Origin of the sequence: Pseudoalteromonas sp. Ps84H-4, assembly GCF_024124645.1 — a bacterium.
Classification (GTDB): domain Bacteria; phylum Pseudomonadota; class Gammaproteobacteria; order Enterobacterales; family Alteromonadaceae; genus Pseudoalteromonas; species Pseudoalteromonas lipolytica_C.
In genome coordinates, this window is sequence record NZ_JAMXSK010000006.1 from 57,672 (window position 1) to 115,342 (window position 57,671).

General features: G+C 40.0%; 57 protein-coding genes (2 of these 57 cut by a window edge). 37 read left to right on the forward strand and 20 right to left on the reverse strand.

Annotated features, from left to right (window positions below):
- On the reverse strand, positions 1 to 2,045 hold the 5' portion of the coding sequence (locus tag NH454_RS07665) for a multidrug efflux RND transporter permease subunit (protein WP_235382361.1). The gene continues 1,129 nt to the left of window position 1, outside the view; the window shows 2,045 of its 3,174 coding nt (coding positions 1-2,045); its start codon is at positions 2,043 to 2,045; the stop codon falls past the left edge of the window.
- 14 nt (positions 2,046 to 2,059) lie between these two features.
- Positions 2,060 to 3,262, reverse strand: coding sequence for an efflux RND transporter periplasmic adaptor subunit (locus tag NH454_RS07670; RefSeq protein ID WP_235382362.1), 1,203 nt, complete (start codon positions 3,260 to 3,262; stop codon positions 2,060 to 2,062).
- A gap of 447 nt (positions 3,263 to 3,709) precedes the next feature.
- Between NH454_RS07670 and NH454_RS07675 the strand changes: the two genes are divergently transcribed.
- The 3 genes from NH454_RS07675 to NH454_RS07685 all read left to right on the forward strand — a co-directional run bounded on the left by NH454_RS07675 (position 3,710) and on the right by NH454_RS07685 (position 8,369).
- The gene (locus tag NH454_RS07675) at positions 3,710 to 4,270 is read left to right on the forward strand and encodes an RNA polymerase sigma factor (RefSeq protein WP_253038670.1); all 561 of its coding nucleotides are present in this window, start codon (positions 3,710 to 3,712) and stop codon (positions 4,268 to 4,270) included.
- Positions 4,267 to 5,337, forward strand: a complete 1,071-nt coding sequence (locus NH454_RS07680) for a FecR domain-containing protein (RefSeq protein WP_235382364.1) — start codon at positions 4,267 to 4,269, stop codon at positions 5,335 to 5,337. The genes NH454_RS07675 and NH454_RS07680 overlap by 4 nt, the downstream gene beginning before the upstream one ends.
- Positions 5,338 to 5,552: 215 nt before the next feature.
- On the forward strand, positions 5,553 to 8,369 hold the full coding sequence (locus NH454_RS07685) for a TonB-dependent receptor (RefSeq protein WP_235382402.1): 2,817 nt from the start codon (positions 5,553 to 5,555) through the stop codon (positions 8,367 to 8,369).
- 59 nt (positions 8,370 to 8,428) lie between these two features.
- On the opposite strand, the gene NH454_RS07690 is transcribed toward NH454_RS07685, so the two are convergent.
- Positions 8,429 to 8,827 carry a biopolymer transporter ExbD gene (locus NH454_RS07690; protein ID WP_055021032.1) on the reverse strand — a complete coding sequence of 133 codons (399 nt, stop codon included), beginning with the start codon at positions 8,825 to 8,827 and terminating at the stop codon, positions 8,429 to 8,431.
- A gap of 290 nt (positions 8,828 to 9,117) precedes the next feature.
- Between NH454_RS07690 and NH454_RS07695 the strand changes: the two genes are divergently transcribed.
- Positions 9,118 to 10,095 carry a catalase family peroxidase gene (locus NH454_RS07695; RefSeq protein WP_235382365.1) on the forward strand — a complete coding sequence of 326 codons (978 nt, stop codon included), beginning with the start codon at positions 9,118 to 9,120 and terminating at the stop codon, positions 10,093 to 10,095.
- A 204-nt stretch (positions 10,096 to 10,299) separates the two neighbouring features.
- Here the strand turns inward: NH454_RS07695 and NH454_RS07700 are convergent, their stop codons facing one another.
- The gene (locus tag NH454_RS07700; RefSeq protein ID WP_235382366.1) at positions 10,300 to 11,295 is read right to left on the reverse strand and encodes a hypothetical protein; all 996 of its coding nucleotides are present in this window, start codon (positions 11,293 to 11,295) and stop codon (positions 10,300 to 10,302) included.
- Positions 11,296 to 11,915: 620 nt separating this feature from the next.
- On the opposite strand from NH454_RS07700, the gene NH454_RS07705 reads away from it, so the two are divergent.
- The 5 genes from NH454_RS07705 to NH454_RS07725 all read left to right on the forward strand — a co-directional run bounded on the left by NH454_RS07705 (position 11,916) and on the right by NH454_RS07725 (position 14,062).
- Complete coding sequence (locus NH454_RS07705) at positions 11,916 to 12,071, forward strand: hypothetical protein (protein ID WP_235382367.1); 156 nt, start codon at positions 11,916 to 11,918, stop codon at positions 12,069 to 12,071.
- Positions 12,072 to 12,162: 91 nt separating this feature from the next.
- Positions 12,163 to 12,378, forward strand: a complete 216-nt coding sequence (locus NH454_RS07710) for a hypothetical protein (RefSeq protein WP_235382368.1) — start codon at positions 12,163 to 12,165, stop codon at positions 12,376 to 12,378.
- A 238-nt stretch (positions 12,379 to 12,616) separates the two neighbouring features.
- A complete protein-coding gene (locus NH454_RS07715; RefSeq protein WP_235382369.1) occupies positions 12,617 to 13,003 on the forward strand; it encodes a hypothetical protein in 387 nt (128 codons plus the stop codon).
- Positions 13,004 to 13,129: 126 nt separating this feature from the next.
- Positions 13,130 to 13,507, forward strand: a complete 378-nt coding sequence (locus NH454_RS07720) for a hypothetical protein (protein ID WP_235382370.1) — start codon at positions 13,130 to 13,132, stop codon at positions 13,505 to 13,507.
- 135 nt (positions 13,508 to 13,642) lie between these two features.
- Positions 13,643 to 14,062, forward strand: coding sequence for a hypothetical protein (locus tag NH454_RS07725; protein WP_235382371.1), 420 nt, complete (start codon positions 13,643 to 13,645; stop codon positions 14,060 to 14,062).
- A 215-nt stretch (positions 14,063 to 14,277) separates the two neighbouring features.
- Here the strand turns inward: NH454_RS07725 and NH454_RS07730 are convergent, their stop codons facing one another.
- From NH454_RS07730 to NH454_RS07755, 6 genes are all read right to left on the reverse strand, one after another.
- The gene (locus NH454_RS07730; RefSeq protein WP_054554697.1) at positions 14,278 to 14,721 is read right to left on the reverse strand and encodes a PA2169 family four-helix-bundle protein; all 444 of its coding nucleotides are present in this window, start codon (positions 14,719 to 14,721) and stop codon (positions 14,278 to 14,280) included.
- A 186-nt stretch (positions 14,722 to 14,907) separates the two neighbouring features.
- Positions 14,908 to 15,846, reverse strand: coding sequence for a LysR family transcriptional regulator (locus NH454_RS07735; RefSeq protein WP_054554698.1), 939 nt, complete (start codon positions 15,844 to 15,846; stop codon positions 14,908 to 14,910).
- Positions 15,847 to 15,862: 16 nt separating this feature from the next.
- Positions 15,863 to 17,587, reverse strand: coding sequence for a bifunctional isocitrate dehydrogenase kinase/phosphatase (gene aceK / locus NH454_RS07740; RefSeq protein WP_138558333.1), 1,725 nt, complete (start codon positions 17,585 to 17,587; stop codon positions 15,863 to 15,865).
- A gap of 91 nt (positions 17,588 to 17,678) precedes the next feature.
- Positions 17,679 to 18,158 carry a DUF4124 domain-containing protein gene (locus tag NH454_RS07745; RefSeq protein WP_235382372.1) on the reverse strand — a complete coding sequence of 160 codons (480 nt, stop codon included), beginning with the start codon at positions 18,156 to 18,158 and terminating at the stop codon, positions 17,679 to 17,681.
- An 84-nt stretch (positions 18,159 to 18,242) separates the two neighbouring features.
- On the reverse strand, positions 18,243 to 19,736 hold the full coding sequence (locus NH454_RS07750) for a DUF3413 domain-containing protein (RefSeq protein ID WP_235382373.1): 1,494 nt from the start codon (positions 19,734 to 19,736) through the stop codon (positions 18,243 to 18,245).
- Between the two features lie 5 nt (positions 19,737 to 19,741).
- Positions 19,742 to 19,954 carry a DUF1414 domain-containing protein gene (locus NH454_RS07755; RefSeq protein WP_036967930.1) on the reverse strand — a complete coding sequence of 71 codons (213 nt, stop codon included), beginning with the start codon at positions 19,952 to 19,954 and terminating at the stop codon, positions 19,742 to 19,744.
- A 63-nt stretch (positions 19,955 to 20,017) separates the two neighbouring features.
- On the opposite strand from NH454_RS07755, the gene yejK reads away from it, so the two are divergent.
- The 6 genes from yejK to NH454_RS07785 all read left to right on the forward strand — a co-directional run bounded on the left by yejK (position 20,018) and on the right by NH454_RS07785 (position 24,512).
- Positions 20,018 to 21,034 (forward strand): nucleoid-associated protein YejK, encoded by a 1,017-nt coding sequence (gene yejK, locus NH454_RS07760; RefSeq protein ID WP_135924328.1) that lies wholly within the window; start codon positions 20,018 to 20,020, stop codon positions 21,032 to 21,034.
- Positions 21,035 to 21,325: 291 nt separating this feature from the next.
- On the forward strand, positions 21,326 to 21,637 hold the full coding sequence (locus NH454_RS07765) for an antibiotic biosynthesis monooxygenase family protein (RefSeq protein WP_135924329.1): 312 nt from the start codon (positions 21,326 to 21,328) through the stop codon (positions 21,635 to 21,637).
- A 98-nt stretch (positions 21,638 to 21,735) separates the two neighbouring features.
- The gene (locus tag NH454_RS07770) at positions 21,736 to 22,224 is read left to right on the forward strand and encodes a hypothetical protein (RefSeq protein ID WP_253038672.1); all 489 of its coding nucleotides are present in this window, start codon (positions 21,736 to 21,738) and stop codon (positions 22,222 to 22,224) included.
- A gap of 303 nt (positions 22,225 to 22,527) precedes the next feature.
- Complete coding sequence (locus NH454_RS07775) at positions 22,528 to 23,049, forward strand: GNAT family N-acetyltransferase (protein WP_235382374.1); 522 nt, start codon at positions 22,528 to 22,530, stop codon at positions 23,047 to 23,049.
- A 2-nt stretch (positions 23,050 to 23,051) separates the two neighbouring features.
- Positions 23,052 to 23,417, forward strand: a complete 366-nt coding sequence (locus NH454_RS07780) for a cupin domain-containing protein (RefSeq protein ID WP_235382375.1) — start codon at positions 23,052 to 23,054, stop codon at positions 23,415 to 23,417.
- A 228-nt stretch (positions 23,418 to 23,645) separates the two neighbouring features.
- Positions 23,646 to 24,512: a PhzF family phenazine biosynthesis protein gene (locus NH454_RS07785; protein WP_138558327.1), complete on the forward strand. Its 867-nt coding sequence runs from the start codon at positions 23,646 to 23,648 to the stop codon at positions 24,510 to 24,512.
- 59 nt (positions 24,513 to 24,571) lie between these two features.
- On the opposite strand, the gene rne is transcribed toward NH454_RS07785, so the two are convergent.
- A complete protein-coding gene (gene rne, locus NH454_RS07790) occupies positions 24,572 to 27,775 on the reverse strand; it encodes a ribonuclease E (protein ID WP_253038674.1) in 3,204 nt (1,067 codons plus the stop codon).
- Positions 27,776 to 28,394: 619 nt separating this feature from the next.
- Between rne and rluC the strand changes: the two genes are divergently transcribed.
- Complete coding sequence (gene rluC, locus NH454_RS07795; RefSeq protein WP_138558443.1) at positions 28,395 to 29,363, forward strand: 23S rRNA pseudouridine(955/2504/2580) synthase RluC; 969 nt, start codon at positions 28,395 to 28,397, stop codon at positions 29,361 to 29,363.
- Positions 29,350 to 29,994, forward strand: coding sequence for an HAD-IA family hydrolase (locus NH454_RS07800; RefSeq protein ID WP_253038675.1), 645 nt, complete (start codon positions 29,350 to 29,352; stop codon positions 29,992 to 29,994). Before rluC ends, NH454_RS07800 begins: the two co-directional genes overlap by 14 nt.
- A gap of 20 nt (positions 29,995 to 30,014) precedes the next feature.
- Here NH454_RS07800 and NH454_RS07805 read toward each other — a convergent pair whose 3' ends face one another.
- Entirely contained in the window at positions 30,015 to 31,097 is a 1,083-nt protein-coding gene (locus NH454_RS07805) for a hypothetical protein (RefSeq protein WP_235382378.1), read from the reverse strand.
- A 53-nt stretch (positions 31,098 to 31,150) separates the two neighbouring features.
- Entirely contained in the window at positions 31,151 to 31,747 is a 597-nt protein-coding gene (locus NH454_RS07810; RefSeq protein WP_253038676.1) for a nucleoside triphosphate pyrophosphatase, read from the reverse strand.
- Between the two features lie 141 nt (positions 31,748 to 31,888).
- On the opposite strand from NH454_RS07810, the gene yceD reads away from it, so the two are divergent.
- The 14 genes from yceD (at position 31,889) to NH454_RS07880 (ending at position 43,741) form a co-directional block, all read left to right on the forward strand.
- Complete coding sequence (yceD, locus tag NH454_RS07815) at positions 31,889 to 32,413, forward strand: 23S rRNA accumulation protein YceD (RefSeq protein WP_135924338.1); 525 nt, start codon at positions 31,889 to 31,891, stop codon at positions 32,411 to 32,413.
- A 10-nt stretch (positions 32,414 to 32,423) separates the two neighbouring features.
- Complete coding sequence (gene rpmF, locus NH454_RS07820) at positions 32,424 to 32,594, forward strand: 50S ribosomal protein L32 (protein WP_036967969.1); 171 nt, start codon at positions 32,424 to 32,426, stop codon at positions 32,592 to 32,594.
- Between the two features lie 11 nt (positions 32,595 to 32,605).
- Positions 32,606 to 33,634: a phosphate acyltransferase PlsX gene (plsX, locus tag NH454_RS07825; protein WP_135924339.1), complete on the forward strand. Its 1,029-nt coding sequence runs from the start codon at positions 32,606 to 32,608 to the stop codon at positions 33,632 to 33,634.
- 70 nt (positions 33,635 to 33,704) lie between these two features.
- Positions 33,705 to 34,631, forward strand: coding sequence for an ACP S-malonyltransferase (fabD, locus tag NH454_RS07830; protein ID WP_253038677.1), 927 nt, complete (start codon positions 33,705 to 33,707; stop codon positions 34,629 to 34,631).
- Between the two features lie 11 nt (positions 34,632 to 34,642).
- Positions 34,643 to 35,389 carry a 3-oxoacyl-ACP reductase FabG gene (fabG, locus tag NH454_RS07835; RefSeq protein ID WP_063704919.1) on the forward strand — a complete coding sequence of 249 codons (747 nt, stop codon included), beginning with the start codon at positions 34,643 to 34,645 and terminating at the stop codon, positions 35,387 to 35,389.
- 238 nt (positions 35,390 to 35,627) lie between these two features.
- Complete coding sequence (gene acpP, locus NH454_RS07840) at positions 35,628 to 35,864, forward strand: acyl carrier protein (protein WP_016707440.1); 237 nt, start codon at positions 35,628 to 35,630, stop codon at positions 35,862 to 35,864.
- A 271-nt stretch (positions 35,865 to 36,135) separates the two neighbouring features.
- Positions 36,136 to 37,374 carry a beta-ketoacyl-ACP synthase II gene (fabF, locus tag NH454_RS07845; RefSeq protein ID WP_135924341.1) on the forward strand — a complete coding sequence of 413 codons (1,239 nt, stop codon included), beginning with the start codon at positions 36,136 to 36,138 and terminating at the stop codon, positions 37,372 to 37,374.
- 56 nt (positions 37,375 to 37,430) lie between these two features.
- Positions 37,431 to 38,243, forward strand: a complete 813-nt coding sequence (gene pabC, locus NH454_RS07850; protein ID WP_253038678.1) for an aminodeoxychorismate lyase — start codon at positions 37,431 to 37,433, stop codon at positions 38,241 to 38,243.
- Positions 38,240 to 39,217, forward strand: a complete 978-nt coding sequence (mltG, locus tag NH454_RS07855; RefSeq protein ID WP_253038679.1) for an endolytic transglycosylase MltG — start codon at positions 38,240 to 38,242, stop codon at positions 39,215 to 39,217. Before pabC ends, mltG begins: the two co-directional genes overlap by 4 nt.
- An 18-nt stretch (positions 39,218 to 39,235) precedes the next feature.
- Positions 39,236 to 39,862 carry a dTMP kinase gene (gene tmk / locus NH454_RS07860; RefSeq protein WP_135924344.1) on the forward strand — a complete coding sequence of 209 codons (627 nt, stop codon included), beginning with the start codon at positions 39,236 to 39,238 and terminating at the stop codon, positions 39,860 to 39,862.
- Position 39,863: 1 nt separating this feature from the next.
- Entirely contained in the window at positions 39,864 to 40,757 is an 894-nt protein-coding gene (locus tag NH454_RS07865) for a DNA polymerase III subunit delta' (RefSeq protein ID WP_135924345.1), read from the forward strand.
- An 8-nt stretch (positions 40,758 to 40,765) separates the two neighbouring features.
- Positions 40,766 to 41,092, forward strand: a complete 327-nt coding sequence (locus tag NH454_RS07870) for a PilZ domain-containing protein (protein ID WP_054554720.1) — start codon at positions 40,766 to 40,768, stop codon at positions 41,090 to 41,092.
- A 13-nt stretch (positions 41,093 to 41,105) separates the two neighbouring features.
- The gene (locus tag NH454_RS07875; RefSeq protein ID WP_135924346.1) at positions 41,106 to 41,885 is read left to right on the forward strand and encodes a YchF/TatD family DNA exonuclease; all 780 of its coding nucleotides are present in this window, start codon (positions 41,106 to 41,108) and stop codon (positions 41,883 to 41,885) included.
- A gap of 35 nt (positions 41,886 to 41,920) precedes the next feature.
- On the forward strand, positions 41,921 to 43,741 hold the full coding sequence (locus NH454_RS07880; protein WP_235382403.1) for an alkaline phosphatase D family protein: 1,821 nt from the start codon (positions 41,921 to 41,923) through the stop codon (positions 43,739 to 43,741).
- A 255-nt stretch (positions 43,742 to 43,996) separates the two neighbouring features.
- Here the strand turns inward: NH454_RS07880 and rsmF are convergent, their stop codons facing one another.
- Positions 43,997 to 45,436 carry a 16S rRNA (cytosine(1407)-C(5))-methyltransferase RsmF gene (gene rsmF / locus NH454_RS07885; protein ID WP_235382386.1) on the reverse strand — a complete coding sequence of 480 codons (1,440 nt, stop codon included), beginning with the start codon at positions 45,434 to 45,436 and terminating at the stop codon, positions 43,997 to 43,999.
- A gap of 281 nt (positions 45,437 to 45,717) precedes the next feature.
- Between rsmF and NH454_RS07890 the strand changes: the two genes are divergently transcribed.
- The 5 genes from NH454_RS07890 (at position 45,718) to prpF (ending at position 52,412) form a co-directional block, all read left to right on the forward strand.
- Complete coding sequence (locus NH454_RS07890; protein WP_054554723.1) at positions 45,718 to 46,422, forward strand: GntR family transcriptional regulator; 705 nt, start codon at positions 45,718 to 45,720, stop codon at positions 46,420 to 46,422.
- Positions 46,423 to 46,505: 83 nt separating this feature from the next.
- Entirely contained in the window at positions 46,506 to 47,381 is an 876-nt protein-coding gene (prpB, locus tag NH454_RS07895) for a methylisocitrate lyase (RefSeq protein ID WP_135924348.1), read from the forward strand.
- A gap of 24 nt (positions 47,382 to 47,405) precedes the next feature.
- Positions 47,406 to 48,530, forward strand: coding sequence for a 2-methylcitrate synthase (prpC, locus tag NH454_RS07900; RefSeq protein WP_135924349.1), 1,125 nt, complete (start codon positions 47,406 to 47,408; stop codon positions 48,528 to 48,530).
- Positions 48,531 to 48,647: 117 nt separating this feature from the next.
- Positions 48,648 to 51,239, forward strand: coding sequence for a Fe/S-dependent 2-methylisocitrate dehydratase AcnD (acnD, locus tag NH454_RS07905; protein ID WP_235382387.1), 2,592 nt, complete (start codon positions 48,648 to 48,650; stop codon positions 51,237 to 51,239).
- A 3-nt stretch (positions 51,240 to 51,242) separates the two neighbouring features.
- A complete protein-coding gene (prpF, locus tag NH454_RS07910) occupies positions 51,243 to 52,412 on the forward strand; it encodes a 2-methylaconitate cis-trans isomerase PrpF (RefSeq protein ID WP_135924351.1) in 1,170 nt (389 codons plus the stop codon).
- A 40-nt stretch (positions 52,413 to 52,452) separates the two neighbouring features.
- On the opposite strand, the gene NH454_RS07915 is transcribed toward prpF, so the two are convergent.
- Positions 52,453 to 53,361: a transporter substrate-binding domain-containing protein gene (locus NH454_RS07915; RefSeq protein WP_253038680.1), complete on the reverse strand. Its 909-nt coding sequence runs from the start codon at positions 53,359 to 53,361 to the stop codon at positions 52,453 to 52,455.
- 231 nt (positions 53,362 to 53,592) lie between these two features.
- On the opposite strand from NH454_RS07915, the gene NH454_RS07920 reads away from it, so the two are divergent.
- Positions 53,593 to 53,907, forward strand: a complete 315-nt coding sequence (locus tag NH454_RS07920; protein ID WP_199526572.1) for a multidrug efflux SMR transporter — start codon at positions 53,593 to 53,595, stop codon at positions 53,905 to 53,907.
- 117 nt (positions 53,908 to 54,024) lie between these two features.
- On the opposite strand, the gene NH454_RS07925 is transcribed toward NH454_RS07920, so the two are convergent.
- The 5 genes in view from NH454_RS07925 to NH454_RS07945 are tightly spaced (at most 23 nt apart) and all read right to left on the reverse strand, a layout consistent with a single transcriptional unit that may run on beyond the window.
- Positions 54,025 to 54,879, reverse strand: coding sequence for a fumarylacetoacetate hydrolase family protein (locus NH454_RS07925; RefSeq protein ID WP_135924354.1), 855 nt, complete (start codon positions 54,877 to 54,879; stop codon positions 54,025 to 54,027).
- 20 nt (positions 54,880 to 54,899) lie between these two features.
- Positions 54,900 to 55,676 carry an SDR family oxidoreductase gene (locus tag NH454_RS07930; protein ID WP_135924355.1) on the reverse strand — a complete coding sequence of 259 codons (777 nt, stop codon included), beginning with the start codon at positions 55,674 to 55,676 and terminating at the stop codon, positions 54,900 to 54,902.
- Positions 55,677 to 55,698: 22 nt separating this feature from the next.
- On the reverse strand, positions 55,699 to 56,556 hold the full coding sequence (locus tag NH454_RS07935; RefSeq protein ID WP_253038681.1) for an amidohydrolase family protein: 858 nt from the start codon (positions 56,554 to 56,556) through the stop codon (positions 55,699 to 55,701).
- 11 nt (positions 56,557 to 56,567) lie between these two features.
- Positions 56,568 to 57,599, reverse strand: a complete 1,032-nt coding sequence (locus tag NH454_RS07940; RefSeq protein WP_235382393.1) for an aldo/keto reductase — start codon at positions 57,597 to 57,599, stop codon at positions 56,568 to 56,570.
- 23 nt (positions 57,600 to 57,622) lie between these two features.
- Positions 57,623 to 57,671 carry the 3' portion of an alpha-hydroxy acid oxidase gene (locus NH454_RS07945; RefSeq protein WP_235382394.1) on the reverse strand. It continues 1,100 nt past the right edge of the window, so 49 of the gene's 1,149 nt are visible here — the last part of the coding sequence; the start codon falls outside the window, past its right edge; it ends in the stop codon at positions 57,623 to 57,625.

The window sequence follows — 57,671 nt, forward strand, 5'->3', positions numbered from 1 at the left end:
TTGTTTTGAATGTAGAATTCAAAACCACCAGTGTTACCTAAACCAAAAATAGCAGGAGGGTTAAAGGCAAGTACAAGCGCCTCTTTAATACCCGCTGTTTTCATGAAGAGCTCTTGCACTAGCGCTTTGGTATCAACTTCACGCTCATCCCAGTGCTTTTGAGTCACGAATAAGGTTGCAGCACTGTTTTTGTAACCACCGCCAATAAAGTCAAAACCTGTAAACGCCACTACGTTTTCGTTAGCTGGGTTTGATTGTACGGCTTTGACAACTTGCTGTGTTACTTGCTCTGTGCGTTCAAGTGATGACCCATCTGGTAAGAAGATGGCAGAGATGTAATAACCTTGGTCTTCATCTGGTACAAGTGAACCAGGCGTATTTTGCCAAAGGCCAATTGTAGCAGCAACCATACCCGTCATTAAGATCACACCTAACAGACCACGGCGCACCATAAAACCAACAGCACCTACATAACGGCCAGTGATCTTGGTAAACATGTCGTTAAACCATAAGAAAAAACGGGCGGTTTGTTTGTGTTCTTGTTTTAAAATAAGCACACAAAGAGCTGGCGTCATCGTTAAGGCAACCACACCCGATAAACTTACAGCAATCGAAATAGTAATTGCGAACTGGCGGAATAACTCACCGGTTAAGCCACCTAAAAATGCAATTGGCACAAACACAGAGCAAAGTACTAAAACAATTGCCACAACTGGGCCACTTACTTCGCCCATGGCTTTAACGGCAGCTTCTCGAGCACCTAGGCCTTCTTCGTGCATAATACGTTCAACGTTTTCAAGTACCACGATGGCATCATCAACAACAATACCAATAGAGAGCACCATACCGAATAAGGTGAGTGAGTTAATTGAGTAACCCAGCATATACATGCCAGCAAATGTGCCTAGTAGTGAAACCGGTACTGCAAGAGTCGGAATAAGCGTTGCGCGCCAGTTTTGTAAGAATAAATACACCACTAAGAATACCAGTACCATGGCTTCAAGCAATGTTTTTACTACTTCACGAATTGATACCTCAACAAAGCGGGTTGTGTCGTAAGAGGTTAAATGAGCAAGACCGGTAGGGAACTGGCTTTTCATTTCTTCAATAACACTGTTTACTTCTTCAGCCACATCAAGAGCATTAGCACCCGGCTGTAAGAAGATACCTAGCAGTACCGCTTCTTTACCGTTAATCGTCCCTTTGAAGTTATAATCTTTCGAACCGAGCTCAACGCGGGCAACGTCTTTTAAGCGTAAGCTACTGCCGTCAGTATTTGAACGAATAATGATGTTTTCAAACTGCTCAGGCTCAGATAAACGGCCTTGTGCTGTAACACTATAAACCAGTTCTTGAGGAGATTGAGTTGTTGGCGTAGCACCAATTTTACCTGCGGCATATTGCGAGTTTTGTACGCGGATTGCGCCGGCAATTTCTTCAACCGTAACCCCTAATTGGCTCATAACATCAGGGCGTAGCCAAATACGCATAGCGTAATCTTTAGCACCAAAAATTTGTACACTCGTTGTACCAGGAATTCGTTTAATACGGTCAAGCACGTTCATAGTGACATAGTTAGATGTCCATAAACTCGAGCGTGTACCATCTGGTGAGTAAAAGGCATGCACTTGTAAAAAGCTAGAAGAGCCTTTTTGAACAACGACACCTTGGCGGCGTGTTTCTTCAGGTAAACGTGCTTCAACCTGTTTTACACGGTTATTTACGTTTACAGCGGCTTGGTCAACATCAGTACCAATTTCAAAAGTAACTTCGATTGTGGTTGAACCAGCACTGGTTGACGTTGATGACATATACATCATGCCTTCAACACCGGTAATGGCATTTTCTATCGGTGTAGCAACGGTTTGTTCGAGTACTCCTGCAGATGCGCCAGGGTAGGCCGCGGTGACTTGTACAACCGGTGGTGCTATTTCAGGGTATTGCGCAACTGGTAAGCTACGCATCGCAGCAAGGCCCGCAAGCACAATAACAATAGATATAACAAACGCAAAAATGGGTCTGTCTATAAAGTAACGAGAAAACATAAGACTCCCTGTGCTTATTCTGCGTGGCTTGAGTTAGTGGTTGGTTTGCCAACATTGACTGGCATACCCGGGAAGAAAATACGTGCCATGCCATCAACAATAACTTGGTCGCCTTCTTTTAACCCACTGCGAATCAACCAAAAATTTTGGTATTGCTCGTTTTCTGGTTTTTTGATCCATTCACCTACAGTGACAGGGGCAGGTAACGCAACATCCATACCTTGCTCGTTTTTGCTTACTACATAAACAAACTTACCGGTGCCGTTATCAAGCACGGCTCGTTGTGGCACGATGAAAGCGTTTTTGCGAACTGCACCACTTAACTCAACGCGAACGAATTGCCCCGGGCGAAGTTGGAAATCAGGGTTAGGGATAATTGCCTGAAACTCACTGGTACCTGTGTTCGGGTTAATACGGACATCAGAGAAATTAACTTCACCGGTTTTGCTGTATAAAGAACCGTCTTGTAATTTGATTTGTGTTTGCCAGTGGCCTTGCTCAGGTAAAGTGAGTGAGCCATTTTTAACATCTTGACGCATTTGTAATTGTTCACGCTCAGATAAGCCAAAACGAATGCGAATCGGGTCAAACTGAGTCATTTGCGTTAATAATAAATCTGGGCCAGAAACATAAGTGCCTTCAGAAACAAACTCACGACCCATTACACCTGCGACAGGGGCTTTAACTTGCGCATATTCAAGATTAAGTTGTGCTTCTTTCAGAGCTACTTTAGCGGCAGCTAAATCTGTTTTTGCAATATCATTGGCTGAACTTGCGTTATCGTAGTCACGCTGCGAAACGGATTTCTCGGCACGTAGCTTTGCTAAACGTTTTACATCACGCTCTGCTTGAATTAAAGCTGCTTTTGCGCCATCAAGTGCTGCTTGAGCGCGGTCAACCGCAAGTTGATAAGGTTCAAGATCAATAGTGAATAATGACTGGCCTTGCTCTACACGTTGGCCCTCTTCAAAGTTACGTGATTCAAGAATACCGGTAACGCGAGCACGAACTTCGATTTCTTTTGAACCAGATAACGTTGCAGGCAGCTCGATAGTAAAAGGCACATCTTCAGTTTTCATGGTCATTGTGGCAACCGCAGCTGGGTGCATTTGACCTTGCTGCTCCGGTGCTTTAGAGCAAGCAGATAAAAGTATAGGTGCAGTAACCAATAATAAAGCAGATAAAGATAATTTGGCAGGTGCGAAAGGCAGACGCATGTTTACTCCACAGTCCAATTGTTAAGCAAGTAAGCAAAGAAATGCCATCCAAAACTCAAAGGCAGTCCTATGCAATTTTAAAGTCCGATTAGTTTATACCCAAAATAGCAAAAGGTACACCCTTTAGTTTACTTTTGCTCGGATTATATCGATACAAAAAACTACTTTAATGAGGATTATTAAAACGAGTTAGCAAAGTAAACCAGTAGAAATCATATTTATCTACTTTTGAGGCTTGGTTAGTTATTGTTTATTAGATTTGCTGTGATGGTAAGTTGGTTATACAAATGTACTAAAATCAGCAGCTTTCCTTAAATAAATGTAAGGTATAAATATGATTTTATTTGGGTGTATTAACGTGAGGCACAAAATTTTAACAAATGGCTTGTAATTAAACTGAAATCTCGTACCCTAAAGCAATAAAAATATAATAAATGTGAGTTAAGGATGACAGATAGAACAGGTGTGATCACTGCTTTTACTGAGATATCGAGCAAGCTTAGGCGCTTTGTATCACGTATCGTCAGCCCTGATGATGTAGAAGATATTGTGCAAGAGACGTTTATCAAAAGTTATGAGGCCGATCTTAGACAAAATATCGAGTACACTCATAGTTATATGCTGAAAACGGCAAAACATTTAGCACTAAACCATATTGCTAAATGGGATAATAAATATAAAGAGTCGTTAGATGAGCAACAACAAGTTGAGTATCAAATGCGCTCAATGGCCTTAGAAGATGAAGTGACCTCAAAAGAACGCTTTTTGTTTTTTTGCCGAGTAACTAACGAACTAAGTCCACAAGTAAAAAAATGCTTTATTTTAAAGAAAGTCTACGGCCTAAGCCAAAAGGAAATTGCTGCTAAAATGGAACTCAGCGAAAGCACTGTTGAAAAACACATAGCCAAAGGCTTATTACATGTTCACCGAGCAATGAAATCTCACGACGTTCAAACCCACAGTCACCCTACAACCACAGAGTTCGCTGCTAAAGAGGTGAACAAATGAGTAATGTTCACCCGTTTTCATCAAAAGAAATGATTCAAGAGCAGGCGAGTCAGTGGATAAGCGCCATTGACCGTGGTTTATCAAAAGATGAAGTAAGCCAATTACATATGTGGGCCCATCAAAGTGCTGCACACCAAGAAGCACTTTTTGAGCTTGCAACCTTGTGGGATGAAATGAGTGTACTTAACGAGCTAAGTAGCCTGTTTCCTTACAAAGCACCACAAAAACAGCCCGCAGTATTTGGCATGGCAACAGCCGCCAGCTTTTTAATTGTGATGCTGTTTGGTTGCATTATGTTGATTTATTCTAGTTATTGGCAAAGTGAAGAGAACGATTACGCGAAATTTAATAAGATTTACCGGACAAAAGTGGGTGAGCAAGCTACATTCGTCTTGCCAGATAGCACGATTGTACAACTTAATACCAATACAAAACTTGAAGTGGCTTATACGGGAACTCGTCGCCAGTTAATTTTAAACCGTGGCGAAGGGCGTTTTAACGTTGCTAAAGATGCAAGCCGTCCATTTACAGTGATCGCGGGTGATAAATCTTTTACTGCACTTGGTACAGTGTTTAATGTTCAGCGAAATACTGCATCAGACTTAGAATTAGTGGTCACTGAAGGCAAAGTAATGATTGCCGATCCAAATACTCATGTAGATGCAAGTGACTTTGACAGATTAAAAAGTGCTTCAGATAACAGCTCTGACATAAAAAAACTAAAAGCGAATGTTGTTATATCTGGTGAAAAAGCGCTGATTAAACACAGTAAAACTGAGCCAATTAAGCAGCTTTCAGCAGATGATGTGCAACGCGATCTTGCATGGCAACATGGAATGCTGATCTTTAGTGGTGAACCATTAAGCGAGGCACTTCAAGAAGTTAGTCGTTATACAGCAACGAGATTTGAGCTTAGCGATCCTGAACTTGCATCTTTAAAGGTAGCTGGTGTGTTTAAAGCTGGCGATATTAAAGGCCTACTTGATTCACTACAGGCAAATTTGTCAGTTAATCATCAACGTTTGGGTGAGCATCGTGTTAGCTTAACGTTCGCTTCAAAAGGTTAGTTCTGCCTATGAGAATACGCCAATATTATGATGTTAATTGTGCGCCACTTTCTCGTCACAAAAAATTAATTAAAAAAAAATTAAATTTACATAGTGGATTTTTTTCCCTCACCTGTTTGTTTAAGTTGCACAGTAAGCAATTGCAGTTGTTACCAGCCTCATTTGTTGTTTATGGCCTTACCGTCGGCCAAACAGCAATTGCAGCTGAAAAACAAATGCTGCAATTTGACATCAAAGCGCAACGAGCTGATTTGGCTTTAATCGAATTTGCAAAGCAAACCGAACAAACAGTCATATTTTCTTTCGAATTAGCGAAGCAATATCAGGCACAATCGTTATTTGGTTTTTACACTAAACTCGATGCACTGAATGCGATGCTAGAAGGTACTGAGCTTGATGCGGTTGTTGATCAACAAGGCTTGCTGAGGATAAAACTCAAACAAGTAGATAGGAAAGATAACAACATGATCAAAGTATCAGGGGTCAGCGCTGCAGTCGTGCCATTACTGCTAGCCGCCAATACGCAAGCATTAGCAGAAGATCAAGCAGCAGAACAAAACATCGAAAAAATTGCCGTTGTCGGTAGCCGTGTAGCAGGACGCTCGGTTGAAGATTTACCGGTTCCGGTTGACATTTTAAGTGCCGAAGCACTTGAGAATACAGGCCAAACAGAAGTAGGCCGTATGCTTCAAGCAATCGCTCCATCGTTTAACTTTTCAAGCTCGTCTATCAGTGATGGTACAGATGCACTTCGCCCAGCAACATTGCGTGGCTTAGGGCCAGATCAAACCTTAGTGCTTATCAACGGTAAACGCCGCCATCAAGCGAGCCTTATCCACATTAATACGTCAGTAGGTCGTGGTACGGCTGGTACTGACATGAACGCTATCCCTGCTGCTGCAATCAAACGTATCGAAGTATTACGTGATGGTGCTGCTGCACAATATGGTTCAGATGCCATTGCAGGTGTTATCAATATCGTATTAAAAGACGCCGAAGAAGGCGGTAAAGCTGCTATCAACTACGGTGAGTATTCAGAAGGCGATGGTGAAACGGTTACTGTTGATTTCAACAAAGGTTTTGCTTTAGGTGATGAAGGTTATCTTAACACCACAATTAATTACCGTGACCGTGCGCCAACTAACCGTGCAGGCCTTCATGGTTCTTGTCAATTTTACGGCTGTACAGAACTTGATGACGGTACACTATTAGCTGGCGACCCTCGTGAGTTAACAGCACCTCGTGATACGTTTAGGATTGGTGATGCAGATTCACAGCAATTTGCTCTAACTGTTAATACTGGCTATGAGCTTGCTGGTGGTGAGATATATGGCTTTATCACTTATTCAAATCGTGAAAACGAATCAGCAGCGTTTTTCCGTCATAACGCAAATACAAATGGTAACCCAGTATTACAAGATGGTGATGCAACCATTCCTATGGGTTTCTTACCTAAGATTAATACCATCATTGATGACGTGTCTTACAACGTGGGCTTTAAAAAGTCGTTTGATAATGATTCAAGCATTGATTTATCGTACACCTATGGTGAAAACAGCATTGATTACACAACAAGCGACACAATCAATGGCTCATACGCAAACTACCTTCGTTATAACCAAGGTTTAAGCGCTGATGAAATTCGTGCCACTATCCCGCGTTCAGCGTATGCATATGGCCTTGAATTATCGCTTCAAACACTCAACCTTGATTACACTAAAGACTACGACAATTTTTCATTAGCACTGGGTGCTGAGCTACGTACTGATGAGTTCCGCATTCTTGAAGGTAGTGAATACGCATACCGTGATTACGACACAGTTGATGGCGTTAGCATTTACTCTGGCTTAAATGGCGGTGTTGGTAGTGTTGATGCAGCAAGTGGTACGCAAGGTTTTGGTGGCTCAGATCCGGCATCATCAGTTGATGAGTCGCGCGATGTGATCTCATTCTACATGGATGCAGAAACCTATGTAATCGATGATGTCATCATCTCAGGTGCGGTACGTTACGATAACTACAAAGGCTTTGGCGATACAGTTAACTTTAAGCTAGCGGGTAACTGGTCAATTACTGAAGATGTGTCTTTACGTGGTGCACTAAGCACAGGTTTTAGAGCACCTTCTATGCAACAACTTTACTTTAATAACGTAAGTACACAGTTTGTTGTGGGTGATGATGGCAGCTTAGTCGCTGAGCAAGTAGGTACGTTCAGAAACGACAGTACCTTAGCGCAATCAATTGGTATTCCTAAGCTAAAAGAAGAGAAATCACAAAACCGCAGTTTAGGTATTGTGTATAACGTTACCGACAATATCAATTTAACCATTGACTACTACTCGATTGATATCGACGACCGTATCGTTATTTCTAACCGTTTAGGTAAAGGTTTATCAGATACGCTAGATGCTGCACTTGAAAGTTCAGGCGCAGGTGCGGGGCAGTTCTTCTTAAATGGTGCAGACACCGAAACCGAAGGTGTTGATTTAGTTGCAACATGGAACACAGAAGGCCTTGGCGGTACGCTTGATTTCACCTTTGCTGCTAACTTCACTAAAACAGATGTGGTTGATTTATTTACGCCATCAGGCAGTGGCCTTGAGACTATTCCGGTAGAAGATGTGTTTTCTGCGCAAGAAACCTCAATTATTGAAGAATGGCAACCAGAAGACCGCATTAACTTAAGTGCGCTTTACCGTTTAGAAGATTGGACTGTAAACCTATCACTAAACCGTTACGGCGAATACACAGTTGAAGACGGTGGTCGTCAAACATACGGTGCTGAAATCTTAACTGATGTAAAAGTTAACTACTTCTTTAACGAAAATCTGTCATTTAACATTGGTGCAAATAACTTATTTGATGTTTACCCAGATAAGAACACCATTGGTAATTCACGCTCGGGTACGATTGTTGATGCAAGCGGCAACACAATTGTTTCAAGCCCAGGTGTATTCACTTACTCACGTCGTTCAGCACCATTTGGTTTTAACGGTGCGTACTATTACGTAGGTGCAGAGTACAAGTTCTAAACTCCCTTTAGATTCTTTTATTATTTAACTTTGCAAAGGGCCATTTGGCCCTTTTTTAGTTATAAAGACGTACTTATAGAAATTGGCACATCTTGATATTGTTTTATTTTATCAAGCAAGGTGACCAAGGTTTTGTGGCTGCTTTGCTCACTTGCTGTTACTTGCACGTTGGTCATTTCAAACTGTGCGGCAAATAACGCAAGGTTAGCGATTATTTGCTCTGGTGTGATAAGCCGGTTTGCAAAATAAATACTGTCGTTTTCAGTAATAGTAAATTGCGCTTGTTTTTTAGGGTTTTCAAGACTTGGTTTTGCTAAAGGGCGATTCACTTCAATAGCGCGCTCTTTAACAAATGAGGTTGTGACGATAAAAAATATCAGCAAGATAAACACAATATCGAGCATAGGAGTCATATCTACATCAGCGTTTGCAGTGGTTTTTTTATGTTGTTTCACCATAATTAGGTCCTTGTTGTTTTTGACCAAGCCACAAAAGTCACGATTAAGTGGACTAGTCATAGTCGTGATTAATACCACGGATTATTTTTAAAATGCTGGGCGCCACAGCAGTTTTTAGGATCCTAAATTTAAAGTTAGCAGCTTTTAAAAATACTGTAGTTAAATAAATATTCTAAGTTTATTAAATGTTTGTAGCGTTTTTGTTGGTAAAAATATTTATTAGCTTTGATGAAATGATTTTGAGGTTAGTCTGGTCATTTTTGTTGGAACTAAGTTTAAAGGATGGATAAATGCTAAAAATTAAGTCTTTAGTTTGTGCTATGTGCCTTGTTTTACCAACAGCAAGTTTTGCTGAGCAACCAGTAAACGGGCAAGATTTTATTAATTTATTTGAAAAGCTGTCAGGAAAGCAGCCCGGAATCAGAAAAGGTCACGCCAAAGGGGTGTGCGCTGTTGGCACATTTACACCTAATCAAGCAGCAAAACAGTATTCAATCAGCCCTTTATTTAACGCACCGTCAAAAGCAAATATTCGTTTTTCTATGGGCGGTGGTAACCCTCATGCTGATGAAACATCACGCTCGCCGCGTGGAATGGGGGTGCAGTTTGTGCTAGAAAATGGTGATGTACATAATATTGCAGGGCTTACTACGCCAGTATTTGCAGGCAACAGCCCAGAAGCATTTTTTGGTTTGCTAAGTACCTTAGTACCTGACGAAAAAACAGGTCAAATCGATTTTGCGAAAGTAAAAGCATACAGAGAACAAAACCCGAGTATCTTAGGGCAATTTAATTGGCTACAAAGCCATAACCCGCCAGCATCGTATGTGTCTTCGCGTTATTTTGGTGTGCATACCTTTTACATGGTTGATGAAAAGGGCGCTAAGCATGCCTTTAGGTGGACCATGGTGCCAGAAGAGCCAGAGCAGGTGCTAACTGAAGAGCAAATGAAAACCTTCCCTAAGTCATTTCTGGCTAAGCGACTTGAAGAGGATTTAGAGAAAGGGAAGGTTCATTATCTTTTTCAAGCTGAATTCGCCGAGCCCGGTGATGCATTAACTGACCCTTCAGTACAATGGCCTGCTGATCGCAAAACAATTGAATTAGGGAAGCTCACCATAGAATCGACAAGTGAGTCAGGTTGCGATCTCACTAATTATGACCCAAACCTACTATCTAAAGGCTTTATGCCAAGCGATGACAAAGTACTCAAATTACGCTCAACAGCTTATGCAATTTCATTTGCTAAGCGTTTAACGGGTCAATAAATCTTAAGTGTATCCGTCAGGTTTGATTAAAAGTAATTAATAAACCTGACAGGTGTGTATGTGTTAGAAGAGACAGTAGGGGGAATTTAGTTTGTCGGCAGTATTAGATGAGTTTCTGGTAATAATTTTTATGGGCTTAGGTCCTAATATACGACTAAAATTTATTTGCAAAAAAGTGTAGATAAGCGAAACTAAGTAAACTTTTTAGTCCTGTTTGATTGGTTTGTTAGCCATTTCGTGCGGAAGAGATACAAGTATTGAAAGACCTGTACCCTCGTTTATCCATTCATTACAAGAAGTAATCATTTCTGTATCAGATGGCTTGTCAGTATAAAATTGAGCGCCATGAATGAAAGTATGAAAACTATTTACTTTTAAGCCATCATCACAACGTAAACTATGTTTGAAACCATCCGTTGGCATCATTGCTCCAAAAGATAACATAATCCAATGGTCCGATCCTGATTCAGTCATATCAAGAGAAATGTCTAAATGGGAACATTTTTTAGCGTGTTTTGATAAATCTATAGTGGCAATTCTAGCTTTACCAACATCAATTTCAACTTCTTTAAATTCGAGCGTTTCAAATACCTCTCTATCACCATGTGGCGTATTTACTACAATTTGATTACATGTGGAAAGTATTTCCGAAGCTAAAAAACCAACTTTAATATCACTATAGCCATCTTTAGTCGGGTACAAACGATAGCTAATATTTGAGTCTACACAAATAGTATTGTGTTCTTTATTTAAATAAGCTCTTGCGTGAACATTGTAATTACTTCTTACACATTTATTTGTTACATCCATAGTTTGAATGATATATGTATTTAAGTAATCTTCGATATTTGAATAAATTCTTTTTTCTTCTATCGATGGTTTTATTAACGCGCTTAATGCGTCCCGTTTACTTTCAGAATCAATATTCCCTAAAAAATTCCTGCTTACTACAATATCTTGCAATAGTGACTTGATTTTATTAACAAATTCAGAGGTTCCTGATGCATAAGTAAAGATTGAGGCGACTAAAATGGCTATACCTACAGACTCTAGAAGTCCTGTACATGCTAATGCCCAAAAAGGCATATTAGGAAACTTTAAATCCAAAATAACAGAAAATAAAACCAAAACCAAACCTAGCCAAAAATAACTAGAGAAAAGCTTGGTAAATCCATAGTTATTATTAGTTTTGTATTCCATATTATATAAATCCATGAAAATATAATGATAATATTGCGTTTTAATTTTGATTTAAAGCTTTTTTATGATGGGTTTATTTTTAACAAAATTTTGTTTTTTGTAAATGATGAGTTTTCATTGGTGCTTAATAAGTTAATTGTAAAAAATTATCGAAGCAAGTTTTATTTATTATATTAGCTAACCAAACTGATTTTAGTAAATATCGATGACTGGTTATCGCTCGAAACAGATCTTAAAATATTTGAAATAAACCTTTGCGTGGCAGTTACGAATCATACTTGATTGCCTATAATTGGCAGTTAGACGAACTTCGGTAGAGAACGAACAGTGACTAAATAAATGCGAATTACTAAGCGGCTAATGCAACTGTATAAAGTCTATTAGTTAACTTCCTTCACTGTTCAGGCTAAAGGTCTTTTAAGCGTGAAAATATAATTATTAATGTAGCCAAATTTATGTGTATGGATACATTACAAGCGCTGAGCATTACAGGGAGCTGTAGCATAAACAACACCCACTTAACCAACTGAGCATGTAGCAACTCAGCTCAACAAACTATTATGCAACGCAAACAACGTGTCGTATAAATACCATAATGTTAGGTATACAAGGAGAGTTTCGTGAAAAAATCTATTTTAGTGTTCATTTGTTTTCTTTTTTCATTTACCAGTAATGCAAATGACCAATTCACTTCAGAGCAATTAATTGAGAAAGCTAAAGCATTTGTAGCGGCAAAAATGCGCGTCAGCAGCCCGACACAACAATTAAAGAAGTAGACTACTTTATCTCGTTACTAGCTGATGATTTCATTGATGAACACGTCAAATATAAATTTGTTTATTCAGATAAATAAAACTTCGCGAGGATATGATAAGTAAGCTAAATGATGAAGTTATTTATAGTTCAATAGAAATAAATGAGATTATGGTTGGTGCTAACGTAGTTTTGGTAAAAATGACTGAATCAGGTAAAGTTAAACCAGCTCATTTAGACAAAACTATCAAGTACAATAAAACCAATATTGTTTCACTTGAGTTTAATCAATTAGGCTTAATCAAACACATTCGTCGACATCATGGGTAATTGAGACATAATAAGATAAAAAATGATAAATCTGTCTTAAAGGTGATTAGATTTTTGTCCCTCAGTGATTTTAGCTAACATTATTACATTTTCTATGATGTCGTTATGTCTTAAGTGATTAATATAGAAATCTCAAAAATTAGTTTCTTACATAGCTTTCAATGAGTATTACAGCAGTGTATAGGCTAATGGAGCAAGGTTTAGTAATAGTAATAATAAATTACTTAAAGGAAGCAAAGTGAGCACTAAGCATATTTTATTGATTATCATTATTTTCTTTAGCTCAGGCTGTACTACATCGGGTCAGCTTTATTATGTTGATACTGAAGGTCATAAAAAGCTTGCTTACGACGTAGAATTTATTGGTATGCCTAGTGTCGATAAATTTGCTGTTGAATATGCTTTAAGCCTTTGTGCCAAAAATATTGTTAAAAAAGGCGGTGTAATAAAGGAAGAGCATCATTTATCGATTGATACAGCTATTCCCTTAGCTCCGTGTGAAAAGGCTTGGACACACGAACTAGCTAAGCGACAATATCAGACTAAAAATTTAAATAAAAAAGAATATGGATATATTGTTGCGAATATAGATTTAGGTTTGGCTACAGTAAATAAGTGCACATAAATTTTTTAAAAGAAATATAATGCGTGATGTTTTATCTTTTTTTAGTTGAGTTATTTAGAGTGTGCTTAAATATTGTAATGTATTGCTCACGATTTAATGTGGGATTATTTTTACAAGGAGTGTACGATGAATACTTGGGTATTTGCAGCAGGAATCGTATGTATATTTACTTCGATTGTGCATATCTTCGCAGGTCAAGTTGATCCAGTTAAACCTTTTCTAAAGTCTAATCTTCCTGACATTCCTAAAGCAACTCTATTAGGGTGTTGGCACATTGTATCAACTATCCTCGTTATCTCAGGTTTTGTTTTATCATATATTGGTTGGTTCAATTTAGGGTTATATCAAAACATTGTCATTGGAATATCGATAAGCTTTGTTATTTTTTCTTGTGTCTTTATAACTGTGGGTTGGTATTTTTTTAAGTATCATACATTCGTAAAGTTGCCGCAATGGACTTTATTGTTACCCATTGGGCTTTTAGGTCTGGTTGGAGTATTGTAAGCATCATAAATGCTTTAGCTGCAAAGGATATAAAACAGCGGGCTTGCCCTCCTACGTATTTAATTTTTTAGCCTGCTATTCTTTCTGTCGGTTATGGCATTGGTAAAAGAGGTTTAAATGGAGGTTCCATAAGGTATGAATATTTATCTAATTATTGCGGGTGCATTAAATGCTTTAGCTGCCATTCTTCATTTAGGTTGTATTTATTTTGGTGCACCATGGTATCGCTTTTTTGGTGCGGGTGAGAGAATGGCGTTACTTTCTGAGCAGGGGAGCTTAGAACCAACTTTGATTACTACTGGAATTTTCTTTGTACTCTCCATCTGGTCAATGTATGCGTTTTCAGCTGCTGGAGTAATATTTAAACTCCCTTTAATTCGGACTGTTCTTATATTAATAACGTTAATTTATTTTGTTCGTGGGATAGCAGGCTTTTTCTTTATAAACTCACCTATGGGACGCTCACCTGAGTTTTGGGTTTGGAGTTCGATAATTTGCCTATCTTTAGGCATAGTTCATTTAATAGGGTTAAATAAGCAATGGTCTTCTATGTGAACGACGTTAACCTAAAAAACTATTCGCAATTCGTGACATTTTTACCATGCGCTGATTTTAATAACTAATTTGGTGTTCGGCAAACCGGTATTGCTATTCCAACACTTTAATAGGGCGTTACTTGTTATTGGAGGCTTGAGCGCCAAAAGTTTGAAGTAACATCTATATCTAAACAGATAAAAGCCCAGCTTAACTGGGCTTTGCACTCTCACAATTTAATGCTTTTTCATTTTACTCATTTCAGCATGACAACTTTGAATTGTCAGCAGGGTTTTTGATAACGCGGCTTCACAATCATGTGGTTGTGGTTTTTTAAGCGCATGTTTGATTTCAGCTAGTGTTTTATCTTCAACTTCTTCAAGTTCGCTAACATAGGTGGCGTTTTTGTCGGCACCTAGTTTAGTAATTAGTGATGTATAGGCTTTACGTGCTTCTACAGCAAAATCAGAGCCATTTTCGCGCTCGCCATTTTCGTTAATAGCATAAGGTTGTAAGCGCTCGACACTTACTTTACGCGCATCTATCATGCGTTGAAATAAGGCAATTATGCTTGGGTCGGTTACTTTTTCCTGTGCTTTTTCATAAAAATCGATACCGCTATTCATAACTTGGATGATATCTGCAATATGATGAACGTCTTGTCCTTGATGAGTATTCATAATGACCTCTTTTTGAATATTAAAAACAATGCAATTAGATACTTGCAAAGCATATTCCAGTTCATTACTTAAATATAAAGTTATTGTATTTCAGGTGGTTGTTGTTTTTTAATAGGAGGGGTACTGCTGATAAGCTAAGCTAATACTTGGCTTATCAGCAATAATTACAATTTGGTGGGTAAAATCTTACTTAAGCTCGTCGGCCACTTCTGCAACCTTTTGGCGTAACCAAATATGGCTTGCATCACGGTGTAATAACGGGCTCCAAATCATATCGAGCTCAAATGGCGGAATAGGGAATGGTGGCTCAAGAATTTTAAGGCCCGGATCGTCTAAATAAATATTTGCGGCTTTTGAAGGCAACGTTGCAACCAAGTTTTGTTCTTTCGCTAAGTGAATAGCAACGTGGTAATTACGGGTAAAGGTGGCAATATTACGGTGTTTACCAAAGTGAGCGAGCGCTTCATCGACCCAACCTAGCTTTTGCACATCTTTAGGGTCCATACCAACACCTACACCAAAGCCTGTTTTACTTACCCAGATATGACGCGCTTTTAAATAGCTGTCGAGGCTGAAGTCTTTAATAATCGGGTTATCTGCTTTTACTAGGCAACAAAAGCTGTCTTTCCAAATTTGTTTATAGTGAAACGATTGCGGTAAGTTTTCAAAACGGTTGATAGCCATATCTACCTTACCGTTTTCAACATCGTGGAAGGTTACATCACTTGGGGTCAAAATATCGAGCGTGGTATCAGGGGCTTCTTCGTGTAATTTACTTAATAAGCGTGGGGCAAGGGTACTTGCTGCATAGTCACTGGCCATGATGCGAAAAACACGTTTACTTTGCGATGCTTCAAACTCGCGGTTTGGTGCAAGTGTTTCCTCAAGGGTCATTAATATGCCGCGGATCACTGGCTGTAACTCTTTTGCACGCTCTGTCGGTACCATACCCTCACTGGTACGCACCAAAATTGGGTCGTTAAATAAATTACGTAAGCGTTTTAAGCCATTACTCATTGCTGGCTGGGTAATGCTAAGCTGGTTAGCTGCTTTGGTTACATTACATTCCCTGAGAAGAGTATCTAGGTAAACAAGTAAGTTTAAATCTATTTTACTAATATTCATTCTGTGTCCTTGGTGTTTACCAATAATGGATAAATCGTTGTGCAGCAGGGTATGGGTAAATATGGCTTACTACACCTTGCTTAAAGTTGTATTGTGCTTGTCGCCAATAGGCTGGATCTTCAAGCTCTGGGTGTGTACTCAATAAGTATTGCTTATACACCGGGTTTGCTGTCACAAAGGTACATAATTGCTCTGGAAACACATCTTGTGGTGCTACAGAGTAGCTTTGCTCATTAGTTAGGTAATCATCGTACGTTTTGGCTTTAGGCAAAGCACGAAAATTCATATCGGTTAGATACTGAACTTCATCGTAGTCATAAAAAATAACGCGATTATGTTTACTCACCCCAAAGTTTTTCAACAGCATGTCGCCTGGGAAAATATTAACGGCGATCATTTCTTTTAAGGCTTGGCCATATTCTTCTATTGCCTCAAAAGCTTGTTGCTCACTGGCATTTTCAAGATAAAGATTTAACGGTGTCATCCGTCTTTCAATATATAAATGCTTGATGATTAGCCATTCGCCTTCAATAATCATCGAAGAACCAATGGTTTTATGTAACTCTTCAAGTAATTTACTATCAAATCGGGCTAGTGGAAATACGACGTTCGAATACTCTATGGTATCGGCCATGCGACCGACACGATCATGACTTTTTACTAATTGGTAGCGTTTTAATACGGTATCGCGGCCAAAGGGTTTGCTTTCACCAAAGGTGTCTTTAATGACTTTAAATACATAGCCAAACGAGGGTAGGGTAAATACCATCATTACCATACCTGGTGTACCGGGGGCTATAACGAGCTGGTCATTTGAATGATCTAAATGACTTAAAAACTCACGATAAAATTCGGTCTTACCTTGTTTATGAAAACCTATGGCGTTGTAAAGCTCTGCCAGTGTTTTATTAGGCATAAGCTGATTTAAAAAGCGCACTAACGCAGATGGTGCATGGGTTTCAACCATAAAATAAGCACGGGCAAAACCAAAGATAACCCGCATTTGCGATGATTTGGTAAGTAGGGCGTCGAGGTATAGGCCTTTGTCTTCGTGGTGCAATACCGCAATAATAAATGGCTGTACGCCACTTTCTGAAACGACCCGGCCAACAATATAAGCGGCTTTGTTACGGTAAAAAGGGGCTTGCAGTATATCAAAGCGCATTTGCCATGCTTGATGATGTGTATCGGGCGCTTGTTTATAAAAGGCTTTTACCAGCAAGCGAATATCGCGTTCTAAATCAACAAAGGGGGCTTTAAAATCAAACTGGTTAATAATTTTGCGAATAGTAGGTCTTAAACCATCAACAACCGGGTGGTAACTACGGTATTCGGCTTCCATTGGCAAAGCTGGGGCATCTGCTAGAGTTGCTTTTACAAATATAAAGTCATTATTAAAATAACGGCGATGGAATAAACGACAAAAAACTGAGTTGTAAAAGGTTTCGGCGAGTTCTGCTTGAGGATGAAAGCGCAAAAATTGCTGATAAAGTTGTTTGGTTTCAAGCCAGCAGGTTTGGTCTAAGGTAATAATTTGCTGTTCATTAAGCGATTTGAGCTTAGCAATGGTTTCGTTAACCCGATCATCGTAATGGCTAATTCTGAGTTTGCTTATTTCATTTATTTTTTGCCAATCACGCTGTGCAAACGCGAGTGGCGCTTTAGCAGTAATTGCTTGAAAGAGTTTATAGTGATTGCGAAACCCAGATAAAATTAACTCTGCAATGTGTTGTGGCTGCATATAAACTCCTTACTTATACCAATATAGAGCAATAACTCTATAGGTGTTAAGAATATGTTATTTATTCTTTAAACCCAATAGTAAAGTGTATTTAATTATATCGAGCGAGTTTTTTCTCTAAGTTTGCGATTTTTTTGTTAATGTTTTTCACGTCTCGCACGTATTGCTTATTAATTGCTTTAAGCTGTTTATTTATGTCTTTGTTAATTTCTTTCGCTTTTTTATCTGACAACCTTTTATTTAAGCGTTGTTCTTGTTGATATTGCGCTCTATCTCGATCGCGGCTCAAAATATCTAAACGATACTTATAACTACGGATCTCTGCTTCGAGATCTCTAATAATTTGCTGGCGCTCTAATTCATTCAGCTCTTTAACATAATTATTAGGTGCTTTAATGTCGGGATCGGTAACGTGGATTTTGTGCTTGGTTGCACGGTTACCGCAGGGGTATTCACTAAAAACGGTGCCTCTGTCTGTGACGCACTTATAGTATTCAGTTGTTGCAGCAAGTGATGAAAGGGAGCAGGTCAACAAACAAACTATTATTGAAAAAGTGATTATAGTTTTCATGACATCCATGTCTCCTAAATCAGTAATAGGGCTCTGTGTGGGTATATTTAAAACTAGCTCGTAATAATGATTTATCAATAATCACTAAGGCGTATAACGTTTTAGTTTTTTAATACTTTGCACCAAAAACGGAACATCAAGTCTTTGCTCAATCGCAAAACCTTGTGCAGCAGAAATATTTTTAAAATTACCATCAGAGTCAATCAGAGTAATTCGGTCTTTCTTAAAGGCAATGAAAACATCTTGAGAATAGTTAACACCGGTATCATCATGGCGTTTATATAAATTGCTTCCCAGCATAGTTTGCTTTGCGAGCGTATTACAGCTGAAATAATGGCCAACACTTGTGGCAATGATATCGCTTGGTTGGATAAGACCATCAGTTTGCACCACTTTTTTGTCTGAGCTGTATAAGCGTGAGGCAGTGACAATACCATTGCTGTTATTAGCTAAACTAAAGGCAAAAACGGCATTTGCTGCTTCACGTGGGCGTGTAGATTCGTCCGCGCGAATAAGACGAATAGCCGGATTTATATCTTCGTTGTTAATAAATTCGAATTGTTCAAAACCATTAATTTGTATTGAGCGATTATCTGCAAGCCAAACAGGGAGTTGCTGTTTGTCTAGAATCGGGGCTTTGTAAAATGCTGGTAGGCCGTACACTAAACTAAATAACGTGTCTTCAGCTTCGATAGGTTGTAAGAATAAGTCTGTCTTACGCAGTGCAGGTTCAGTGCTAACAAATTGCTCAAGAGCGTTATTGTTTTCAAATACCAAAATATCAATTGTGGCACTTGAGTCAGCCTTACATTCAGCAAGTGGAGTAGGTGCTAAGTAATCTATGTTGTGTGGGTCTAATCTAACATCATGCGCTTCTTTATAGCTTTCGATATCTAGTAAATCATTTTTAGCTAATAAGCTTTTTGCCGTTGTTGGATAAGACAATGGCAATACATTATCTTGTTTAGTGATGTCGAACTTTAAGTTGGCATCAGCCCAAATATGAATGCTATGGCTCAGTGCAAAACACACTAGAATCGTGCTTGTCGCATAACGCGGAAATTTATATTGCTTTAAGCGTGCTAAGTGGTGCCATGTATAGTTACTTACTAATAACTGAAACGCTAAAATTAAAAGTACAATACCACCCGCTAGAATCGTGGTAAGAGCAGGTGAGCTTGTTAAGCGGTGCCAAAGCAAAGACACAATTTCGGGTAGTGCAGATGTATTTAAGTGATAACCCAAGTTGAAATACACATAGGCATCAAGTGTCAATAATGAAGCACCAAGCGTTGCGATAATAGCCGCCATCCCTCGGATATGCCGAGGGTATGGAAACACTAAGCTTAATGGAAATATCGTCAAAACAAAGGCAATAAAAGTAATAAAGCTGGTGTGGCTTAACCAAGTTACGAGCATGTATAAATAGCCCATAAAGGTGGTTGGTGCACTGTCTGCAACTAAGTAGCTTACGCTAATAAATAGTACTAAGCCTATGTTTGCAAAGGTGAACCAATGTCCCCAACTTAGAAGCTGACTTACTTTTGATGAGAATTGACTTTGTTGCGATAAATTCATAAATCTTATTTAACCGACTGCGCTAATGCTTTGGCGAAATTGTCGGCAACCGCTTGTCTTTTCTCTGATGGTACATGCTCTTTTAAAATATGCGTGATAGAATTTCCTAAACACATAAGGCTTAAATCAACAGGCGCTTTGTGCTCTGTTAGTACATCGATCAGCTGATCAACGATTTGTTCTACTTGCTCATTAGAATATTTTGATATGATAGGCATCAGTTGGTTCGGTAAAAAGAGTTATATTCCCGTATTTTAACACCAGAGGCGTGAAAAACAAAGATGACAATAGATGTTAAAAAATTAGTCGTTCATTATGTAGACAAAAAAGATGACGACACAGATATTCATTTACGCAATGATGAGATGGTTGTTAACGATAAAGTAGCCGTTTTTATTGAACAGCTACACCATGCATACAATGGTAAGCCGGGTAAAGGTTATTGCGCATTCAGTGGCGAGAAAAACAGTATTGTTGCTTCAGCTATGCAAAGCTACCGTAATAACGAGCTTGGTTTTTGGCACATGACAGAGCAAGCGACAAATGTGCTAAAAGAAGAGCTAAATAAGTATGCCTTCAACGAAACGGGTTATTTAGTTTTTTGCCATTATCAGTATGTTGCGAGTGACTTTTTGTTAATTGCCATGATTAATATTAAAGAGCACTACTCAATTACTTCTGAGCTTGATCTAGCGTCATCACGTCATTTAGATATTTCGCGTATGCAATTAGCTGCACGTGTAGATTTAACAGCGTGGGATGCGCAACCAGAAGATAATCGCTATGTGTCGTTTATTAAAGGTCGTGCCGGTCGTAAAGTAGCAGACTTCTTCTTAGACTTTTTAGGTTGTGAAGAGGGCATTGATCCGAAACAGCAAAGCCAAGTTATGCTTAATGCCGTAGAAGATTACTTATCTGAGCAACAATACGATAAGTCAGAAAAAGACGAGCTACGCAAACAAGTTTTTGATTACTGTAATGATTGTGTGACTACAGGTGAAGATGCCAATGTTAAAGAACTTTCGGCGACATTATCAAAAAGTGACGACAGCCCATTTGAAAGCTTTTGCCAAGAACAAAATTATGACTTAGAAGAGTCGTTCCCTGTTGATAAGAAAACAGTTACCAGCATGGTTAAGTTTTCAGGTATGGGCGGTGGTGTTAGTGTGAGCTTCGAACGCAAACATTTAGGTGAGCGAGTTACCTACAACGAAGCAACAGACACACTTGTTATTAAAGGTATTCCACCTAATCTTAAAGACCAGTTACAGCGCTTTATGGAGCAAGAAGAAAGTTAACTTTCTTAGCTACCGCAACCTTTCTTATTTAGCCCAGCTTTAGCTGGGCTTTTTTTACTATTTGGACTCACGTTGAAAATTTTTGCAATTATCTCAAATAAGAAGAGTGTGAGCTGGTCCTTTATGGTTGGTTTTAAATTGAGATACGTTGTTTTTTAGTATTCTAAAGCCGTAAATAAAGTGATAACAATAGAAATGGATATTCAAGAATAAGTCGTATTTTTGAGTATGAGCTCACAATAGCTGCTTAGTATCTAATTGAGTTGCATTTTAAATATCGAGGGTAAAGGAATGTCATCAAGTATTGTACTAATCAATCCATTTATTGTTCCTGAAGGCAAGTTAGAAGAATCAATCAAATATTGGGAATCCCATCGAGATTTTTTAAAAACGCAACCGGGGTATATATCAACTAAGTTACACCGTTCATTAGAAACACAATCATTTTTGGGTGAAGCCAAATATAAACTAATCAATGTAGCTGAGTGGGAAAGCCAAGACGCCTTTAATTCTGCAGTGCAAAAGATGCAATTAGCACTTAACAGCGAAAGAGTAGAAGGTTTAGTCGGGCAGCCTGCTTTATACGAGGTTGTTAGAGAATAAATAAAGGAAAAGCTGGAGAGATTATAAGTTAAAACTGTAAATTTGGTTTAACAGTGCCTTGGCTAGGTCTCTTAACTTTAGCGCTATTTGGGGGATATATGGATAGAATCCTTAGATTATTAAAACCTGAAAATATTCGAGTCTTGTTATTTTTGCTAGGTATTGTGCTGTTAGGGAGAAGCTTGGCTACAACACGCCCAGAATATGGTGTGACAATTCTTACTGCACAAGAGCAACCACAAGATATTTTAATGTATTTTCATGTTGAAGTTCAGCGTTATATTATGACGATGCTTTGGCCTGTTGTTTTCGCGTTATTAAACTCGCTCTATCCAAAAGTAAAAGTATCTAAGCCATTTTTTTATACAATTATAGGCCTACATATCATAAGCTTATTTATTAGTTTGATTTGGTATTTCAACTATGTTCCGAACAATCAAGAGGGAGCATCACATTTAGAACAAGGGTTAGCGCATATGCAATTTAGCGCAACAATAGTGTTTATTGTTAGCCTGATTAGTGCTGTGTTTTCTTTAATATGGTTTAGTAAAGGGTGGGTCATTTTTAAATCAGATGAGTCGCTTTAAACTTGGCAGCTAATTAACTAAATTTAATTTTTTATATCGATAATATGTTTATCAATATCAGTATGTGCCAGCTCTTATGTATTTCTAATGTATGTTTCACAGTGGCTTTTGGTCATGGTGCCCCCTAAAAAAGCAAATACACAGGCTTTAATTCTTACGAAAATCAATTCTTGCTTTGACATTTATAAGCTTCTTAAACATGTGCTATTTAGTCGAAATTTTTATCTAACTATGATTTATCTGGCTCAATGCTGGTAAATCCATTAGGGTATTCTTTTAAGCTAAAATTTAAAAAGAGGGTAAATGACACTTTCATTTAACACTGCAAGATTAAATGTCATTGAAGTAAATTCTAATGCAGCTAAATCAGAGCGTACTGCTCTAGTTAAAGCTTTACCTTCGATATTAACCCCCGCTGTAGTTGCAAATTTACCGAGTTATTTTCAAGGCATAGAATCTAAATTAGCGGCTGAGGAGTGGCTTAATAAAATGCTTAAAGAATGCCATTTATTAATGCTGCAGTCTTCAGAAAGTGAAATTATAGGGTTCTTGTTCATATATAGCGATAACCCAAATGCCCACATTGGTTACTTATTAGCTGAGCAATATTGGGGGAAGGGCCTTGCATTTGAATTACTGCATGGCTTTATCGACTTGGCTTATACCCACCCACAATGGCATAAGCTTATCGCTGGTGTTGATAAATCAAATACCGCGTCAGTTAAGCTTTTAAATAAACTTTCATTTATTCAGCAAGATGAAGTGATAAATGATATGTTGTTTTATGAATTTGACTTACGCAAAGAGCCTTTTGGAGAAGAGTAACGATGACTTACCAAGCAGTTAACTTTAAAGATAAGTTTTCTAAATTCACTGAACATTGGTCGCCACGGGTCATTGCCGAAATGAATGACTATCAATTCAAACTCGCTAAAGTTGAAGGAGAGTTTGTTTGGCATGATCATCCTGATACTGATGAAGTATTCATAGTTATTGAAGGGATGCTTGAAATTGAGTTTAGGGATGGCGCTGTGACTTTGGAAGCTGGTGAGTTATTTGTAATTCCTAAGGGCGTTGAGCATAAACCAAAAGCAAACAGCGAATGCAAAATAATGCTTGTTGAACCCAAAGGGGTGGTAAATACAGGTAATGCGGGTGGGCAATTGACTGCAACAAATGATGTATGGGTGTAGCGATAATGTCGATGTCAGATTCAGAACAGTAAGAATTAAACCTTAAATAACCAACACATCTTAGTGTTTTTGTGCTTTTACTATTTGGCTTATACTCGTGTTTTTAATTCAGCTAATATATAAAAAATCAGCCAATTTGGATCTCAACTAACAAGGCACTAGTGACATAACGATATATCTTAAGCTTGTGCGGTGATCCTAGTTTTTAACTTAAGTATGGAAAAAGTAATGACAATAACTGCATTTTTAGTTAATTCATTTACCGCAGAGGGAACAGGTGGCAACCCTGCAGGTGTGGTATTAAATGCTGACAATCTTTCAGATACAGAAAAATTGAAGATTGCAAAAGAAGTTGGCTTTTCAGAAACGGCATTTGTAGCCCAAGATCATGAAGTTGACTTTGCAGTATCATTTTTCACGACAACAGAAGAAGTTGATTTTTGCGGCCATGCAACACTTGCGGTGTTCGCTACGTTTTATGAAAAGGGTTTATTAAAACCAGGTTATTATACTCAGCGAACAAAAGCGGGTTTGTTAGGCGTCACAATTGCCGAAGACGGCAAAATTACTATGGAGCAAGCTTTACCAAAATATCTTGGTGGCTTTTCTTATAGTGACCTTGCAGGCTTATTAGGGCTTGATGAAACTATACTTGCAGCAACAGGTTTACCAATTGACATAATAACCACAGGCTTGCCTGATATTATCGTTGCTGTGCCTAATGGCTACTTAGATAAAATGACTATTGATGAAGCAGCGCTGAGCGAATTTTGTCAACAACATAAAGTGATCGGTGTTCACGCATTTGAGCTTTTAGAGAGCGAAAGTGGGCTAACAGCAAGTTGTCGTAATTTTGCTCCTTTGGTTGGTATACCTGAAGAATCAGCAACGGGGAGTGCCAATGGTGCGCTTGCTTGCTATTTAACTAAACATGTATTTGTTCAGCAAGAAAACCATTTTCAGTTTGAACAAGGTCGAGCAATGGGCTGTCGCTCACATATTTCTACAAGTGTTTACTCGGATGAGCAGGGCGTGAGAAAAGTGTTAGTGGGCGGATACGCCAGTGCCATCGGCACACAAAAAATCGAGATTTAGTGAACATCTAAAACAAAAAAGCCGCGTTTCATAACGCGGCTTTTTTATATAGCTATCAACTAGTCGGCAGATAATGTTTTCGTCATTTCTGCTCGCGCTCTACCTGCAGGTTTTACTGAACCTGGGCGTAGACCACTATCAGGAATAGCGTCACGTTTATCATGTGCCATAGCCGCCGGAGTAGGTTGTGGCTCGCTGTCTGCAACTGGCGCTGGTTTTGCCATTGCTGCGCTTGCTGAACCTTTAACTAACATTGTTTTTTCATTGTTAGGTGTTGGTTTAGCTTCTTCAGCTTGTACTGGCTCTTCAGCTTTAACTGGCTCTTCAGCTTGTACTGGTTCGTCAGCTTGTACTGGCTCTTCAGCCTGTACTGGTTCGTCAGCTTTAACTGGCTCTTCAGCCTGTACTGGCTCTTCAGCTTGTGCTGGTTCGTCAGATTGTGCTGGCTCTTCAGCTTGTACTGGTTCGTCAGCTTGTACTGGCTCATCAGCTTGTACTGGTTCGTCAGCTATAACTGGCTCTTCAGCTTTTACTAGTTCTTCAGCTTTAACTGGCTCTTCAGCTTGTGCTGGTTCGTCAGCTTTTACTGGTTCGTCAGCTTTTACTGGTTCGTCAGCTTTTACTGGCTCTTCAGCTTTTACTGGCTCTTCAGCTTTAACTGGTTCTTCAGCTTTAACTGGTTCTTCAGCTTTTACTGGTTCTTCAGCTTTTACTGGTTCTTCAGCTTTAACTGATTCTTCAGCTTGTACTGGCTGTTCAGTTTGTGACTGCTTTGCTTTTAACTCAGCTTCATACTCTGCAGCGGCTTGATCAGCGACTGGAATAAACGCAGGAGCGTCACTTTTCGCATCACTTGATTTTTCGTCTTGCTCTGGGCGACGACGACGTTGACCAGCGGCACGTAAATGACGCGGTGAACGACGAGAGCGAGTACGAGGTTGAGCTTGTTCTTCATCAGTTGATGCTTCAACTACAGATTCAACTTGCTCTGTTTGTTTTGGCTCAGCGTCAGCTTTCACTGGTTCAGCTTTTACTTGTGATTCAGCAACTGGTTGCTCTGCTTGTTCAGTCTCAACTGCAACCGATTCTTTTGCAGGCTTAGCTGGTTTTTCAGCTTTTGGTGCTTGCTCTACCGGTTCATTAGTTTGTACTGAATTCGCATCATCTGCATTTTCGTCTTTAACGCGAACTTTCTTGCGCAAGTTACGGCGTTGACGACGAACCTTAGGTTTAGTTTCCTTTGGTTGCTCAGACTGTGTTTCTTGTGCCGTTTCTTTTGTCGTTTGCTCTACATCATCAGTGCGTTTTTCATTACGCTTTCTGTTGTTAGAATTACGACGACGCTTGTTACGATTTTCGTTACCTTCTTTTTGCTCAGGTGTTGAAGTATTTGTATTTTCTTCTTTAGCCTGTGCGTCTTCAGGGCGTTTGTTACGAGAGTTACGACGGCGCTGATTGTTGCTACGACGACGGTTATCGTTGTTGCGACGATTATTGCTTCGTCTTTGTGCTGCCTTTTTCTCTTCTTGCTCTTTCTCTGTTTCGTCTTCAGTAGTACTAAATAACGATTTGAAGAACTTACCAATTGCAGCAAATAAACCACCTTCAGACTTTTTAGCTGCAGGAGTTGCTTGCTCAGCTTTAGGTGCTGCTTGAGGAGCCGGTGTAGTCGGCATAACGACACCTTTTAAAACTGGCTCTTCACGAACTGGTGCTGTAGGCGCTTTAGCCATTTCAAATGCTTCTGGCTCAGGCGCAACAACTTGCTCGTAGCTCACTGTTTCGATTGTTTCGTCTTTACGTAAGCGAATTACTTCGTAATGTGGCGTTTCCATGTGTTGATTAGGAATGATCACTACATCAACGTTGTGGCGCTTTTCGATGCGCTGAACACTACGACGCTTTTCGTTTAACAAGTAAGCGGCAACAGCAACAGGCACTTGTGCATTAACTTGTGATGTGTTGTCTTTAATTGCTTCTTCTTCGATTAAGCGAAGGATAGACAGAGCAATTGATTCGTTTGAGCGAATAGTACCTTGACCATTACAACGAGGGCATGGGCCTTGGCTCGCTTCGCCTAATGAAGGGCGTAAGCGTTGACGCGACATTTCAAGTAGACCAAAGCGTGAGATCTTACCGATTTGAACACGTGCTCTATCAGGGCGAGCGGCATCTTTTAAACGGTTCTCAACTTCACGTTGGTGACGTGGTGGGGTCATATCGATGAAATCGATAACAATAAGACCACCTAAATCACGTAAACGTAATTGACGCGCAATTTCGTCTGCTGCTTCTAAGTTTGTATTAAGCGCAGTTTCTTCGATATCACCGCCTTTAGTGGCTTTTGACGAGTTAATATCGATAGATGTTAACGCTTCAGTTGGATCAATTACAATTGAGCCACCTGATGGTAAGCGAACTTCACGTTGGAAAGCTGATTCGATTTGGCTTTCTATCTGGTAATGAGTAAATAGCGGCACATCACCTTGATAAAGCTTAACGCGGCTCATGAAGTCTGGGCGGAAACGCTCAATGTGCGCTTTCGCTTCTTCGAATACACGTGCTTTATCAATTAATATTTCGCCAATATCACGACGTAAATAGTCACGAATCGCGCGGAATATTACGTTGCTTTCTTGGTGAATTAAGAACGGAGCAGGGCCACTGTCAGCTGCTTGCTGAATAGCTTGCCAATGCACCAATAATGCTTTTAAGTCGTACTCTAGTTCTTCAAAAGACTTACCAACACCTGCAGTACGAACAATTAAGCCCATACCTTTAGGAAGTTCTAAACGGCTTAGTGCTTCTTTAAGTTCAGTACGCTCATCACCTTCGATACGGCGAGAAATACCACCTGCACGTGGGTTGTTCGGCATAAGTACTAAATAGCTACCAGCAACACTGATAAAGGTTGTTAACGCAGCACCTTTTTGGCCACGCTCTTCTTTATCAACTTGCACGATAACTTCCTGGCCTTCTTTGATCACGTCACGAATGTTCGGACGGCCTTGGAACGTATAGCCTTGTGGGAAGTAGGTGCGAGCTATTTCTTTAAGTGGAAGGAAACCATGTCTTTCAGCGCCATAATCTACAAAGGCAGCTTCTAGTGATGGTTCGATACGGGTAATTTTACCCTTGTAAATATTTGCTTTTTTTTGTTCGTGACCCGGGCTCTCTATGTCTAAATCATACAGGCGCTGGCCATCAACCAGTGCAACGCGCATTTCTTCTTGCTGCGTCGCATTGATTAGCATACGTTTCATATTGTTACTCTACTAATTTTGTCGCTGACATGACGAAGTAAAATCGTCTGTTCAGTGGTATTTGACGGTTATTCTTGTGCAGTCTCACGACTGGGTAAAGTCAAAACCCTAGGTTGTTTGCTTACATTGAGCATCAGTATAGTGTGGCAGACAATAACATGCTGTCATGTTATTAGATTCTATTTGGTGCCAAAACTGCCGCATTTTTTGCGGTTTTAATTTACGAGTTTTGTCCTGAAGTCGACCAGATTTCAATTTTTATTCAATGTCTTGCTACAACAGCTGCTTCTGAATGACGATGTTACGTTGTCACTATCAGTCAATTTATCTTGTTCAATTGCTTTTTATGTTCATTAATCAACATTCGTGCTCAAATTATTCAGGCGATATATTACGCGCACCGCCGATAATTGAACGCTCGTGTTGGCTGGGTAATTATAAAAGCTTTGGAAAACTTAGCGCGGATCTGTATGATCGGCAACCCAGAATATGCATCACGAATGTATTAATGTGATAAAAGCACCGTTGTTACTTGCAAACTTATGTTCGCAGCGGTGATTATCCCACTAATACAACCGGGTTAGCAACTAAATTATTTACTTAAATCAGTGATTAGGCAATGTCAGAAAAAACCGGCTTACAAGTTTCGTTTGTTACCATCAGTGAAGACCATCTAGGTCAACGTATTGATAACTTTCTTATTACCCACCTAAAAGGTGTGCCTAAAAGTGCAGTTTACAAAATCCTTCGTAAAGGCGAAGTGCGAGTAAATAAAAAACGCATTAAACCTGTTTACAAATTACAACTTAACGATGTTGTTCGCATTCCACCTATTAAAGTCGCTGAAAAGGAAGAGTTCGTTCCGAAGAAACTTGATAAAGTTAAACAACTTGAAGATGCGATTTTGTTTGAAGACAAGTATTTAATGGTTATCAACAAACCTTCAGGAATGGCTGTTCACGGTGGCAGTGGCTTAAGCTATGGCTTAATCGAAGCACTACGTGTGCTTCGTCCTGAAGAGCGCAGCTTAGAGCTTGTCCATCGATTAGACCGCGACACATCAGGCTGTTTACTTATCTCAAAACGTCGTTCAGTGCTTACTGATTTACATAAGCAGTTGCGCGAAAAAACCATGGAAAAAAACTATTGGGCACTTGTTGATGGTCAATGGGATGCGAAAACTAAAAACGTTACTGAAGGGCTTCGTAAAAACACCTTAAAATCAGGTGAGCGAGTAGTGCGTGTAGATAATACCGAGGGTAAACCATCGCATACACGTTTTCGTGTCCTTGAGCGTTATGCTGAATGCTCATTAGTACAAGCATCGCCAGTTACTGGCCGTACACACCAAATTCGTGTGCATACACAATGCAAAGGCCACCCAATTGCGTGTGATGATAAATACGGTGTGGCAGAGTTTGATCAGTACGTGAATAAGTTAACTGGGTTGAATCGTTTATTCTTACATGCCCATGATTTGCGTTTTATGCACCCTAAAAATGAAACGACTATGCATGTTGAAGCGCCATTAGATAATGCACTTCAAAACTGTATCAAAAAGCTACGTGCAGATAATGAACAAGTTTAAGTTAGTTATTTTTGATTGGGATGGCACTGTAATGGACTCAGTGCCAAAAATCGTCAACTGTTTGCGTAATACGGCTCGTGAATTAGGAATTGATATTCCATCTGAACAGCAAGCCAAGGATGTTATCGGTTTGTCGCTGACAAAAGCCGCTGAAGTGCTTTTTCCTGCCCATGCACATTTAAACGATGAGCTAGTGGCAGGTTATAAAGCGCAGTATCGTGAGTTGGATGTAACACCTACGCCGCTATTTGCAGATGTAGAAACTGTGCTAAAGCAGCTAAGCGAGGCTGGCATGCAACTCGCTGTGGCTACCGGTAAAGGGCGTGAAGGCATCGACAGATTACTTAATGAGTCAGGTCTTGGTCAGTACTTTGTAAATGTAAAATGCTCAGATGATGCTAAGTCGAAGCCATCACCGGATATGCTTGAGCAAATTTTGCACGAGCAGGGCATAGCTAAACGTGATGCCGTAATGATTGGCGATAGCCAACTCGATATGGCAATGGCTAACGCTGCAGGTATTGCCTGTATTGGTGTTAGTTTTGGCGCTCATAGCCCGGCGCAGTTACAAAAACATACGCCGATATGTGTTGTTGATTCATACCAGCAGTTAAAGCAATATTTGCTTTAACTGCTTAGCCAATTTAAACACTAACAACGCAAGCTAATAATCGAGTTTGTACATTTTTGGCCATTGTGTTCAGTAGAGCACAATTCCTTTTTAATTTTTCGGCTACAACTTCTTGCTAAATGCTTATTACTACGTGTGTGGCTATCAATCGTTTCAATTACTTTACTATTTTCCTCAATAAAATCACTTAAACAATTTGAAATAGCAACATCGGTTAAATCTACTACAGGACTGAATAATAAGTTCATTCTAATACCATCTATAGTCGATGCGCCACGGTTTAACTTGTAAGTTAAGTTTAATTTACGAGTACCACCAATATTAAATTCACCATTATATTTCACTTCAAAGTTTAAAAGGTTATCCGAACTTCCATAAACCTTACTAATATAAGAGCCTATTTCATTGTGTTGAAGACTTATTTGAAATCCAAAGTCGCCTTTACTGAGTTTTAGCACACTTTCAGTCACATCAGAGACTTTAAAGTTATCAAACCAATTTGCATCAAAAAGTTCTTTTTCTATGAGTTTTGTTAAATCTTCATGGAGGTTAGCTTGATATTGTTGATTGCCAAAATAACTAATTGGGTGTGAGGCACAACTATCTTCGTTATTTGAACTCGTTGATTTAAGCTCAAGCGGACTTTGTATTTTAGAGGATATTATGTAAGAACTTTTCGATACTGCGGTTCTGAAACCTCTGTCTATATTGTAAAAAGCTTTTAATAAATCTTTTTCTGAGGTGGTTAATGACAAGCTTTCGATCGTTGAGATAATCTCCTTTTCTTGAGGAGTTGATGAGTTGTTTGTCGCTTTAACATTAAATTTAAAAGCTCTTTTATCTAATGGATTTGCTATTATCAAGTTTTTCGATGAAGTATCGCATTTTAAAATAGGCTGACTAAGGTTTAACCTTTCATTAGATGAAGGTTCCCATTGGCAGTCAGGCTGGGCGAGGTGTTCTTTAGCAATTGTTTTGGCTTTTTCATAATTACACGTATTGCATGAGTAAACTTCTATTAATTCTTGTGAGGCATGTATTTTGCCCGTAAACAAACTTAACCCTGATAGAAAAAAAGTTTTTAACAATCCTTGTCGAGTCATAAAGCCTTTCCTTTTTAGCTTGAATTTTAATCTATGTTATTTAATAGATTTTACTAAGTATTGCGGCATGTCAATACGTCAACACCAAACTCAGCCAGTAGTTTAGTTAATGTGATCAGTGGCAGGCCTATAAGTGTATTTGGGTCATCGCCACTGAGTTTTTCAAATAGGCAAATACCTAACCCTTCACTTTTGAAGCTTCCAGCACAATTGTATGGTTGTTCAGCATCACAATAGGCATTAATTTGCTCAAATGTGAGTGTTTTAAATGTCACATCAAAAGGCACTACGGTGGTAATTGCTTTACCACTTTTTATATCAAATACACTCAAACCCGTTAAAAATGTCACTGTATGGCCACTAAATGCCGATAGTTGCTTAATAGCATTCTCTTTAGTATGCGGCTTACCTAAAATTGTATTGCTGAATAGCGCAACCTGATCAGAGCCTATGACTAAACCTTCATCAAAATGCTTTATTGCTTCACGGGCTTTTTGTTCACTTAAACGCGCTACCAATTGCTCGGGTGTTTCAGTTGTAAAAGGGGTTTCGTCAATATCTGGAGAGAAACTTTCAAAAGGTAGATTGAATTTAGTTAATAATTGCTGTCTAAATGGTGAGCTTGACGCTAATATAAGTGTTGGTTTCATAATAAATTCTGGATGAAAATTGTATTTTGCCAAGGATAAGCCACATTGAATCCGAAAACAAAGCAGAAGATCGTTAAAAACCGGCTAAAAATGGTTTTTTACTTTGACTAACTTACTAACTATCTATATGATGCAGCCCCTATGCAAAAGGTGAAAATTCCCATCACTCTTCATCCCAGCAAAGCAGCACAACATCGTTTAACGTATGACGGTATTGTACCGCTTGAAAAACTTTCTCGTTTAGAGCAAGTTGTGCAGGAAGAAGCAGGTGAAATAGCGGTAAAGATTCATTGCAAAATTGATGAGCAAGGTTTAGTGGTAATAAGTGGAAACTTATCAACACATGTAACTGTAACTTGTCAACGCTGCAATGGTGAATTAGGGTTGGATTTGGAACAAGACTTTGTGTATTCGCCAGTTGGTTTGGATGCAGAGTCAGATCATCTACCTGCAGGTTACGATGAAGTAGAACTGGACGAAAACGGTGAAATCAACGTATTTGAGTTAATCGAAGACGAATTGATTTTGGCTATTCCAATAGTGCCTACACACAACGAAACCTCGTGCAGTTATTCATCAGAGCCTGCCAGCTTTGGTAAATTAGCAGCAAAAGATGACAAACCAAATCCATTTGATATTTTGAAACAACTTAAGAAAGATTCTTAGGAGAAGACTAATGGCTGTACAAAAAAGCAAAAAGTCTCGTGCAAGACGCGGCATGCGCCGTTCACACGATGCGATCAGTGGTCCAACTTTAACTGTAGATCAAGTTTCTGGTGAGACTCACCGTCGTCACCACGTAACTGCTGACGGTTACTATAAAGGCGTTAAAGTAATTTCTAACTAAGAGATTGCTATATGCTGACCAATCTAACCATAGCGTTAGATATGATGGGGGGCGATTACGGCCCCCGTTCATCTATCCCCGCTGCAGTAAACGCAGTTAATGCGAATACCAACTTAAGACTCATCTTATGTGGTAATCAGCAGGTTATTCTAAAAGAACTCGAAGCACTCGATTCTGTTTCACACCCTCGTTTAATTATTCGTCATTGTAGCGAAGTCGTTACTAATGCGTGTGAACCCGCTTTAGCAGTTCGTTCTAAAAAAGACTCTTCAATGCGAGTTGCCCTTGATTTAGTTAAATCGGGTGAAGCGCAAGCATGTGTAAGCTCTGGTAATACGGGCGCATTATTTTTTATGGCGCATTATGTATTAAAGATGCTTCCAGGCGTAAAACGCCCTGCATTAATTTCTGCTGTTCCAACTGAACGTAAAAACCCTGTCTATTTGTTAGATTTAGGTGCCAATGTGCATTGTGATGCACAAACACTTTATCAATTTGGCATTATGGGGTCTGTGGTAGCAGGGCAAGCTCTAGGTTGTGAAAATCCTAGAGTTAGTTTATTGAATATTGGCTCTGAAGACATAAAAGGGCACGAAGGAATAAAACAGGCTGCACAGTTAATGCAGCAGTGTAAATATCTTAATTACACAGGTTATAGTGAAGGTAGTGATATTTTCAGTGGCAAAGCCGATGTTATAGTTTGCGAAGGATTTGTAGGTAATGTGGCATTAAAAACCTGTGAGGGTATTGCCAAACTCATCATGCATAAACTCACCAAAGCCTTACACAAACATTTCTTATACAAGTGTTTAGCATTTTTATTACGTCCAGTGATAAAAAAACTCTACAAGCGGGTGAACCCCGACCAGTATAACGGCGCAAGTCTGGTAGGATTGCGCGGTATTGTTGTTAAAAGCCATGGTAATGCCTCTGCGAAGGCGTTTCATGCTGCTATTGATGAAGCCGCGCGGGAAGTCGAACGCCAACTCCCTGAAAAAATCGCTGCGATTTTTGAGCAAACACATCCAACAACAAAGTAGTGCAGCATAGTTAAAACTTGTTATGCTGCCTACTGATGAATATTTTTTTGTTTAATTATAAGAGCAAAGTATGGCACATAAAATTGCACTCGTATTTCCAGGTCAAGGCTCACAAGCTGTGGGCATGTTATCTGAACTATTAGCTGATTCACAAATTGCTAAAGCAACATTCGCTGAAGCATCTGAAGCACTTGGCTATGATCTCGCTGCACTTGTACTTAATGGTCCAGAAGAAGAATTAAATCAAACCCATCGTACACAACCAGCACTTCTTACTGCCAGTGTTGCTATTTACCGTCAATGGTTAGACGCAAACCCTGAAGCTGATGTTGTTATGGCCGGTCACAGTTTAGGCGAATATTCAGCGCTTGTTTGTGCTGGCGTTGTAAGCTTAAGCGAAGCCGTTAAACTTGTTGAGAACCGTGGTTTATACATGCAAGAAGCAGTACCTGCGGGTGTTGGTTCTATGGCTGCAATCATCGGTTTAGGTGATGATGAAATTAAAGCTGCCTGTGAAGCGTCAGCAAATGGTGACGTTGTTTCACCAGTAAACTACAACTCTCCAGGTCAAGTTGTAATTGCAGGTCACAAAGCGGCGGTTGAGCGTGCATCAGAAGCATGTAAAGAAGCCGGCGCTAAACGTGCTTTGCCACTTGCAGTTAGCGTACCTTCTCACTGTGAACTAATGAAACCAGCCGCTGAAAAATTAGCTGCTGATTTAGCTGCTTTAACATTTAATATACCTAAGTGTGATGTAATCAACAATGTTGATGTAAAAGCTGAGCAATCAAGCGAAGCAATTAAAGATGCATTAGTACGTCAACTATACAGCCCAGTACGCTGGACTGAAACAGTACAAGTATTGGTTGCACAAGGTATTACACAAAGCTATGAGTTTGGCCCTGGTAAAGTTTTAACGGGTCTTGCGAAACGAATTGATAAAGCAATGGTATGCGCTGCGGTTAATACGCAAGCTACGATTGATGAAGCGAAATAAGTAGGAATAGAATGACAAATTTATTTTCTCTTGAGGGCAAGGTTGTCCTAATCACTGGTGCAAGCCGTGGTATTGGTAAAGCAATTGCAAACACGTTAGTTGCACAAGGTGCAAAAGTAGCGGGTACTGCAACAAGCGAATCAGGTGCTGCTAAAATCAGTGAATACTTAGGTGACAACGGTAAAGGTTATGCTCTTAACGTAACCGATCCTGAGTCGATTGAGGCAACACTTGCTGCAATTAAGGCTGATTTAGGTGATATTGACGTATTAGTTAACAATGCGGGTATCACCCGTGATAACTTATTAATGCGTATGAAAGACGGTGAGTGGGATGACATCATCGACACTAACTTAAGCTCAATTTTCCGTTTATCAAAGGCTGTATTACGCCCTATGATGAAAAAGAAAAATGGCCGTATCATTAATATTGGTTCTGTAGTGGGCACTATGGGTAACGCGGGTCAGGCAAACTACGCCGCGGCGAAAGCGGGTGTTATTGGTTTTACTAAGTCATTAGCACGCGAAGTTGCCTCACGTGGTATTACAGTTAATGTAGTAGCGCCTGGTTTTATCCAAACAGACATGACAGATGAGCTGACTGATGAGCAAAAAGCAGCTACGCTTGCAAATGTACCTGCTGGTCGTTTAGGTCAACCTGAAGAAATTGCTGCTGCAGTGTGTTATTTAGCATCTGACGCTGCTGCGTATGTATCAGGCGAAACATTGCACGTAAATGGCGCGATGTACATGGTTTAATGAAAGTTGGCAAAAACTTGCTAACGAAAGATTATCGAAAATTGTTGAATTTTTTGTGATCTTGCTTTAAACATACTTGAATTCGCTATGAAAATAAGCGATAAATGAACAAATACCAATCAAGAGGTTTGACCAGATAAGTAATTATCAGCAAATCCTTGAATCACAGAATTATGCGGCGTAAACTACGCCGCAATCTGAAAATAACGCATTGGCGTTTTTAATAAAGGAAAGAAGAATGAGCGACATCCAAGAACGCGTAAAGAAAATTATCATTGAGCAACTAGGTGTTAAAGAAGAAGAAGTAAAACATGAAGCTTCTTTCGTTGACGACTTAGGTGCTGACTCACTTGATACTGTAGAACTAGTAATGGCTCTTGAAGAAGAGTTCGACACTGAGATCCCAGACGAAGAAGCTGAAAAGATCACTACAGTTCAAGCTGCAATCGATTACGTTACAGCTCACGCTGAGTAATTTTACGCATTTTGATTTTTAAGGGCAGCGTTTAGCTGCCCTTAGTCTATCTATAGAATGATACTAATTATTACCAATTAGCAGTAAAAATTGCTAATTATGAAGGTGAAGCCTAGCAACAATGTAGTGGAAGTTTCTGATTCAAAATCACTAACAATGAAGCTTTTGCCATATTACTAATTTAGCTTTTTCTTCAAATGACGCGATATAACGTTATTGGTATAATTTGGTTTACACCTACCTAAAATAATTTCCTTATTGGAGGCAACCCGTGGCTAAACGTCGAGTCGTCGTAACTGGCTTAGGAATGTTGACACCGCTAGGTAATGATGTTGAATCTACTTGGCAAGGTTTGTTAAACGGTAAAAGTGGTATTCAAACTATCACACATTTCGATACCTCAAGTTTCGGCACCAAATTCGCAGGTTTGCTGAATGACTTTGATGCATCAGCTTACATGTCACCGAAAGATGCAAAGAAAATGGATTTGTTTATCCAATATGGCATTGCAGCGGGTGTACAAGCACTACAAGATTCTGGTCTAGAGATCACTGAACAAAACGCCACGCGCGTTGGTGTTGCAGTGGGTTCTGGCATTGGTGGTTTGACGTTAATCGAAGAAAACCACATTAAACTACTAAATAGTGGTCCGCGTAAGCTTTCACCATTTTATGTGCCTTCGACTATTATCAATATGATCTCGGGCCATTTATCGATTATGCATGGTTTACGTGGCCCAAACATTTCAATTGTTACGGCATGTACAACAGGCTTACATAACATTGGTCATGCTGCGCGTATGATTGCATACGGTGATGCAGACGCAATGGTAGCCGGTGGTGCAGAAAAAGCCTCTACACCAATTGGTATGGGTGGTTTTAATGCGGCACGTGCACTATCAACACGTAACGACGATCCACAAGCAGCATCACGCCCTTGGGATAAAGACCGTGACGGTTTTGTTCTTGCTGATGGTGCCGGTGTTATCGTACTTGAAGAATATGAGCATGCAAAAGCACGTGGTGCGAAAATCTACGCTGAACTGGTAGGTTTTGGTATGAGTGGTGATGCATATCACATGACTTCTCCACCTGAAGACGGTGCAGGCGCAGCACTGGCAATGGAAAATGCATTAAACGATGCACAAGTTAATGCAGACCAAGTTGGTTACATTAATGCTCACGGTACATCGACTAATGCAGGCGATAAAGCCGAAACATCAGCCGTTAAAACTATTTTTGGTGATGCAGCGAAAGATGTGATGGTAAGTTCATCTAAATCAATGATGGGCCACTTGTTAGGTGCAGCAGGCTCAGTAGAGTCAATTATTACTATCTTGTCACTTGTTGACCAGAAAGTAAGCCCTACAATTAACCTTGATAACCCTGATGAAGGTTGTGATTTAGACTATGTACCGCACACTGCACGTGACGCTAAATTGGATTACGCACTATGTAATTCATTTGGTTTTGGTGGTACTAATGGCTCGTTGCTGTTTAAAAAGGTATAATTCTTTTTAACAACGGACTAAAAGAAGAGCCCAGTTGTTTAACTGGGCTTTTTTGTATGAGTAAATTAAAACAAACAATAAAAATAATCACACCAGACACCACAATAAGCACACAAGATCGTGGCTTAAATTACGGTGATGGCTTTTTCACGACTGCCTCAGTGGTGGACTCAGAGGTTGAGCACTGGGATTTACATAAAGCGCGTTTAGAAGAATGCGCGCAAAGGCTATTTTTCCCAGAGTTAGATTTAACCGCAATTGAGTGTGAAGTTAACCAAGCAATTAGTGATACACAAACGGGTATTTTAAAAATAGTCGTCACTCGTGGCGCAGGTGGTCGTGGTTATGGTTTACCAGATACGCCCAATATCCAAGTACTTATCACTGTATTACCTGCGGTTTCACACTATCAATCCTGGCAACAGCAGGGTGTTAAATTAGCAATAAGTGACGTGAGACTTGCATACCAACCGTTACTTGCTGGACTAAAAACCCTAAATCGTTTAGAGCAAGTACTTATAAAAAAGCACATGCATACTGTTGAATGTGATGACGTTGTGGTGCTTGACTATAAAAATAATGTGATTGAGTGCTCAGCTGCAAATATATTCGCCATTAAAAACGGTAAAATCGTTTCACCCAAGTTAGATGGCTGCGGTATTACAGGGGTTTATCTAAACGCTTTATGTGGTAAGTTAGCCATTGAGTTTAAAGCAATCCAACTGGATGAGTTGCTAGCTATGGATGCCGTATTTATGTGCAACAGTTTAATGGGTGTGGTTCCGGTTACAAGTATTGCTGATACACAGTTTGATATTGTACGCAGTAACGCGCTATTAGCGGCGCAGTTTGCCAAGGAGAATACGTGATAAAAGTCATTGTTAGCGTGCTGTTATTAGCATTGCTATGTTGTGGTATTGGCTATCAACAGCTTCAATCAGCACTAAAAATGCCGTTAAAAGTTGAAAACAGTACTTTATTCAAAGTAGAGCGCGGCACTGGCTTTAATCAACTCTGCCAAGCATGGCAAGCAAAACAATGGGTTGATAGCTGCTTTAAATTTCAGGTACTCGCTAAATTAGATCCGACTCTTACTGATTTAAAAGCGGGTCTGTATAAACTTGATACAAGCGCTGTGATTGATAATATTCGCCGTATCAATGAAGGTGCACAAGTAAGCTTTAGTTTCACTATTATTGAAGGGCAACCTCTTCGTGAAGTAGTGGCAAACATAGCAAAACAACCTCATTTAACACAAGATTTAGATCCAGAAAATTTAGCGACTCAGATTAGTAACACGCAAGAAAATTTAGAAGGCTGGTTGTTCCCAGACACCTATCATTACCATAGTGAAGATAGTGCCAGTGGCTTATTAAAACGCGCATACAGCAAAATGCAGCAAGAATTAGAGGCTGCATGGCAAAAAAGAGCGCCAGATTTAGTTTTAAACTCACCCTATGAAGCTTTAATTCTCGCGTCGATTATTGAAAAAGAAACCGGCCTTGCTTCTGAGCGACCATTAATTTCGGCGGTATTTACTAATCGTTTAAAAACCAATATGCGTTTGCAAACCGATCCGACAGTTATCTATGGTATAGGTGCGGATTTTGATGGTGATATTAAGCGCAAAGATTTAACAACGTATACACCGTATAATACATATAAAATAAAAGGCTTACCGCCAACACCAATAGCCATGCCATCGAAAGCAGCGCTACTTGCGGCAGTTAATCCGCCTGAGTCTGAGTACGTGTATTTTGTCTCGAAGGGAGATGGCAGCCATCAATTTTCGAAAACGTTACAAGAACATAATCGCGCAGTTAAACAGTATCAATTGAATTAACAACCAGAATAGAGTCATATGACAGCGAAATTTATAGTGATTGAAGGCCTTGAAGGGGCTGGAAAATCAACGGCAATTGCCGTGTGCCAAGCTTATTTAGAAAATAAGCAGATCGAATTTATCAATGTACGTGAGCCAGGTGGAACACCCATGGCAGAAGAACTACGTAGTATCGTAAAACAGGCTCATCAAGAAACAGTCACTTCTGAAACTGAGCTGTTAATTATGTATGCGGCACGTTCGCAATTGGTTGCTAATGTCATTGAACCAGCACTTAAAAAGGGCACTTGGGTGTTAGGTGATCGTCATGATCTCTCATCGCAAGCGTATCAAGGGGGTGGTCGTGGGATTGCACAAGAGCAACTTTCTTTTTTAGCTGATATGGTGCTAAAGGGTTTAAAACCAGACTTAACGATATATTTAGATATTGAACCTGCAGTGGGTCTTGAACGTGCAAAAGGACGTGGTGAACTAGACCGTATAGAGCAAGAAGCTTTAGGCTTTTTTGAGCGCACTCGAGAACGTTATCTTGAAATTGCAAGCACTGACAACAGCATCAAAACAGTAGATGCTAATCAAACCATGCCTGCAGTGCATGCAGCTATTACCAGTGTGCTTGATGAATTCTTCAAAGGTGTGAATTAGCATGCCTTTGCCATGGCTTGAACCTTTATATCAGCAATTAGCTCAAAGCTATTCGCAGCAACGTTTCCATCATGCACAGTTATTTAATGGCGATATCGGTGTAGGAAAACGTGAGCTAGTTGATATGTTAGCTGATGCGTTACTGTGCTCTAATGCCCATAACCTAATTGCCTGTGGAAAATGTAAAAGCTGTCAATTAAACCGAGCAAACACACATCCCGACAAGCGCGTTGTAAAGGCTGAAGGCCAAACTATTGGTGTTGATGAAGTGCGTGAAATTACAGATTTTATTAATCATTCATCAGCTCAAAATGGTAATAAAGTGGTGGTACTTGAACACAGTCATAAAATGACTACCGCAGCTGCAAATGCCTTGTTAAAAACTCTTGAAGAACCCAGTTTAAATCGATACCTGCTTTTAACCTGTGAACAACTGGCTTTATTGCCAGCCACAATTTTAAGCCGCTGTGCAGTTCATGAGGTAAAGGTAAATCCTAGCCTAGCTAAAAAATGGTTGGGTGAATTTAATATACCTCATTATTCTTGGTTAGAACTATTTGTAGAGCAGCCAATGCTTATTGAGCATTGGTATAATGAAAAGCAATTAGACTCAATAGATTCCCTCTATAAATTTGCAACTGAGTTAAAAGACAGCGATAATTTCAGTGCTTTAGTCGAGATCCTTAGCAAAGATAGCACCTTGATTAATGTATTTGTTCTGTTTTTAACAGAACATTTAAAGGAAAAATTAGTATTAGGGATGGATTTTTTCAGCTACCAAAAAGCGCAACAAGCCATAGCAGAATTTCTGTATAATAGCTCGCATGTGCTAGGTTTAAATATGTCGCTGGCCATTTCGAAGTTAGCGTTTTCATTACGTGAAAGCCAAAATTAGGATACATCGTGCAAGAATTATTAGTAGATATTGAAGACTTAGAAGAATTATATCGCTGTTACATGCCGTACTTAAAAAATGGTGGTTTATTTGTTCGCACTAATATGCGTTTTGAAATGGGCCATTCACTTGCATTAAAAGTTACTTTACCTGATGCATTGGAAGACGATGTAGTGACAGGTAAAGTTGCTTGGATCACCCCGCAAGGTGCTCAAAGTTCAAATCCACCGGGTATCGGTGTGAATTTTATTGATGACAAAACGAATTTGAATGCGAAGATCGAAAAACTTTTGGGTACTATGTTAAACTCTGGCAATCCGACCTATACCATGTAATAAAAGTAGTACCATGATTGTAGATTCTCATTGCCATTTAGACAGGCTCGATTTCGATAAACTCGACCTTAATTTAGACCAAGTACTTGAAAATGCTCGCGCAAAGAAAGTTGAACATTTCTTGTGCGTGAGTGTCACTTTAGATCAATTCCCAACGATGCTGGATAAAATCAAACACTATCCAGATGTTTCTGCATCATGCGGCGTTCACCCACTTGATCAAAAAGACGCACTCGATAAGCAAAAACTTATTTCACTTGCTAGCCACGATAAAGTGGTTGCGATAGGTGAAACCGGTCTAGATTACTATTACTCAAAAGACACCCATATAGTTCAGCAAGAAAGTTTTGTTGGTCATATCGAGGTTGCTAATGAGCTCAATAAGCCGCTAATTATTCATACTCGTGATGCCAGAGAAGACACCATTAATCTAATGCGTGCGCATAATGCAGAGAATTGTGGTGGTGTATTACACTGCTTTACAGAAAATTGGGAAATGGCCAAAAAAGCCATTGATATGGGCTTTTATATTTCGATTTCGGGTATCGTTACGTTTAAAAATGCCGTTGAGCTAAAAGATGTTGTAAAGCAAATCCCGCTTGATCGCTTATTAATTGAAACAGACTCACCCTATTTAGCGCCTGTTCCTTATCGTGGTAAAACAAATCAACCAGCCTACGTTGAAGATGTAGCTTACTACATCGCTGAGTTAAAAGGACTTACTTTTAACGAGTTAGCCGAAGCAACAACTAACAACTTTTACTCGTTGTTCAATCAAGCTAAAAGGGCGTAGTGGTGCAAGGCGTATCAAATTTACCTCAGTTAGTAATGGGGCCAATGGTACGCCGAGCAGATGCAGGGCGAGTGTGCTTTCAATTTGTTACAACTGTGCCTTGCCAATACCGAATTGAGTTTAAAGGTGTTGATACTTACTCTAACTTAGAGTCAATTCAATTAGGGCAACATCTTTACTTAAATTTCATCAATGTCATGCCAGTCAGTGGCCAGTTTACAGTAGATTCACTGATCTATTATTCGTTACATGATGAAGATAAAAGCATTGATCTGTTGTCTTATTGCTACGAGCGAGCTGAATCTCCTGCATTTGTGATCCCCAATAGGCTCGATAGAATTCTTCATGGTTCCTGTCGTAACCCTCATCACCCAGCAAAAGATAGTCTCGTTGCTGCTGACAAATGGCAAAATGACCAGCGTCAATCTCTTAATGCAGGTGCTGACTTATTATTGTTATCTGGCGATCAAATATATGCAGATGATGTCGCAGGACCCATGTTACTTGCGATTGAAAAAGTGATTAGTTTATTTGGTGTGTTTGTAGAGCCCGAACTTGATTTAGATTTACCAGCAGGGTTTGAACAACAACTTTATAAGCGCCATTTACACTTACCTAAAGTGCCTTGGCAAAAACGCAGTAAATTTGGTGTTGGTTATTGGCTCAAAAAAGATGAGCCGCACTTCTCAAGTTTAAAAGCTGAAAACCACTTAATCCATTTTCAAGAATTTATAGCGCTTTATTTACTAAACTTTAGCACTATTACTTGGCAGTTAATCGAGTTTGAAACAATTGAATGCCCAGCATTAGCTCCTAAATACGCTAATTTATTCAAACTTGAAAAAGACGCTTTACTTGGTTTCGCAAAAGGCCTTGGTAGTGTCGAAAGATTATTTGCCAATGTATCGACATTGATGATGTTTGATGATCATGATGTCACCGATGATTGGAACTTAACCGCAGGATGGGAGCAGGCTATTTATCAGCACCCAGCTAGCCGACGCATAGTAAATAATGGCCTGATTAGTTATTGGTTAATGCAAGGGATTGGTAATGATGCGGGTACTAACTCATTGTCTTTATTGCCAAGTTTTAAGCAGAGTTTAAAGCAGCAGAGTTGGCATTTTAAAGACTTTGATAAGCTAATACTCAATTTTAACCATTGGCATTATGAGCTTAATACCATACCCAAAGTTGTGGTGCTCGATACCCGAACCCATCGCTGGCGTAATGAACAAAACTTCAATGAACCATCTGGCTTACTTGATTGGGAGAGGCTAACGGAATTAGAAGAAAGCTTATTGTCTCACGATAAAGTGATTATTGTATCTCCAGCCCCAGTGTTTGGTGTTAAATCAATTGAAGCAATCCAAGCTATTTTTAATTTTTGTGGGCAACCTTTACTAGTTGATGTTGAAAACTGGATGGCCCACGAAGGTTCCGCTAAAAAGCTACTTGATACTTTCCGCCGTGAAGATACACCAAAAGAAACCTTGATACTCTCTGGTGATGTACATTATTCATTTTGTTTTTCAGTGCAAAAGCGGTTTGGCAAACATAAAAACCGTATTTGGCAGTTAACCGCCAGTGGTATTAAAAATGAGTTTCCTCGCAAGCTCATTAATGTACTCGATAAGCTAGATTCGATTTTATATGCCCCAAAAAGCCCACTTAACTTTTTTACTAAACGTTGGCAGATGGAAGTTGATAAACACCAAACCATGGGTGAAGGGCAAAAGTATTTGGTTAGTAATGCAGCTATCAGTTTGATAGAGCTCAATGATGGTTTGCTCGCAAAATATGAACTAATTCATGCTGACAACCAAATTACAGAATTCGATTTAAACACACATTAATCGAATACTCAGAATAAAAAAACGCCCAGAACGAATCCGCATTGTTCTGGGCTTAGGGGTGGCTCGTGCGAGCCTGCGCTAACTATAAAAAAACACCTTCTAAATTCAGTAGGGAGAAGTAGAAAGTACTTTTAAGTGTAGTTAATAAGCAGGAAATTGCACGGTAAATGTACAAATTTTATACTAGTTTAAAATCAGCCTGTTACGGCTTTTTACCTAAAAAGGTGCCTACTTTATACAAGCCTTATGCGCAAGTTATACCCAAGTTATCAACTGGGCATTTTGTACTAAATCACGTGGTAATGAGTTCTTAATTTTATTCTTTTGCCACTTACCAAGGCCTACAGGACAGCCACATAACATTAACACTACTTCACCATTATCTTGAGTTGGTTTTTCGAGCCGAATATCTTTACCGTTAAAGTAATCGTTTGCTTGGCAAGCAGACATCTCAAAGGTATTTTTATCGCAATCTTGACCAAATACGGTGGCAAATTCATGCGCTAAGCGAACCCCACCTTTGTGAATTACACCAAGTTGAATACCTAAACGTGAGTATTTAATTTTATCTTGCAGTTCATCAAAGCCATCAGGAAACAACCAAAGCTCTTTATCACGCTGCATTAAGGTGCCTTTAAGTGATTTTAGACCGAACTGTTTTTTAATTGTTTGCATAAACGCTTCGCTTTGCTTTTTATCAAACTTAGCAAACGGAAATGCGCCTTTCTTAACTTTTTGATTGGGGTTATCGCTTGACGCTATTTTCTTAAATTTAGCGATGAAGAAACCTTCACTATCGTAAGTTTGCGGCCAAACGTGCAAATAACCTTCGCTGGTTGTCGCTTTATCTGCGCCATCGAACAGGCTATCGAGTGATTGTACTTCGATGCAATCAGGGAACTCAGCTAATAGGTATTCGCACACTTGTTGGTTTTCAAGGGGTGTTAAAGTACAAGTCGAATAAACTAATGTGCCGCCGGGTTTTAGGGCATAAAAGGCACTTTTGATGAGTGCTTTTTGCACAGCAGCAATATCAATATTAGATTCGATTGACCAATTCTTTAGGGCGTCTGCATCTTTACGAACTGTGCCTTCACCTGAGCACGGGGCGTCTAGTAAAATACTGTCGAAGCACTCATACATGTAATCTCCAAAGATCACACCATCAAAATGTGATAACGCACAGTTACCAACACCCATACGTTTGAGGGTTGCTGCCAATACTTTTAAGCGTGACGAGGACAATTCATTGGCAACTAACACGCCACTATTATCCATCATGGCAGCGATTTGTGATGTTTTTGAACCTGGTGCCGATGCCATATCTAATACCGTATTGCTTTGCTCAACCTCGGCTCTCAGTGCAACCGGCGGCAGCATTGAGCTGGCTTCTTGCACATACATAGCGCCACTTAAGTGTAAATCGGTATTACCGATTGCAAGGGCTTCTTCTTCCTCACTTGGACGTGTTAACCAGAATCCTTCTTCGCACCATGGAATTGCTGTTAACTCCCATCCTTTTTTGGCGCATTGACGCTGAAATTCTGAGACTGACATTTTTAATGTATTTACGCGAACTGAGCGTCTAAGTGGGCGACGACAGGCTGCAATAAAGTCGTCTAATGATAAATGTTCAGGAAGGTAGCTTTTTACATCATCAATAAATGAATCTGGAATATATGTATTAGCGTCCACTAAATGGCTCTCACGTCACGTAATAATAGGCGGATCATACCATTTATAGCGCTGTCAGGGGATATTTTTAGCTTTTTACGGGCGATATTAAAGTGTCGACAAACTGCCGGTATAAATGTCTTTTATAGTCATTATTTTTGATAAGTATCATTTTATGTCGACATTTTGCTGGTTTTTTAGTCTGTTTTTCCGATCTCAAGGTTGACACATTCGATGATAGGGCGCATAGTGAACTCACAAATTGTCGACAATCTTAATTTAGTACTTAAATAGACCTATTTATGACAGAGCAAAAAGCCAACGATAACTACAACGATATCACGATAACAACGGCATCAGACCAAGTGTTTGTCGACATGCGTCGTGAAATTGTACAAGGCACCATTGAGCAGGGTAGCAAAATTTCTGAGCCAGAACTTGCTAAACGCTATGGTGTAAGCCGTGCCACCCTTCGCGAGGCGCTAAATCGTTTAGAGAGCTGTTATTTGGTCGAGCGTAAAGCCAATGTTGGTTGCCGTGTAGTCGCACTGACCGCTGAGCGTTTAATCGAAGTCTATCAGGTACGTAGTGCCCTTGAGGGGCTCGCTTGTCGGTTAGCTGCCGACAACATGGAACCTGAAGAAGTGCAGGGTTTAAAGCAGTTATTGAACCAGCACTTACAAACACAGCGTGTAAAAGAAGGTGAATCATACTACCAAGAAGCGGGCGACCTTGATTTTCATTATCGCATTATAAAAGGGTCGAAAAACGCACATTTAATTCATCTTTTATGCAATGAGTTGTACCAGTTAATTCGTATGTACCGTGTACAAATGGGTATGGTTGGGCCACGTGTATCAAAAGCATTTGATGAACACTTGGCTATTATTAATGCCATTGAAAACCATGACGGTGAATTAGCCGAAATGCTTATGAAACGCCATATCAGCGCGTCTCAGGCAAATATTCAGACTAAGTTTGACTTACTCGCAGCAAAAAATCAGTAGCACCGTAGTTAAACAGTCACAATTTAGATTTAAAAATAGAGTCAGCCAAAGAGCTGAAACCGTTCAAAGATAGGAGTTATCCAATGTCAGCAGGATTAAAGTTCAAACAGGCAATTGCCAACAACAAGCCATTGCAAGTGGTTGGCACCGTCAATGCGTACTGCGCAATGATGGCAGAGAAAACAGGTCACCAAGCACTTTACCTCTCAGGTGCAGGTGTTGCTAACGCGTCATACGGCATGCCAGATTTAGGTATGACTAGCCTAGATAACGTACTTGAAGATATTCGTCGAATTACCAGCGCTACCGACTTACCGCTTCTTGTTGATGCTGACACAGGTTGGGGCGGTGCATTTAATATTGCTCGTACCGTTAAAGAAATGACTAAAGCGGGTGCTGCGGGCTTCCATATTGAAGACCAAGTAGCACAAAAACGTTGTGGTCACCGTCCTAATAAAGAGATCGTGTCTAAAGATGAAATGGTTGACCGTATTAAAGCTGCGGTTGATGCCAAAACAGACAGTGATTTTTACATTATGGCGCGTACTGATGCATTCCAAAAAGAAGGCTTAAATGCAGCGATTGACCGCGCAGCAGCGTGTGTTGAAGCTGGCGCAGACGCTATCTTTGCAGAAGCTGTGCATGATTTAGCAGATTACCAAGCGTTTGCTAAAGCGTTAAATGTGCCAATTCTTGCGAATATCACTGAATTTGGTCAAACACCGCTCTATACAAAAGAGCAGTTAAGCGAAGTTGGTGTTGAAATTGTACTTTATCCATTAAGTGCATTTAGAGCGATGAACAAAGCAGCGCTTAATGTGTATTCGTCTATTCTTAACGAAGGCTCACAACAAAGCCAATTAGACAACATGCAAACACGTGCAGAATTATATGAGTTTTTAGATTACCACTCATATGAAAACACACTCGATAACCTTTTCTCAGCTAAAAAATCATAACGACAACATATAAGGAGAACACTCATGGTAGATAAAGCATTAGGCGGCGCAGGTTTACGTGGTCAAGTAGCAGGTGAAACAGCACTGTGTACAGTAGGTAAGTCAGGTTCAGGTTTAACTTATTGTGGTTATGATATTAGTGAATTAGCAGATAAAGCGCAGTTTGAAGAAGTGTCTTTTTTACTGTCGCGTGGTGAATTACCAACAGAATCTGAGCTTACTGAATATAAAGCAAAGCTAAAATCACTACGTGGTTTACCTGAAGCACTAAAAACAGTGCTTGAAAACATCCCTAAAGACGCACACCCAATGGATGTAATGCGCACCGGTTGTTCTATGCTAGGTAACCTAGAAATGGAGCAAGATTTCTCACAAGCGAATGATGCGATTGACCGCCTAGTTGCCGTATTCCCAAGCATTATTTGTTACTGGTATCGTTTTAGTCATGACGGCGTTCGTATCGACACTGAAACTGATGATGATTCGGTAGGTGCACACTTTTTACGTTTATTACATGACAAAGCACCATCAGCACTGTTTGAGCAAGTAATGAATGTGTCTTTAATTCTTTATGCTGAGCATGAGTTTAATGCATCGACATTCACTGCGCGTGTGTGTGCATCGACATTGTCGGATATTCATTCTTGTGTAACGGGTGCTATCGGTAGCTTACGTGGTCCACTGCATGGCGGTGCAAACGAAGCCGCTATGGATATGATTGAAGGCTTCACAAGCCCAGATCAAGCTGAAGATGCACTGATGGGTATGCTTGAGCGTAAAGACAAGATCATGGGCTTTGGTCACGCTATCTACCGCGAATCAGATCCACGTAACGTGATCATCAAAAAATGGTCAGAAAAACTGGCTGCAGAAGTGGGTGACGATGTTCTTTATCCAGTGTCTGTTCGCTGTGAAGAAGTTATGTGGCGTGAAAAGAAATTATTCTGTAATGCTGATTTCTTCCATGCATCTGCGTATCACTTCATGGGTATTCCAACTAAGTTATTCACGCCAATTTTCGTGATGAGCCGTGTTACGGGTTGGACAGCACACGTGAAAGAGCAACGTGCTAACAACCGTATCATTCGCCCAAGTGCAGATTATACGGGCCCAGAAGCACGCAGCTATACGCCAATTTCTGAGCGTTAATCGTTAATTAAATCAGTGATAGGGGTAGCTTAGCTGCCCCTTTATGAAGGGGCGAAATAAATACAAAAACAATCAGCCCACCTTTGTTCACCGTCACCAAGTACAAGTAGAATCATCATGAATACAAATTTTAGAAAACCATTAGCAGGCACAGGAGTCGATTACTTTGATACTCGCGCTGCTGTTGATGCAATTAAACCGGGCAGCTATGCCACACTTCCTTACACATCGCGAGTACTTGCCGAAAACTTAGTTCGTCGTTGTGAACCTGAAATGCTAAATGATGCGCTGTCGCAATTGATTGACCGTAAGCGTGATTTAGATTTTCCATGGTTTCCTGCTCGTGTTGTGTGCCACGATATCTTAGGTCAAACAGCGTTAGTTGATTTAGCGGGCCTACGTGATGCTATTGCTTCAAAAGGCGGCGATCCTGCAAAAGTAAACCCTGTGGTACCAACACAGTTAATTGTTGACCATTCATTAGCGGTTGAACACGCAGGTTTTGAACCGGATGCTTTTGAAAAAAACCGTGCTATTGAAGATCGTCGTAATGATGACCGTTTTCATTTTATCAATTGGACGAAAACAGCATTTAAAAATATTGATGTGATCCCGCCGGGTAACGGCATTATGCATCAAATCAATTTAGAGAAAATGTCACCGGTGATCCAAAACCGCGATGGCGTGGCATTCCCAGATACACTAGTTGGTACTGATAGCCATACACCTATGGTCGATGCATTAGGTGTTATTGCTGTAGGCGTGGGTGGTCTTGAAGCTGAAAGCGTGATGCTTGGCCGAGCGTCTTACATGCGTTTACCTGACATTGTTGGGGTTGAGCTAACAGGCAAACCACAACCAGGTATTACTGCAACTGATATCGTATTAGCGATCACCGAGTTTTTACGCAATGAAAAAGTTGTGTCGACCTACCTTGAGTTTTATGGTGAAGGTGCCGATGCACTTACCTTGGGTGACAGAGCAACTATTTCTAATATGACGCCAGAGTTTGGCGCAACAGCTGCGATGTTCTACATTGATGACAACACACTTGATTACCTACGCTTAACAGGTCGCGAAGAAGAGCAGGTTAAACTAGTAGAAACTTACGCAAAAGAAACCGGTCTTTGGAGCGATAGCCTTAAAACGGCAGAATATGAGCGTGTGTTAACCTTTGATCTGTCATCAGTTGGGCGCAATATTGCGGGCCCATCGAATCCACATCGCCGTGTTGCAACAAAGGACCTTGATAAAGCGGGTATCACTGGCATCGTTGAAAATCAAGAAGGCTTAATGCCAGATGGCGCCTGTATCATTGCAGCAATCACAAGTTGTACTAATACCAGTAACCCACGCAACGTAATTGCTGCTGGTTTACTTGCGCGCAATGCTAACGCTAAAGGGTTAACCCGTAAGCCATGGGTTAAAACATCACTGGCACCGGGTTCTAAAGCGGTTAAATCTTACTTAGAAGAAGCAAATTTATTACCTGAACTCGAGCAACTTGGCTTTGGTATCGTTGGCTTTGCATGTACGACCTGTAATGGCATGAGTGGTGCGCTTGATCCAAAGATTCAGCAAGAAGTGATTGACCGTGACTTATATGCAACAGCTGTACTTTCGGGTAACCGTAATTTTGATGGCCGTATTCACCCTTATGCTAAACAAGCATTCTTAGCTTCACCACCACTGGTTGTTGCTTATGCCATTGCTGGTACTATTCGCTTTGATATCGAAAAAGATGTATTAGGGTACGATCAACAAGGCAACGAAATTCGCTTAATGGATTTATGGCCATCAGATGAAGAAATTGATGCAGTGATCAAACAAAGTGTTAAACCTGAACAATTTAAAAAGGTTTACGAGCCAATGTTTGATTTAAGTGTTGATTACGGTGAAGACAACGATCCGCTTTACCAATGGCGTCCACAAAGTACTTATATTCGCCGTCCTCCTTATTGGGAAGGTGCATTAGCGGGTGAACGTTCGCTTAGTAATATGCGTGCATTAGCGGTACTGGGTGACAACATCACCACTGACCACTTATCGCCTTCAAATGCGATTTTAGCGTCAAGTGCAGCTGGCGAGTACTTAGCTAAAATGGGTCTTCCAGAAGAAGATTTTAACTCGTATGCTACGCACCGAGGCGACCATTTAACTGCACAGCGTGCTACATTTGCTAACCCTAAGTTATTGAATGAAATGGTTAAAGAAAATGGTGAAGTGAAGCAAGGTTCATATGCTCGTATTGAACCAGAAGGCAAAGTGACACGTATGTGGGAAGCAATCGAAACCTACATGCAGCGTAAACAACCGCTTATCATTGTGGCAGGTGCCGATTATGGTCAAGGCTCATCACGTGACTGGGCTGCAAAAGGTGTACGCCTTGCAGGTGTTGAAGTGATTGCAGCCGAGGGCTTTGAGCGTATTCACCGCACTAACTTAATTGGTATGGGCGTACTACCGCTAGAATTTAAAGCCGGTACTACGCGAACTACATTAGGTATTGATGGCAGTGAAACCTTTAGCGTGAAAGGTGAGCCAACACCAGGTGCAACCCTGACTTTAGTGATCACCCGTGCCAATGGTGAAACCGTTGAAGTACCAATGACGTGTCGTTTAGATACCGCTGAAGAAGTGTCAATTTATTCAGCAGGTGGTGTACTACAACGTTTCGCGCAAGATTTCTTAGAATCTGAGGAGCACTAAGTAATGGCGTTTAAACCACAAATTAAGGTGCCAGCGACCTATATGCGTGGCGGCACCAGTAAAGGTGTGTTCTTTAACCTAACTGACTTACCTGAGCCTGCCCAAGTGGCAGGTGAGGCGCGCGATAACTTGTTATTGCGTGTAATTGGCAGCCCCGATCCTTATCAAAAACAAACTGATGGCATGGGCGGCGCAACGTCAAGCACCAGTAAAACGGTGATTTTATCGAAAAGCGCTAAAGCTGATCACGATGTTGATTATCTGTTTGGTCAAGTGGCTATCGATAAAGCGTTTGTTGATTGGAGTGGTAATTGCGGCAATTTAACTTCAGCAGTCGGGGCCTTTGCTGTGTCAAACGGCCTTGTTGAAGCCAGCAAAATTCCAGATAACGGCGTTGTTGAAGTTAAAGTTTGGCAAGTCAATATTAGTAAAACCATCATAGTGCATGTGCCAATTACAAATGGTGAAGTACAAGAAACTGGTGATTTTGAGCTTGATGGTGTGACATTCCCTGCCGCTGAAGTGAAACTTGAATTTATGGACCCTGCAGATGGCGAAGGGGCCTTATTCCCAACAGGTAATTTAGTCGATGAACTAGACGTGCCAGGCATTGGTATGTTGTCTGCGACCATGATCAATGCGGGTATTCCAACGGTTTTCATTAACGCCAGTGAAGTTGGCTATGATGGTACAGAGCTGCAAGAAGCCATTAACGGTGATGTATCTGCGCTTGAAAAATTAGAAACGATTCGTGCTTACGGAGCATTGAAAATGGGGCTAATTTCTCATATTGATGAAGCAAAAGCACGTCAACATACGCCAAAAGTAGCTTGGGTTGCACCAGCTAAAACTTATCATGCGTCAAGCGGTAAAGTTGTTAGTGATACTGATATTGATTTAGTGGTACGTGCTATGTCGATGGGTAAATTACATCATGCGATGATGGGCACAGCTGCGGTTGCTATTGGTACTGCAGCTGCTATTCCTGGCACCTTGGTTAACCTTGCTGCAGGCGGTGGTGAGCGTCAGGAGGTAAACTTTGGTCATCCTTCTGGTACTTTAAAAGTGGGTGCCGCTGCAACTCTTGTTGATGATAAATGGCAAGTAACAAAAGCAAGTATGAGCCGGAGTGCTCGTGTGTTAATGGAAGGCTGGGTTAGAGTGCCCGAGTAGTACTCTATAGCGTACTGATATGATCAAAATAAAGCGGCGGTTACGTCGCTTTTTCTAATCCGTAGCACTGTTGTTTCATGCCTTCAATAAACTCATCAAACTTGCCGCTTTGTTGCATCATTTCTATTTCATCATTCAAATCTTGTAAAACTTTTTGCCAATGCGGTGTTGATTTACTGACAGAGTAATAAAGTGCTTTGTATTCAAGTTTTGGTTCTAGTGCGACCAGTGATTCTAATATTTGTCGCTTACCCTTAATTGATAACTCAGATTTATGAACGCTGGCTTTTAACACTTCAAGATCTGCCACAATGAGGCTTACACGATTACTTAATAAAAGGTGTATTAATTGATACTCATTATTTGCCACGATTGTATCAATTTCTTTGTTATCGATCATGGCATCTAATTCTTTGGTGTTTTTATATGAGCGTACCACTCCAATAGGCAGGTCTTTTACTGAGTTTAAGTCACCATTGAAAGGGATTTGGTTTCCTTTTAACGCCACGAAAGATAGATCTCCTCCCGGGATTGCATGACTTAAAGCGAGTAAATCGTTACGGGTTTTATCTAAAAAGTTATCAGAAATCACATTACTTTCAATGAAGTACTCAGGAAAGAGAATATCGGCTCGGCCTAATTCAGCTTCTCTAACTGCACGAGCCCAAGGGTAAAAACTAATATGAACGCCGTAGCCTTTTTCAAGAAGAGCACTGACCGTAAATTGGAAAAGCCAACCTTTATTACATAAGTTTTCGTCTATATAAGGGGGCCAATCGAGGGTAACGAGCTTTAGAACGTGTTTGGCATCTAGGTTATAACCGTACCCGCCATTAAAGCGTACCGCTTGCTCTGTAATAAATTCGCCATCCATTTCATAAGTAACAGGAGTAAGGTTAGCAATAGCTTGATATGAAAAAAATAAAAATAACGCTGCAAACAGTTTCATATAGTATTTAAGTTTTGTTATTTACATATAGCTTAGTCTTTTGCTGTAAATATACAACCTAATCACTTGAACAATATACCTCTAAGCTGTGGCTTAAATCTAATTCATATCGTTGACAGGGTATTCGCAACATAGTAGATTTCGTCGGGTGTGGCGAAGTGTTACACCGCTTTAAGGACGACCTTAAAGTTGTGATTTTAATTCGGGGACGACCCCATAAAGAGGTCGACCATGAATTGGATCTTACTTATTACTGCCGGCTTACTTGAAGTCGCTTGGGCTTATGGCCTAAAACAATCAAACGGTTTTACTAAACCACTCATTTCATTCTTTACAATTTTAACTATGGCTGCGAGCTTTTATTGCTTAAGTGTGACGCTTAAATCATTACCACTTAGTTTGGCTTATGCCGTTTGGGTAGGTATTGGTGTAATTGGGTCTGCAATACTAGGTATGACGCTACTAGCAGAAGGCGTGAGTCTATTAAAAATAGCCAGCTTACTGCTGATTGCCCTTGGAATTATTGGTTTGAAATTAGCCAGTTAGATTTTTTATCTCTGAAAATAATTAAGTAATATTTCGGATTGGTATTAAATAAAAATCCGATAGGCTGTCGCTCTATCGGATTTTGGTCCTGATCAAATGTAATTTGGGATTTATTACTTAGTGTAATTTCTTATAATCAACGACCCGTTGCTGTTGTACACCTAAGCCTTCAATGCCTAGGGTTACAACATCACCATCGTTCAAATAAATTGGCGGAGTTTGCCCTAAACCAACTCCCGGTGGAGTACCTGTAGAGATAACATCGCCTGGTTGTAGGCTCATAAATTGGCTGAGATAGCTAACAATAAACGCAGGATCAAACACCATGGTTTTAGTATTACCATTTTGGAATTGGGTATCGTTTACTTTTAACCACATATCTAAATTAAGTGGATCAGCAATCTCATCTTTGGTTACTAGCCAAGGACCAAGTGGACCAAATGTGTCACAGCCTTTACCCTTATCCCATTGGCAGCCACGCTCTAGTTGAAAGTTACGCTCAGATACATCATTACAAACACAATAACCAGCTATGTAGTCATTGGCATTTTCAACATTGACATAAGAGGCGTGCTTACCAATGACGATGGCAAGTTCAACTTCCCAGTCTAATTTTTCGCTGTTTTTAGGTTTGATAATATTATCGTTAGGTCCACTGATGGCGCTGGTGGCTTTACTGAATACTTCAGGCTCCTTTGGGATTGCCATGCCAGATTCTGCAGCATGATCTGCGTAGTTCAAACCAATGCAAATGAACTTACCAACGTTAGCAACGCATGCGCCGATTCTTACTGACTCATCTACAATAGGCAGTGATGTAAGGTCTAAGCGTTTTATTTTTTCTAGGCTCTCAACTGAAAGAGCGGCTCCATTAACATCATTAATAATGCCACTTAAGCAACGAATTTTACCGTCACCATCTATAATACCGGGTTTTTCTTGGCCTTCAGGGCCATATCTGAGTAGTTTCATAATGATTCTCTTTACTTCAGTTAATTATTAAGTGTGACGAAACCGCCATCAATCGGGAAATTACTGCCTGTTATAAATGCAGCGTCGTCTGAGCATAAGTAATCAACAAGTCCTGCGATTTCTTCAGGTTTACCCATGCGACCAATAGGTTGGCTTTTTGAGAGCTTTTCAAACATCTCAGCCTGATTATCTGGGTAGCTTTGTGCTAAAAAGTTATCAACAAAAGGGGTATGAACACGACCAGGGGCAATACAGTTACAACGAATACCGTATGATAAATAATCTTTTGCTACAGAGTAGGTCATGGTTAAAACGGCACCTTTAGTCATTGAATAGGCAAACCTATCGGCAATTCCTACGGATGAAGCAACAGATGCTAGATTAATGATGACGCCGCTTTGTTTTTCTTTCATGCTTGCAATAGCTGCATGCATACAGTTATAAACACCTTTAACATTGATGTTATAGAGTCTGTCTAAGTCTGACTCTGTGGTATTTTCGATATTGCCAATGTGGGCTATACCTGCATTGTTTATCAGAATATCAATGGCATAGTGTTTTTTTATAGTTGCAAACAACTCAGCTACTTGTTGATGGTTAGCTACATCCACTGCAAATGCTTGTGCAGATCCACCGTTTTCATTTATTTCTTGCATCACTGTGTTTGCAGCATCGATATTTAAATCAACAACAAGAATATGCATATTCCGTTTCGCTAAACGTAAACAGATACTTCGACCTATTCCGCTACCACCTCCTGTTACTAAGGCAATTTTTTTTGAGCTTTGCTGATTCATAATGTGTCCTTAAAAGGTGTGATTAGAGTAACTTATAAAAATTTCGCGCATTTTCTGACCATATCAACTGCCGTTCTGCTTTGGGCAATTCATTGATCAATGCCTGACTAATGTCATGCCACAAATCATAACTGCCATTCATGTTGACAACAGGCCAATCACTTCCCCAAAGAATTCTTTTCGGACCAAACAATTGATAAATGAGCTGAAAATATTGACGATAAATAGCAACATCAACACAATCTGTTGCAGCTTGTGTCATTAGTCCTGAAAACTTAATAGAAACATTTTCTAACTCTGCCAAGCAGGTTAACTGGCGTTGCCATTTCGTTGACATAGGTTTTGTTAAGTCAGGTTTAGCAAGGTGGTTAACTACAATATTTAATTGTGGATAGCGCTTTGCAATTGATGTTATCTGCTCAAGATGTATATCAAGTATGAGTGCATCAAATGTAAGGCTGTTGGTTGCTAAAAAATCAAAAATAGCAGCAAAATCGTCATTGAGTATCCAGTCAGGGTCGTCAATATCTTGCAACATTGGACGAATACCTTTGAAATAGGGATTTTTACTTAATGACGCTAAATAAGAAATGACATCGTTGGCTTGAAAATCAACCCAACCGACGACACCTGCTATGAAATCAGTTTTATTAGCTAGTTCGAGCAAGAAGTATGTCTCATCTATTGAATCTGCAGCTTGAACCACAATTGTGCTCGTTATGCCATATAACTCTAATGCTGGAGCTAGTAATTCAGGCAAATGATCTTTATAGAGACAAGTAAAGTCAGAAGTTAGCCAGTTATAGTCTCCTCGGCTTAATTGCCAAAAGTGTTGATGGCTATCTACTTTTTCTATTATTGAGCTAGATGTTGATTTCATAATTACGCTCATTACATCGGTACTGGGGCATTTTCAGCAAGTAACTGTTCAGATTTTAAATCTTGCCAAAATGCACAAGGGATCACTTCATTAAATAGCTGTACAGTTTTTGCAACTCGCTTTGCATTGCCAAGGCCTGGAATAACCGATGCAACTGCCGGGTGTGCAAGCGGAAATTGCAGTGCAGCAGCTGCGAGAGTGACATTATGGTCTATACAAATTTGCTCAATTTTATCTACTTTTAAAATTACTTCTTTAGGGGCAGGGTTGTAGTTATAAAAGGGCGTTTTGTTAGTGCGAACGCCAGTTGCTAATATGCCCGAGTTGTAAGGACCGCCGAGAATTATCGACGTACCATTTGTAATGCATTGAGGAAGAAACTCGTTGACTGGTTCTTGTTCAAGTAATGAGTATCGGCCGGCTAATAAAAAACAATCAAACTGGCCAATATTCATGGCTCGCTTACAAATTTCGACTTCGTTTACACCTAAACCAATCGCTTTGATTTGTCCGCTACTTTTAAGTTCATCAAGTGCTCTATAACCACCTTGCTCGAACTGCATAAAATAAAATGAATCTCTATCTCCATGAGTATCTCTGCCAAGATCATGAACCAGAAGAATATCAATTTCAGCGAGCCCTAAACGTTGCTGACTATCCTCAAATGAGCGCATAATGCCATCGTAGCTGTAGTCATATTGAGCATCAAAAGGCATCGGAGTAGCAAAACCATGGCGAAGCTGCGTTACATCCGCTTTCGCGTCTGGTTTAATGAGTCTTCCAACTTTTGTGGATAATATATAATCCTGTTTTGGAAGTTCCCTTAGTGCATCTCCCACTCGACGTTCACTTAGTCCTGCACCATAACGCGGAGCTGTATCAAAATAGTTGATACCTATATCAATAGCCGATGATAAAGTTTTTTTAGCTTCTTCATCACTGACTGGTTGATATAAATTACCCATAGACGCAGCCCCAAAACCTAACGTTGATATATTTAGGTTTGTGTTACCAAGTTGACGAGTGTTGAAAACGTTTTTCATAATACTCCTACCATATTGTTCAGCTATTTAACTAGGAAGCTTGGTAAGTCCGTTACTTTTTCACAGCCTAAT

Bases quoted from the DNA above. Each gene is read 5' to 3' on its own strand.
- NH454_RS07670 (WP_235382362.1), bottom strand. From the start codon at position 3,262: ATGCGTCTGCCTTTCGCACCTGCCAAATTATCTTTATCTGCTTTATTA.
- NH454_RS07675 (WP_253038670.1), top strand. From the start codon at position 3,710: ATGACAGATAGAACAGGTGTGATCACTGCTTTTACTGAGATATCGAGC.
- NH454_RS07680 (WP_235382364.1), top strand. From the start codon at position 4,267: ATGAGTAATGTTCACCCGTTTTCATCAAAAGAAATGATTCAAGAGCAG.
- NH454_RS07685 (WP_235382402.1), top strand. From the start codon at position 5,553: ATGCTGCAATTTGACATCAAAGCGCAACGAGCTGATTTGGCTTTAATC.
- NH454_RS07690 (WP_055021032.1), bottom strand. From the start codon at position 8,827: ATGGTGAAACAACATAAAAAAACCACTGCAAACGCTGATGTAGATATG.
- NH454_RS07695 (WP_235382365.1), top strand. From the start codon at position 9,118: ATGCTAAAAATTAAGTCTTTAGTTTGTGCTATGTGCCTTGTTTTACCA.
- NH454_RS07700 (WP_235382366.1), bottom strand. From the start codon at position 11,295: ATGGAATACAAAACTAATAATAACTATGGATTTACCAAGCTTTTCTCT.
- NH454_RS07710 (WP_235382368.1), top strand. From the start codon at position 12,163: ATGATAAGTAAGCTAAATGATGAAGTTATTTATAGTTCAATAGAAATA.
- NH454_RS07720 (WP_235382370.1), top strand. From the start codon at position 13,130: ATGAATACTTGGGTATTTGCAGCAGGAATCGTATGTATATTTACTTCG.
- NH454_RS07725 (WP_235382371.1), top strand. From the start codon at position 13,643: ATGAATATTTATCTAATTATTGCGGGTGCATTAAATGCTTTAGCTGCC.
- NH454_RS07730 (WP_054554697.1), bottom strand. From the start codon at position 14,721: ATGAATACTCATCAAGGACAAGACGTTCATCATATTGCAGATATCATC.
- NH454_RS07735 (WP_054554698.1), bottom strand. From the start codon at position 15,846: ATGAATATTAGTAAAATAGATTTAAACTTACTTGTTTACCTAGATACT.
- aceK (WP_138558333.1), bottom strand. From the start codon at position 17,587: ATGCAGCCACAACACATTGCAGAGTTAATTTTATCTGGGTTTCGCAAT.
- NH454_RS07745 (WP_235382372.1), bottom strand. From the start codon at position 18,158: ATGAAAACTATAATCACTTTTTCAATAATAGTTTGTTTGTTGACCTGC.
- NH454_RS07750 (WP_235382373.1), bottom strand. From the start codon at position 19,736: ATGAATTTATCGCAACAAAGTCAATTCTCATCAAAAGTAAGTCAGCTT.
- NH454_RS07755 (WP_036967930.1), bottom strand. From the start codon at position 19,954: ATGCCTATCATATCAAAATATTCTAATGAGCAAGTAGAACAAATCGTT.
- yejK (WP_135924328.1), top strand. From the start codon at position 20,018: ATGACAATAGATGTTAAAAAATTAGTCGTTCATTATGTAGACAAAAAA.
- NH454_RS07765 (WP_135924329.1), top strand. From the start codon at position 21,326: ATGTCATCAAGTATTGTACTAATCAATCCATTTATTGTTCCTGAAGGC.
- NH454_RS07770 (WP_253038672.1), top strand. From the start codon at position 21,736: ATGGATAGAATCCTTAGATTATTAAAACCTGAAAATATTCGAGTCTTG.
- NH454_RS07775 (WP_235382374.1), top strand. From the start codon at position 22,528: ATGACACTTTCATTTAACACTGCAAGATTAAATGTCATTGAAGTAAAT.
- NH454_RS07780 (WP_235382375.1), top strand. From the start codon at position 23,052: ATGACTTACCAAGCAGTTAACTTTAAAGATAAGTTTTCTAAATTCACT.
- NH454_RS07785 (WP_138558327.1), top strand. From the start codon at position 23,646: ATGACAATAACTGCATTTTTAGTTAATTCATTTACCGCAGAGGGAACA.
- rne (WP_253038674.1), bottom strand. From the start codon at position 27,775: ATGAAACGTATGCTAATCAATGCGACGCAGCAAGAAGAAATGCGCGTT.
- rluC (WP_138558443.1), top strand. From the start codon at position 28,395: ATGTCAGAAAAAACCGGCTTACAAGTTTCGTTTGTTACCATCAGTGAA.
- NH454_RS07800 (WP_253038675.1), top strand. From the start codon at position 29,350: ATGAACAAGTTTAAGTTAGTTATTTTTGATTGGGATGGCACTGTAATG.
- NH454_RS07805 (WP_235382378.1), bottom strand. From the start codon at position 31,097: ATGACTCGACAAGGATTGTTAAAAACTTTTTTTCTATCAGGGTTAAGT.
- NH454_RS07810 (WP_253038676.1), bottom strand. From the start codon at position 31,747: ATGAAACCAACACTTATATTAGCGTCAAGCTCACCATTTAGACAGCAA.
- yceD (WP_135924338.1), top strand. From the start codon at position 31,889: ATGCAAAAGGTGAAAATTCCCATCACTCTTCATCCCAGCAAAGCAGCA.
- rpmF (WP_036967969.1), top strand. From the start codon at position 32,424: ATGGCTGTACAAAAAAGCAAAAAGTCTCGTGCAAGACGCGGCATGCGC.
- plsX (WP_135924339.1), top strand. From the start codon at position 32,606: ATGCTGACCAATCTAACCATAGCGTTAGATATGATGGGGGGCGATTAC.
- fabD (WP_253038677.1), top strand. From the start codon at position 33,705: ATGGCACATAAAATTGCACTCGTATTTCCAGGTCAAGGCTCACAAGCT.
- fabG (WP_063704919.1), top strand. From the start codon at position 34,643: ATGACAAATTTATTTTCTCTTGAGGGCAAGGTTGTCCTAATCACTGGT.
- acpP (WP_016707440.1), top strand. From the start codon at position 35,628: ATGAGCGACATCCAAGAACGCGTAAAGAAAATTATCATTGAGCAACTA.
- pabC (WP_253038678.1), top strand. From the start codon at position 37,431: ATGAGTAAATTAAAACAAACAATAAAAATAATCACACCAGACACCACA.
- tmk (WP_135924344.1), top strand. From the start codon at position 39,236: ATGACAGCGAAATTTATAGTGATTGAAGGCCTTGAAGGGGCTGGAAAA.
- NH454_RS07865 (WP_135924345.1), top strand. From the start codon at position 39,864: ATGCCTTTGCCATGGCTTGAACCTTTATATCAGCAATTAGCTCAAAGC.
- NH454_RS07875 (WP_135924346.1), top strand. From the start codon at position 41,106: ATGATTGTAGATTCTCATTGCCATTTAGACAGGCTCGATTTCGATAAA.
- NH454_RS07880 (WP_235382403.1), top strand. From the start codon at position 41,921: ATGGGGCCAATGGTACGCCGAGCAGATGCAGGGCGAGTGTGCTTTCAA.
- NH454_RS07890 (WP_054554723.1), top strand. From the start codon at position 45,718: ATGACAGAGCAAAAAGCCAACGATAACTACAACGATATCACGATAACA.
- prpB (WP_135924348.1), top strand. From the start codon at position 46,506: ATGTCAGCAGGATTAAAGTTCAAACAGGCAATTGCCAACAACAAGCCA.
- prpC (WP_135924349.1), top strand. From the start codon at position 47,406: ATGGTAGATAAAGCATTAGGCGGCGCAGGTTTACGTGGTCAAGTAGCA.
- acnD (WP_235382387.1), top strand. From the start codon at position 48,648: ATGAATACAAATTTTAGAAAACCATTAGCAGGCACAGGAGTCGATTAC.
- prpF (WP_135924351.1), top strand. From the start codon at position 51,243: ATGGCGTTTAAACCACAAATTAAGGTGCCAGCGACCTATATGCGTGGC.
- NH454_RS07915 (WP_253038680.1), bottom strand. From the start codon at position 53,361: ATGAAACTGTTTGCAGCGTTATTTTTATTTTTTTCATATCAAGCTATT.
- NH454_RS07920 (WP_199526572.1), top strand. From the start codon at position 53,593: ATGAATTGGATCTTACTTATTACTGCCGGCTTACTTGAAGTCGCTTGG.
- NH454_RS07925 (WP_135924354.1), bottom strand. From the start codon at position 54,879: ATGAAACTACTCAGATATGGCCCTGAAGGCCAAGAAAAACCCGGTATT.
- NH454_RS07930 (WP_135924355.1), bottom strand. From the start codon at position 55,676: ATGAATCAGCAAAGCTCAAAAAAAATTGCCTTAGTAACAGGAGGTGGT.
- NH454_RS07935 (WP_253038681.1), bottom strand. From the start codon at position 56,556: ATGAAATCAACATCTAGCTCAATAATAGAAAAAGTAGATAGCCATCAA.
- NH454_RS07940 (WP_235382393.1), bottom strand. From the start codon at position 57,599: ATGAAAAACGTTTTCAACACTCGTCAACTTGGTAACACAAACCTAAAT.